This is a genomic window from Bacillus cereus group sp. BfR-BA-01441 (assembly GCF_022663075.1).
GTDB classification, from domain to species: Bacteria; Bacillota; Bacilli; order Bacillales; family Bacillaceae_G; genus Bacillus_A; species Bacillus_A cereus.
Genome location: NZ_JAKUEU010000019.1, coordinates 1 through 57671, shown reverse-complemented (window position 1 = coordinate 57671; position 57671 = coordinate 1). Strand labels below are relative to the sequence as shown.

Below are 57671 nucleotides of genomic sequence, written 5' to 3'. Positions count from 1 at the left end.
TATATCTTGCATGTCTCTACCTGTTAAATTAATTACTTTTTCAGGAACATATTTTTCTGCTAAATCAAAGATTGGTTTATTGTATACACCATATCCAGGCTCTGCCTTTGTATAAATATTTCCCACAAATCCCTCGTAAGGATTTCCACGCAAACCATTTTGTTCAAATGGAACACGATGAATTTCGCTAGCAAGTTGCATCTTATCTACTTGTACACCTTTATATTGCAGCAACATAGCTAAACTTGTCACTTCACACCCTCTAGGCAATTCTGGTAATTGTTTAATAAACGGAACATCTTCAATCATAGCTGCTTCTTTCATTTCAGATAGAAACTCTAAGCGTAGAACTTGCGCCTTTTGCATGATTTTATCTTTTCCTATAAAAAATGCAGCAGCAAGTATAATCCCAAAAACAAAAAGATATTTTAACTTTTTCATTATAAACAAAACTCCATTAATTATTATTTTACAGATACACCTCTTATCATTGTACCCTTCTTCTTACTAGTTTGCTAGAAAGATCATGTGAATTATCGCTCATAGAATTAATTATAAAAATTCTAATTATTTTTAATAAAAAGAAAAATAAATATACATTTACAGAATATTTTGCTAAAATCAAAATTGTTAACATAGTGAAGATATCACCATGTTAACAAACATTCTTAGAGTATTTAGTCATAGTTCGTTTTTTTACATACTCCATTCATTTCATAGCAAATAAACCGAGTGTGTGTTGCATCCCCCACTAATGATTAAAAACTCAGAATAAAACGAAGTTCACACATTCAAGAAAATACGGGGTGAGGGGCATATGAATCAACAAATTGAACAAACAGATTTAAAACGAACAATGAAAAGTAGACACCTATTTATGATTGCACTCGGCGGTGTTATCGGAACCGGGTTATTTATGGGATCTGGTCAAATTGTCCATAATGCCGGACCTGGCGGTGCTATTCTCGCATTTTTAGTCGGTGGATTTGTTATGTATTTAACGATGTTATGTCTTGGTGAATTATCCGTCGCTATGCCAGAAGCAGGTTCATTCCAAAGTTATGCAAGCAAATTCATTTCACCTGGTTTTGGATTTGTTGTCGGTTGGATGTATTGGTTAAATTGGGCTGTTACAGTTGGCGTAGAGTTAACAACTGTAAGTATTTTAATGAAACGCTGGTTTCCAGACGTTTCTTCCTGGATTTGGTGCGTTACATTTGCAGCAGCACTCTTCCTCGTAAACGCTTTATCAGCAAAAGCATATGCAGAAGCAGAGTTTTGGTTCGCAAGTGTAAAAGTCGCAACAATTGTTATTTTCATCGTACTTGGCGGCGCTGTTATGTTCGGTCTACTAGACTTTAATGGAAAGCCAGCCCCAATGCTTCATAATCTCACTGAAAATGGCGGGCTATTTCCAAATGGTGCATTAGCTGTTCTTCTTACGATGATTACAGTAAATTACTCCTTCCAAGGAACAGAATTAATCGGAATCGCTTCAGGCGAAAGTGAAAATCCTGAAAAAACAATTCCAAAAGCAATTAAAAACACAATTTGGCGAACTCTCTTCTTCTTCGTCTTAGCGATATCAGTTGTTGTAGGTTTACTCCCATGGCAAGAGGCTAATCTAGTCGAAAGTCCCTTTGTACTTGTATTTGATGTAGCCGGTGTCCCATATGCAGCAGACATTATGAACTTTGTTATTATTACAGCTGTATTATCCGTTGCTAACTCTGGTCTCTACGCAAATTCTCGTATGCTGTGGGCGATGGCAAAACAAGGAATGGCAAGTCCAGCATTTACGAAATTAACTGAAAAAGGTGTACCGCTAAATGCATTAATTTTCAGCCTAATTTTCGCTAGCCTGTCCTTACTAACAAGTGTATTTGCGGCAGATACTGTCTTTCTAGTTTTAACATCTATTGCAGCAATGGCTGCCGTTGTCGTTTGGATGTCAATCGCCGCTTCACAGTTTTTCTTCCGTAGAAATTTCGTGAAAAACGGTGGCAACATAAATGATTTAAAATATCGTACACCGCTCTATCCACTAGTTCCAATCGTAGCGTTTTCGCTGAATTTCATTACATTTGTTAGTTTGGCTTTCATTCCAGATCAAAGAATTGCTCTTTATTGTGGCATTCCATTTATGATTATTTGTTACATTTTATATCAAGTTAAATATAAAAAAATTGTCACACTTGAACAGCCACGAACTGTCATACGAGAAATAAACTAAATATACAAAATATTCAGCTATCTTTCTTATGATAAGATAGCTTTTTTCTATTTCTTGGATATCCTGGTATAACTTTATTTATCTTAAAATTTTCACAATCACGTTTTTCTCTGGAAAATAGTTTACAATGTAATCAAGTTACAAATGATATTCACCTTAAAAAGTGTGCATTTGTGTCTATTTTTTAACAATATATCAAAAACTATTGCCTTCTATAAATTAATAGGTTTATATTGTTTTATTGGCATAGTTTCAATCCAAGGAGAAAGGAGATTTTCAATCGTGCAACTAAAGAAAGCGTTTTGGAAGTTGGCTTCGCTTCTTCCGTTATCATTACTTCTGTTCCTCGGTGGCTGTGATAAAAAACTCGCAGTATTAAATCCGCAAGGACCTGTTGCAAAAGCACAGTATGATTTAATTGTTTGGTCATTCTTGCTTATGTCATTAATTATCGCAATTGTATTCATTCTGTTTACAGTCATCTTGATTCGTTATCGTGAAAAACCAGAGAATATGGACTATGAGCCACCTGAACAACACGGTAACACATTACTAGAAATTATTTGGACGCTTGTTCCTGTTATTATCGTTATCGCATTATCGATTCCAACAGTAAAAGCAACTTATGCTTCGGAAGAGGTTCCGAAAGAGTCCAAACATATTAAACCAGTTGAAATTTATGTTACATCTGCAAACTGGAAATGGTTATTCAGTTACCCAGAGGAAAAAATTGAAACCGTTAACTATTTAAACATCCCAGCTGGTGTACCAATTCAATTCAAACTGACTTCTGTCGGCCCAATGAATGCTTTCTGGGTACCAGAACTTGGTGGTATGAAGTACACAATGGATGGCATGATTATGGATCTTTATTTACAAGCTGATAAGCCAGGTTCTTACCTAGGCCGTAGTGCGAACTTCTCTGGTGAAGGATTCACACACATGGAGTTCGAAGTTGAAGCAAAAACTAAAGAGAAATATGACAAGTGGGTTAAAGAAGTACAAGAAACTGCTCCTAAACTAACAGAAGCTAAGTACAACGAAATTGTTAAACCTGGTGTAGTTGGTCGTATGACATTCTCTAGTCACCACTTAAGTTATGTAGATCCAAAATCACTTGAATATTGTGATTACAACTACTACAAAAACAAAAAATAATAGCTATTATTCCAACAGATTGGAGTGAACACAGTGAAGCTTGATGAATTCTTTGTCACAGGTGACCCGATTATTTACGGTGCAGACGCTTCTATCGTTCTTGTGACATTAGCAATCATTTTCGTACTAACAAAGTATAAAAAATGGAAATGGCTTTGGGACGAATGGTTAACAACTGTTGACCATAAAAAAATCGGAGCTATGTATATTATTTCTGCGGTTATCATGTTATTCCGTGGTGGTATGGATGGTTTAATGATCCGTGCACAGTTAACATTCCCAGAAACAACTTATTTAAACGCTGAACACTATAACGGGATCTTTACAACACATGGTACAGTAATGATTCTTTTCATGGCAATGCCATTCGTTATGGGATTAATGAACCTTGTAGTACCATTACAAATTGGTGCTCGTGACGTTGCATATCCGTTCTTAAATGCTTTAAGTTTCTGGTTATTCTTTGTCGGAGCAATGTTATTCAACATCGCTTTCGTAATCGGTGGTTCTCCAGACGCTGGGTGGACTTCTTACTTCCCAATGGCAGGTACAGAGTTTACTTCGGGCGTAGGAAATAACTACTACGCAATTGCATTACAGATTTCAGGTCTCGGTACGCTAATGACCGGTATTAACTTCCTTGTTACTATCTTAAAAATGCGTACACCTGGTATGACTTTAATGAGAATGCCAATGTTTACTTGGTCAATCTTAATTACAACAATTATCATTATTTTCGCTTTCCCAGTATTAACAGTTGCTCTTGCATTAATGACATTTGACCGTCTATTCGATGCTCACTTCTTTACGATGGCGAGCGGCGGTATGCCGATGTTATGGGCCAACCTGTTCTGGGTATGGGGTCACCCTGAAGTATATATCGTTATTTTACCGGCATTCGGTATTTTCTCTGAAATCATTAGTACATTCTCACGTAAGCGTCTATTCGGTTACAGTGCGATGGTATACTCAATGGTTGCAATTTCTTTACTAAGTTTCGTCGTATGGCTTCACCACTTCTTCACGATGGGTGCAGGTCCAGCGGTTAACTCATTCTTCTCGATTTCGACAATGGCGATTTCGATTCCAACCGGGGTTAAGATCTTTAACTGGTTGTTTACACTGTATAAAGGACGTATTCGTTTTACAGTTCCAATGCTTTGGTCATTGGCATTTATTCCAAACTTCGTAGTCGGTGGGGTTACAGGGGTTATGCTTGGAATGGCAGCAGCTGATTATCAATACCATAACAGCTACTTCCTAATCGCTCACTTCCACTACGTATTAATCGCAGGTACAGTATTCGCTATGCTTGCTGGATTCACATTCTGGTATCCAAAAATGACTGGTCATATGTTAAATGAACGCCTAGGTAAATGGACATTCTGGATCTTTATGAGCGGATTCAACATCTGTTTCTTCCCAATGTACTTCTTAGGTTTAGACGGTATGACTCGTCGTATGTACACTTACTCTGAAAGTCTTGGATGGGGATGGCTAAACCAAATCGCATCTGTTGGTGCGGTAATGATGGGTATCGGCTTCCTACTTCTTTGCTACAACGTAATTTGGAGTGCACGTCACGGTGAACGTGACACAACTGGAGATCCATGGGATGGTCGTACACTTGAATGGGCAACTCACTCTCCTGTACAACATTACAACTTCGCGAAGCTTCCTGAAATTAAAGAAGCTGATGCTTTCTGGTACATGAAAAAACGCGGAGAAACAGTTACACCAGCAGCAGAAGATATTAAACCAATTCACATGCCAAGTAACTCTGGTGTGCCTATTATTGCGTCTGGATTCTTCGGTCTTGCAGGTTTCGCATTAGTATTTAGCTGGTTCTGGCTTGCAGCAATCGGTGGTATTGGTATTTTAGCTTGCTTAATCTATCGTTCATTCGATTATGATGAAGGCTACTATATCAGTGTTGATGAAATTAAAAAAACAGAACATATAGCATGAGAGGTGAAATGACATGGCGGCTTTAGATAAAAGCTTACCTTTGGAATATCAATCCGAACAAAGCAGATTGAATATCCTAGGATTCTGGATTTTTCTTGGGGCTGAAATTATGCTGTTCGCAACACTTTTCGCCTCTTATCTAGTCCTTGCTGGTCGTACGGCAGATGGCCCAACACCAGCGCAATTGTTTGAACTTAAAACGCTTTTAATTCAAACATTACTACTTTTAACAAGTAGTTTTACATGCGGTATCGTAATTCATGAAATGCGTAAGCATAACCAAAAAGCGATGCTTGGATGGTTCGTCCTTACATTACTTTTAGGTGCAGGTTTCCTATTCTTCGAGATCGAAGAGTTCATTATGTACATTGGTGAAGGCGCAACAATTCAAACAAGTGCTTTCTTATCTGGATTCTTCGTTCTTCTTGGAACGCATGGAGCCCACGTAACAGGCGGTATCATTTGGGCAATTTGTGTTATTATCCAAATTTTAAAACGAGGTTTAACACCAGTTACAGCTCGTAAAGTATTCATTATCAGCTTATACTGGCATTTCCTTGATCTTGTTTGGGTCTTTATTTACACACTAGTTTACTTGAACGGGATGGTGGCGTAAATGGCTCAAAACAACAATCAAGCAAACGGGCATGCGCATAGCGGATTCCCTTGGTCACACGTTTTCGGATTTATTTTATCGCTTGCATTAACGTTTCTAGCGTTATACGTGGCACTTTACACAACATTGCCACTTTCAACAGTCTTAACAACTATTATCATAATGGCTGTTGCGCAAGCATTGTTACAATTAATTATGTTCATGCATTTAAAAGAAGGAGAAGGAAGAGTTCAAATTCTTACAATGATATACAGTTTCTTCGTTGCAACTGCAACAGTTGGTTTAACTGTATGGATCTTCTTCTCAATGTAATGTACATGAAAAAGACTGCTGAGATTCCTCAGCAGTCTTTTTTTATCCCCTCCCCTATTAAATCCACATTACGGAATTAACAACAGAATCATGAAAAATATACTTATTATGACAAATGTTAAGAAAAATCTTTCTTTATGAAATCGAATCCATATGCGTTGCTTTTCTACCTATTATATGGCTAAATAGGTACTATATTTATTTGAAGGGAGAGAACGCAATGGAACATCATACTTCTGTTCTATCACTTATGGTTGTCGTTGCAATCGCGTTTTTCGTTCCCCTTTTGTTACAACGCTTTAAATTAAAAGCACTTCCTGTTGTCGTTGCAGAAATTATTGCAGGAATCTTTGTAGGTAAAAGTGGGTTTAATATTATTGAGCCAGATATATGGCTTCAAGTTTTATCAACATTAGGATTTATCTTCCTCATGTTCTTAAGCGGTTTAGAAATTGATTTTTCTATCTTTAAACAAAAAGGGAAAAAAAATACGACAAACGAGCCAAATACATTTCAAGTAGCAGGCATTATCTTCTTATTTATTTTCATCTTATCTTATGCCCTATCATTACTATTCGTATGGTTAGGATTTGTAGATAATGCAATGTTCATGACTTTAATTATTTCAACTATTTCTTTAGGTGTTGTCGTACCAACATTAAAAGAAAACAACCTAGGAAAAACTGCAATCGGACAAATTATTTTATTAGTTGCTGTTATTGCAGACTTAGTTACAATGATTTTACTCGCTGTTTTCGTCGGATTAAATTCCGAAAGCGGTCAAAGTATGTGGCTCTTACTTCTTCTATTCGGTGCCGGTATTGTCATTTACTTTATTGCAAAACGCTTTAAAAACATTCCATACTTAGATAGTTTAAAAGCTGGTAGTGTACAAATTGATACACGGGCTGTTTTTGCACTCATTTTAATCTTAGTTGGGTTATCGGAATCTGTTGGAGCAGAAAATATTTTAGGTGCCTTCTTAGCAGGTGTACTTGTATCGTTATTATCACCCAATGAAGATATGGTGGAAAAACTTGATTCCATCGGCTATGGTTTCTTCATCCCTATTTTCTTCGTAATGGTTGGTGTAAATCTAGAGGTATGGTCTATTTTTAAAGAGCCTTCTAGCATGCTAATGATCCCAATCTTAATTGTAGGACTCTTTATTTCAAAACTCTTACCATCACTCGTCTTACGAAAATGGTATCCACGTAATATCGTACTTGGAAGTGCAATCTTATTAACATCGACACTTTCTTTAGTTATCGCGGCTGCACAAATTGGTGAAAAACTAGGGATCATCAGTCCAAGTTTATCTGCCTCTCTTATTTTAAGCGCAGTTATTACTTGTATTTTTGCACCTATATTGTTTAAAAAAATGTTCCCAAAAGTAGAAACACCAAAACCAAAAGTAGCTATTATTGGCGCGAGCAGAATTACCCTTCCGTTATCACTAGATTTAAAACGAGAAGATTATGACGTAACGCTATATATGATGCGTCAAAACAAAATAAATGATGAAGAAGCGAAATCGCACGACTTCCCTATCGTGAAATTGGATGACATCACAATCGCATCATTAACTGAACAAACAGCATTTGATGCAGATCGCGTCGTTGTTGCAACAAGTGATGATGAACAAAACTTATTATTGGCAGAACATGCAAAAGAGCTAGGTGTTGAACATGTTATTGCAAGTGTAGAAGATCCACTTCTACAAGAAAAAGCAACGCAAGAACATATCGCTGTATTCTCAACAATTAACTCTACACGTATTTTATTACGTGCGCTTATTGATAAACCTAGTCTCGTTCGCTTAATTACAACAGCAAACGAAACAGTCCGTGAAGTTGAACTACGGAGCAATAAATATAACGGCGTTGCACTTCGTCGCCTTCCGTTTTTAGGTGATGTACTAGTCATTCAAATTTATCGTGGAAATAAAGCATTAATCCCACATGGGGATACAAGACTACAACACGGTGATACATTACTTGTAACAGGCTCAAAAGAACATATCGATACACTAAAAAACATATTAGAATAAAAAAATGCCCCTCACATAATTGAGGGGCATTTTTTCCATTTCATATGGTAAAATGTTACTATCACATATTATGGGGATGGATTACATTATGTCTATTATAACTTTAGCTCTCTTATTATTAGCCGAAATACTCGTTGCCATTATTCTCATCGGTGTTAGTATTGAGATTTGTAGTTACGGATGGAAAAAATCGAATGGAATAAAATATTCTTGCCTCCTACTTTCACTCCTTCTTGGAACTGCTAGCATACTCGGACTTCTCGCCGCACCTGCCTATTTCTTTATACAATTAACAGAAAAAGCGTTATAAGAAAGGATGTTAATATGATTACCGTGAAAAATATTGAGGGATCTGAAACTTACGTATTACGTCAAAAAATTTTACGCCCCAATCAAACATTAGCAGATTGTAAATACCCTTCCGATTATGAAACAGACACCTTCCACTTAGGCGCATTTATAAACGATGAACTAATTAGTATCGCTTCCTTCTCAAAAGAAATATATCCCGACTTACCAACGGGTATTCATTATCGTCTACGAGGAATGGCAACATTACCTGCATTTCGAAACAACCGTGCTGGAAGCTCCTTAATTCAGAAGGCGGAACAAATCTTGCAAGAACGCCAAGCAAATATATTATGGTGTAATGGCCGAATTACTGTAGCTGACTATTACAAACACTTAGGCTTTCAGGAATATGGTGAAATCTTTGAAATTGAACCGATTGGCCTTCATAAAGTACTATATAAAAGAATATGAGAAAAGCTTTCCTCAATATGGGAAAGCCTTTCTTATATTTCAATCTTCTCTTTTTATTTTTTTCATATATATGTATATAAACAAACTTGGAACTAAAAAACAAGCAAACATAATAAGTCCTGTCATACTAATTTCCTTTATCGAAATATCTGGTGTTACAACGATACAAATAGCTAAAATCCCAATAATAATACCTACCGGAATGAATAATAGCTTCATAAAATAACGACGCGACACTCCGCCCGTATGCTCATACACTTCCACTGAATTTTTCAGATTTAAAAAGTTAATAATTATTATCCCGCCCATAAATACCATTAATAAATCCGAAACACTTTCATATCCTGCCCCTTGCAAGACATAGCGGTAAAAGACGATAGCTAGTATGACGATATTTTGTAAGATGAAAGCTAATCTAATATGTTTTAACCCTTCAATCATTAAACGTTCATCTTTCACGATTTTCATCCTACCACTCCTTTTCCTCCCAAAACAAATCATTCAACGTTTTATCTACTGCATAACAAATTTTTAAACATAAATCTAAAGATGGATTGTATTTCCCCTTCTCAATTAAACTAATCGTTTGCCTTGTAACGCCTACTTTTTCTGCTAATTGTTGCTGTGTTAAATCTAATTGAACACGCGCGACTTTTATTTTACTTACAGCCATTCATGTTCCTGCTACTAAAAATATAGACAAATGTATATTCTTAGAGTATTCCTGCTTCTACGTGCCCTGGCTCGCTAATCACTTGCTACTACAGTTTGCTGTGACACTTCACAGGCGTAAATTCCGATGTAGCCCACCGTACATATATACAATCTATTTACGTTAGTATTGTATATTTTTTTGCTTGTAAAAGGTTGATTGACGCATTTAAATCTCTATCTATTACATTGCCACATTCACATGTATATACTCGGTCAGACAGCTTTAAATCCGACTTTTTTTGACCGCAACATGAACACATTTTAGAAGATGGATAGAATCTGTCCACTTGCCGTAGTTCAATTCCATATTCCCTACATTTCATTAATAACCATGTTTTAAAAGCATAAAAACATTGTTGCGCTACAGCTTTAGATAGATGTTTGTTCTTCATCATACCTTTCACATTCAAATCTTCTACTACAATAAACGTTGGCTTGGTTTTCACCACATCATTTACAATAGACTTTACATACGCTAATCGAATATTTGCTAGCCTAGCATGTAGTTGTTGCACCCTAAGAATATTTTTGTTTATATTCGCTCTTTTATTAGTAACAGGTTGTTCACCTCTCTTTCTTATATTTTCAAATTTGCGTGATAAAGAGCGTTGTTCACGTTTTAACCGTTTTTCTATCTTTTTTACTTGTACTGTTTTATTTATATTTTTGTGAGTTTTTCCATCGCTACGTACAGCGAAGTCTTTAATTCCCAAATCAATTCCTAGACCTACTGTATTGAGAGTTGCATTTGGTTTTACCTCTTTCACTTCACAGAGTATAGACACATAGTATCTTCCTGCTCTTTGATATACTGTACCACTTTTTACAGTTGTATTTTTTGAAATATATCCATACTCTTTTAACCTTATCCAACCAATTGTAGGGACTTTTACTCTATGTCTTTCTACTGTCCAATCTGTTTTGTTGTTTTTCGGAAAGTAGCACTTCACATCTTGCTTCTTCTTTTTTTTATATCGTGGAAACTTAGATAAACCTTTAAAAAACCGCTTAAAAGCTTTATCTCCATTCATAATCGCTTGTTTTACCGCTTTGCTCGACACTTCTTTAATCCACTGGTCACACTCTTTTGTATGAATGTTGTTTAACCATTTGGAAAAGTCATAACCACTAAGAAATTTCCCCTCCGACTCATATACCTCTTTATTTTTAGAGATATACAGGTTATATACATATCGACACACCCCAATAGTTTGACGGATTTTACTAATTTGTTCAGTTGTCGGTTTGATTTCTATTAAATATGCTCTTTTCATAAGTCTTCATCCTCCGACATTTTCTTTTTGTATTTTCTCAACCCATATATTCTACAGCTAAATACATGAATGATAGATATTAAATCCTGAACAAGTTCTTCTTGAATACCCATATATTTCTTATACTGTTCTTCTGTATAATATCTTCTTCCTTTTGGGTTTCGGTAAGCAGGTAAAACAACTTGATTGTCCCACCTTTGCAATGTCTTAACAGAGACATTAAGCATTTCTGAAAATTCTTTCGGTTTATATTGTTTCATAATTACTTTTCACTATATATGCCTACTTTTGTCTATGTTTTTGTTTACTGTTTCTTTCTCCTCCACCCTTATTATAATATATATTCCAATAAGTAATTTATATTTTACATTACTAATTTAAGTTTCACTTTATTATACACAAAAAGGAGCCCCTCATAAGAAGCCCCCTCTCCTATATTATAAGAATAAATGACATCCAAATAAAATTGTAAATAAGTATAGTAACGGATGCACTTCCATCCCTTTCCCTTTCACAATTTTCAAGACTGGATACACTAAAAATCCAATTGCAATTCCATTCGCAATACTAGATGTTAACGGAATACCTATAAAAATTAAAAATGCTGGTAACGCATCTTCAAATTCATTCCAATTAATATCTCGAATGCTTTGTGCCATTAAACTACCTACTATAATTAATGAAGGAGCTGTAATAGCGGCTACACTTGATAAAGAAGCAATAACAGGACTAAAAAATGCCGTTATAATTGTTAGACCAACAACTACAATCCCTGTTAACCCAGTTTTACCACCTGCAGCAATACCTGCTGACGATTCAATCGTCGCTGCTGTTGGGCTTGTTCCAAAGATAGAACCTGTAGTCCCGCCAATTGCATCTGCAATAAACGCTTTACCAAAACGCTTCTCTGTATTGTCTGTAATTAAACCTGCTTGTTTAATTAAACCAAGTAATGCACCTGTTGTATCGAATAAAAGTACAAGTAAAAATGAAAATACAACGCCGTATAATCCGTATTCAATTACAGCTGAAAAGGCATTGATTGGGTTTGAAACGATGATACCCTCTGGTAAATGAGGCATCGCCACAATTTTATCAGCAAACTTCAATTGCCCTGTAAAGAAGGCAATAATTCCTGTCACAATCATACTAATAAATAATGCACCGCTCACACGCAATGTCATTAATACCGCCGCTAATATTAAACCAATTAAAGTTAAAATAACAGCTGGAGAATGAAAATCACCAATTGTAACTAAATTAGACGGATGATCCACGATAATTCCAGAAAGGCGCAATCCAATAAAAGCAATAAATAGTCCAATTCCACCTGCAATTGCATGCTTTAAACTATCAGGAATTGCTAAAATTAACTTTTGCCTAAACGAAGTAAAAGATAATAAAAGAAAAATAATCCCCGTTACAAATACAGCTGAAAAGGCAACTACATATGTAATCCCTTCTGCCTTCTGTACAACAGAATAAGCAAAATATGCATTCATTCCCATAGCTGGAGCAATAACAATCGGGTAATTCGCGAAAATCGCCATACCTACTGTTCCAACAACGGTTGCAATAATTGTTGCTGTAAACGCTTGGTCAAATGGTACACCTGCATCAGATAATATTTTTGGATTGATGACAAGAATATACGCAAATGTAAAAAAAGTTGTGATGCCAGCTAAAAACTCTTGCTTCACAGAAGTATTATATTTTTGTAATTGAAACATGCTTATGTACCCTTCCTACACCTGAATTATTATCACACATTCTTTTTCTTACTAGTATGTGAGAAAATATAATACTTAATCTTAACAATCAATAAAAAGAAGAGTCAATATATTCCCTAATAGTTAGAATTTTAAGTTTAAGTCTGACAAGTACAGATGTAGTACAGTTAATTATGATTATTTTTGTAGCATAACAGATAGAAATGTTTTATAATTTGAAATAGTTAAATTTTTAGTAAACGCATTCAAATATCGTTCACTCTACAAGGGGGATTCTTCTTATGCAGCACACAAACAAATCTGGAACTTTAAATCGTGGTTTAAAAGAACGACATATTACTTTAATGTCACTGGGCTCAGCTATTGGCGTTGGGCTATTTTTAGGATCCGCTTCCGCCATTAAACTAGCAGGTCCTTCTATTTTGCTAGGCTATATGATTGCCGGTCTCGTTATTTTTTTCATTATGCGAGCGCTTGGGGAAATGGCAATTGAACAACCTGTTGCTGGTTCTTTTAGTAAATATGCATATGATTATATTGGACCACTCGCTGGTTATATTACTGGTTGGAATTACTGGTTCTTATGGGTTGTTACTTGTATGGCTGAAATTACAGCAGCTGGTATTTACATGCAGTACTGGTTCCCAGATATCCCGCGCTGGACTTGGGCATTACTTGCTCTATTATTAATGAGCGCTTTTAACTTCTTATCGGTAAAAGTATTTGGAGAACTTGAGTTTTGGTTTGCTCTCATTAAAATTGTCACAATCATCTGTATGATAGTAGTCGGAGCTGGTATTATTTTATTCGGATTCGGAAACGGTGGTATCGCTACTGGTATTTCAAATCTTTGGTCACATGGTGGCTGGTTCCCAAATGGATTTTCTGGGTTACTACTCTCCATGCAGATGGTACTATTCGCTTATTTAGGCGTTGAATTAATCGGTGTTACAGCTGGTGAGGCTCAAAATCCGAAGAAAACACTCGCAAAGGCAATCGATAACGTATTTTGGAGAATTCTACTCTTTTACGTTGGGGCATTATTCGTTATGATGGCAATTTATCCATGGAACGAACTTGGTGAGAAAGGCAGTCCATTCGTATTAACATTCCAACAAATTGGTATCGCAAAAGCAGCAGGTATTATTAACTTTGTCGTATTAACAGCAGCTCTTTCTTCTTGTAACGGTGGTTTATTTAGTACAGGCCGTATGCTATATACATTAGCTCAGCAGAAAAAAGCTCCTGAAAGATTTGGTCGTTTAAATAAAAATGGCATTCCAAGCCAAGGAATTGTAGCAACTGCTATCGTTTTACTAATTGGTGTTATATTAAACTATCTCGTACCTGCAAAGGTATTTACATGGCTTACTAGCATTTCAACTTTCGGTGCAATTTGGACTTGGGGAATTATATTAGTCGCTCAAATTAAATTCCGTAAAAGCTTGCCTACTCAAAATAAACAAAAGTTATCGTATAAAATGCCTTTATACCCATTAAGCTCATATTTCTCACTCGTTTTCCTTGTATTAGTATTAGGTATAATGGCGTATTCAGAAGATACACGAATTGCATTGATTGTCGGCCCAATTTGGCTTATCGGCTTAGCAATCGTATATTACATGAAAGGGTTTCATAAGATTGATGAAACACCTAACTCAAAAATTAGTTAAGCAAAACATCCCTTCCTTATTACTTGGAAGGGATGTTTTTATATCAATATAAATATTTCTCAACAAAATTCACGGTATTTTTACAATTTTTTAATATTTTTTATGTTTTCCGTCTTTATTTTTACAGAAAAATAAATTACATTATTAAAGCACATATATTTATTATTAGGGGGATTCTTCTATGAAGAATAAAAAATGGATTACATTTTCTTTAGCAACAGCAATTACACTAAGTATAGGGACCTCGTTCATACCGTCTACTTATGCCGAAAGCTCTGTAGACCCAGCTCCTGAAATTGCTGCAAAAGTTGTAAATCAAAACAATGGGAAGAAAGTATTATTCGATAATACACACGGTCAAACTGCTGGGACAGCTGACTGGGTTATTGACGGCGGCTTTTCTGACTTCGGAAACGGCATTGCAAAAAACGGATATCACGTAAAGGAACTTCGTAAATCAACACCTATTACGTACGAAGACTTAAAAGATTACAATGTATTTATCGTTCCAGAAGCTAATATTCCTTACAAAAAATCTGAGCAGGACGCTATGTTACAATATGTAAAAAATGGTGGTAGTATCTTCTTTATTGCTGATCATTACAATGCAGATCGTAATAAAAATCGCTGGGACTCTTCTGAAGTATTTAATGGATATAGACGCGGTGCTTGGGATAATCCAGCAAAAGGAATGTCTAATGAAGAAGCTAATTCACAAGCTATGCAAGGAGTAGAAAGCTCTGATTGGCTCTCTGACAACTTCGGTATTCGCTTCCGCTACAATGCACTTGGTGATGTTTCAGCGAAAACAATTGTATCGCCTGAACAATCTTTCGGAATTACAAAAGGTGTTTCGTCTGTAGCAATGCATGCTGGTTCTACTCTAGCAATTACAAACCCAAAACTAGCAAAAGGACTTGTTTACCTTCCAGAAAATCCATCAAAATGGAATAACGCTGTTGATAGTGGCGTTTATAATGGCGGTGGTATTGCAGAAGGCCCATATGCTGCTATCGCAAAAGTAGGACTTGGAAAAGCTGCCTTTATTGGTGACTCTTCTCCTGTTGAAGATGCTACGCCAAAATACGTTCGTGAAGATTCTGGCCAAACAAAGAAAACTTACGATGGTTATAAAGAAGAAAACGATGCGATTTTATTAGAAAACATCGTAAATTGGTTATCAAATAAAGAGACATTTACAAGTTTAGATCAAGTAAATGGTTTACAACTTGATTCACCTACAGCTCTACAAACATTTGAACAGCCAAGCTTATCAACAGAACCACAACCTGAACCTTGGAGTGCACCAAATGCAGGTTATCAATGGTTTAATACAAATACTTTTAAACCAGGTTCATACGGTTATAACGGTGCGGTAACAACAAGCGACTACGTCGTTACACACCCTAGCATTCTACCAAACAATGAAATTTTCCAAATGAAGATTCAAGTAAATAACTTACTACCTAATACAACGTATAACAACTATTCTTTAGGTATCTTCACTACTGGTGGAACACAAGTGGCTAAAGTACAAAATGCAAACGGCACTTGGCCATCTACTTTCGGATATAGTAGTGCATTTTCTTTCACAACAAACAGCTTAGGCTCTGCTGAGAAAATTGTAAATGTACAGATTGATTCAAATACAACTGGACAAGCAACGCTTCGTCTACGCCAAAATACAACAACGAAATATAATGAAACTGTAACGATTAATAAGAAATAATAAAAAAGGCAATCCATACATGGATTGCCTTCTTCTCACTTCTCTTCCTTCGAGAAAAACATTCTTGAAATAACGATACCTATACTACCGACGATTAGGAATAACACTGCCCTAATCATCATCGATACCTCTGGTAAGTCAAGTAAGAATAACTTCCCTACCGTTACGACTAAAACGACTAAACCAGCATATAATATTTCATTCATATTTCTATTTCTTCCAAACCAAACCGCAAATAATGCATATACCATCCATAATAACGATACTGATACACTAATTACGCTTCCATCTGTAGATAAAACTTCACCGATTCTCGTAATTGTAATAAATACAATTATCATAAACCAATAGAGCACTATAGAATACATATATTTGCCGAAGCTCGCTAATACTTCTTTCGCTTCTCTCATGCAATAATAGAACGTTCCTATTAAAATAAGATGAGCAACAAAGCCTGCCGAAATAAATTGATCAAACGGGCTAAAAATAGTCTGTATCATTCCAATTGCGTAAACCGTCGCACTAACATACAATTTTATCTGTTGTTTTACTTTAATAGAAGTGACCATGCCGAGGAAACCTTGTAACAATAGTACAATCGCTGCATTCACTAAACTATACTCATATAAAATTGCTAAACTAAATGCTCCCATTGCGAAACCAAATAAGAGATTTGTAAATGTAGAATGTCTATTTTTCCTATATTCACATACGAACATAGCGGCATGCACGAGTGCACTAATAATTAATCCCCATGTTGTAAAATCAGGTATTTTTGAAATAGCTAGTATAAAGAACACTGCATTCGCACTAAATATCGCCAAACGTGGTTCTAGTATAAAACTTCTCTCCGTAAACATATGCCAAAATAATAGTAAATGAATCAAACCATATACAATCGTTAACTGTATTTGCAAGTTCTCTACTAACATTGACATAACAGCAAAGAAAACGAAAAGGACAATGGCAGCAACAGCGTAAGAAATCATATATAAGTATTTATAACGATTTTTCAACGCATACCATAATAAACTAAGTGTTAATACTGTCTCATATCCAAAGAAAATATAAGGATTAGGAGTCGTACTATTTAACAAGAATGGTACGAAGAACGCACCGACCGCTACGAAAATAGTAAGATATTCCGATTGATATCTTTTCGCTAAATAAATACCTAAAATAACCCATGCAATATTACAGAGAAACGCGACACTTGCCGGAATAAATCCATATAAATAATGTGCTGCAAACGTCGTTAGAACAATCCCGGTAATACTTCCTCCAGCTAATACTAATCCTAACGCTTGCCGCTCTCTTTTAATTTGAATATCTCCTATATAATACAACCCGATAGATAATGCGATACCAAACACAATTCGTATCGCTGGTGTTAATAAACCAGCATCTACCCCTGCTTTAAATAACCAGATCACTCCAAGCAACATAATACCGACAAATACACGCGGTAACCACGTCTGACAAAACTTAATAATATTAAATGGCTCTGGTTTAAAAGCCGATATATCTACTTGTTTTACCTCAGGTTCTTGCAAAGGCTCTTTTATCTTAACTATTTCTTCTTTTGGCTTTTCCTCCATTACCGTTTCAATATATTCTTTCTTGTTCTTACTAACATGTTGCTGAGCGTTTTCTACTTCTATTTCCCTTTGCTTTACTTTTAATTCAGCAAGTGCTTCTTGAATTGTTTCAATTGCCGTTTCGAGTGCTTCTATTTTCTTATCCAAATCCTTCTTCATACGCTCCCCCCTTATTCGTAACTCTCATTGAACCTATATATTACCAATTATCTTTATCATACTCTTAGTCTATTCATTTTCAATAGTATTTTTCCAAAAAAAGAAAGGTGTCTTCCCAAAATAGGAAAACACCTTTTTACTCATTTATTCTTATTTAGAAAAATGCTAATGATAAAACCAAGACACATGCCTACAATAGCTGGAACAATCCACCCAACACCTTCTGTATAAAACGGGATGTATTTTAATGCTGACGTCCACTGATTCATCATTACATTTTTATTTAAAATGTCAATTGCACTAAATATCGCTACAACCAAAACAGTTACTGCATATACGTATGTATACTTTCCAATATACTGATGGAATAACCCTAGAATAATAAGCGTTAACGCAATTGGATAAATAAATCCAAGAATTGGTACTGATACTTTTAAAATTTGCGTTAACCCTAAATTAGCTAAAATCATACTAACAACGCTTACTATAAATGCCCACAATTTATAAGATACTTTCGGAAATGCACTCGCAAAAAATTGACTACAAGACGTAACAAGTCCAATTGAAACACATAAACACGCGATAGTAAAAATAAGGCCTAATAAAACGACTCCGCCCTGTCCAAATAATGTAATCATAACTTGTGCTAACACTTTCGCACCGTTATCAAATGTTCCTAATGAGCCACTAATTGCCCCCACATATCCAAGGATGACATAAATAATAGATAATAATAGTCCTGCCCCAATTCCAGCAATACTCATATATTTCGCTAAACCTTTATCATCTTCAATACCCTTTGCACGTAATGCATTTGCAATAACAATTCCAAAGATTAAAGCAGCTAACGCATCCATTGTTAAATATCCATCTAAAAATCCTTGAAACATAGGAGCTTGGCCATAGTTCCCTATTGGTTCTTTCATATCTCCTACTGTTGTAAACATACTCTTTATAAAAATGAGTGCAATCATACATAATAATAACGGCGTCAATACTTTTCCAAACAACCCCATTAATTTAGATGGGGATAAACTTAACCAGTAAACAATACTAAAGAAAATAACTGTGTAAAACAATAATAATCCGTTTCCTGCTTCAGGGAATAACTGACCTGGCCCCATTTCAAAAGCTAAACTTCCCGCACGTGGTATACCAAGCCCAGGTCCAATAAATACATACACGATACATGGAAAAATAATTGCAAATGAAGAATGAACCCTACCCGCTAACGTTTGAAAACTTCCTGCTTTTGCAATGGAGATAACACCTAATATAGGAAGACCTGTTGCTGATATAATAAACCCTACTAATGAAATCCAAACATGTTCTCCTGCTTCATACCCAAGGAAAGGTGGAAATATAAGATTCCCTGCTCCAAAGAACATAGAGAATAACATAAGACTAATAAGTAAAATTTCTTTTTTCTGTAACAATTTCATTTCTTTCTCCTTCTTTAATTTCATCTTTTATGAAATCAATTTCACATATAAAAAAGTACAATAACCCGCTTCCTTACAAAGAAAACATAGTCCATAGTCTATCACAAAAGAAACACCCATTCTATAGCTATTCCTCTTTTCCAATTTCTTCTGAAAAATCAACCTTTATTGACTTATAATAGTTAATAAGGTAAAATATTAAATGTACAAAATTATTAACTTTGTTTTTGTTTGTGTCAGGAGGAAAATAACATGGAATCAGCGATACAACTAGAAAGAGAACAACAAAGAAAAAAGAAACATCCTCCAGGTTTATACTTACTCTTCTTTACAGAAATGTGGGAAAGATTTAGTTACTATGGATTACGAGGATTATTAACATTATATTTAACGACAGCTTTAGTAAGCGGTGGTCTTGGGTTTAGTCCCGCATGGGCACTCTCTATTTACGGATTTTATACTGGAGCCTGTTATTTCACACCAATGATTGGTGGATACTTAACAGACCGTTTTCTAGGTAGACGAAAAGCAATCACAATTGGTGGTATAACAATGGCAATCGGTAACCTTACACTATTTGCCTTGCAAAACCAATTAGGCCTATACCTCGGATTAGCGCTTATTATTATCGGTAACGGATTCTTCAAACCGAACATCTCTACACTGGTTGGAGAATTATACGAAGAGAACGATCCAAAACGTGATAGTGCATTTACCATTTTCTATATGGGTATTAACGTCGGTTCATTTTTAGCTCCACTCGTTTGCGGATTTTTATCAGAAAATTTATTCAAAACAACAGTTGATGGCGTTGTACATTACGGATTCCGTTACGGTTTCTTAGCCGCTTCAATCGGAATGATCATTGGACAAATTTTATTTACAACACTATCAAATCGCTTCCTTGGTAATATCGGTAAAAAACCAACTCGCGATTTACAAACAGCTGCTGGACAACCATCAGTAGGAGATACACCATTAACAAAAAAAGAAAAACAACGTACCGCTGTTATCGTCATTTTAACATGCTTCGTTGTCTTCTTCTGGGCTGGCTTTGAACAAGCTGGTAGCTCATTAACATTATATACAAACAAATTTGTAGACCGCTCTGTGTTCGGATGGGAAGTTCCAACATCTTGGTTCCAATCGGTCAATCCATTATTTATTATTTTGCTTGCTCCAGTCATTTCTGCATTATGGGCAAAACTTGCAACTCGCAAGCAGGGTGATTTAAAAATCCCAACTAAAATGGGACTTGGTATGATCTTGCTCGGTATCGGTTATATCATTCTCGTTATCGCTACATTAAAAACAGGTAGTGATGAACATAACATTACAGAAAAAGCAAACTTACTGTTTATCGTCTTTACGTATCTTTTCCATACGTTAGGTGAGCTATTCTTATCACCTGTCGGACTATCAATGGTTAGTGCGCTTGCTCCGGTAAAATTAGCATCTTTACTAATGGGTGTATGGCTAGCAAGTTCAGGTATCGCCAACATTTTAGGCGGACAACTTGCAAGCTTCACAACTTCACTTGGATACGCTGAAGTATTCACAGTTATTGGCGCTGTGGCAATTGTACTAGGTTGTGTTTTATTATTAATTTCTAAGAAATTAGTGAAATGGATGGATTAAAAAAGATGAGGAATTTCTCCTCATCTTTTTTTATGCTGTTTTCCCTTGTTCTATTGCTTGTTCGTACAGCTCTTTATGTTCTTTATATTCACTTGGTACGAAACTCTTATAGAAGAATGAGAACCAGCTGTCTCCCTTTTTATACCCTTCTTCTCGAATTTCCGCTGCTTTTTTATTCGATTTAAATCCTTCAGTAAACCATTTCTTTAACAATTCATTTCTTTCATACTTAGCAGGAACTTTTAAATCATAGTTTTCAAATGCATACTTATAGCCAGCTTTTTCTACTGCCTTTTTTGTAGATTTATAGCCTTTTTCATACGCTGTTTCATATGCCTTCACGTATACTTCTTTCTCTCTATTTCCAGGATTCTTTTCAGCTAGTTCTTTCCCTGTCTTTTCCCCTAACTCAGCTTGCTCTTTTTCAATTTTTTCTGTTCTTTCTTTATTCCCTACTTTGAATCCGTCTGCAAAGTTTACCTTAAACTCTGAAGCAACTTGACTATCGTCCATCGTCTCTTGTGCTAAACCTTGTTCTTTTCCTTTTTCAAAATGCGTTTTCTTCTGCTCTTCTAAAGACCATACGGCTGCATAAGTCGCTTTAAACGCTTGTTTATATGCATCAGATTTTCCAGCTACATGCACTTCCGCATCATTTTTTCCTGCTTTAAAATCAGTTTCTCCATTCTTTTGCCCTTCAAGTTGACCTTTTTCCATATCAGCTTGGCGCTGCGCTTCCTCTTGCTTACGTGCCTCTTCAGCTTTACGCTGTGCTTCTGCATTACGTTGTTTTTCCGCCTCAGCGTTGCGTTGCGCTTCTGCAGCACGTTGTTTTTCCGCCTCGGTATTGCGCTGTGCTTCTGCTTGTCTCTCAGCTTCTACAGCACTATTATTATTCTGGCTAGGAGCTGGGCTCGTTGCGCCACTACTAGAAGCTGGTTTATTGTGATAATGATATTCCCCGTACTGTAATCCCCATTTCTCACAATTTGTACGACACGTATGTCCGCCATTAACATCTGTACGCCCTGGATGTGCATAAGCTGAAATTGGAGCTACCAATAACGCTATACTCGTTGTTAAAAGAAGTTTCTTCACCTGTTGTCTCACTCTTGTTCCTCCCAAAATATAGAATCCTAATTTTATTATACATAAATAGAATAATATTTGAATACAAACCAAAATATTCTATTATTTCTCAACATTAGTAAAAAAGAAGGTGAACTCTTTAAAGAGTTCACCTTCTTTTTTACTTCTTCGCCTTCGTTCCTACTAAATCACCAGCAACAACATAACGCTTAGAATTATCCTTTACAGATACACATGTAATAAGCGTTATCTCATCTTTCCCATGATCCTCTACAACTTCCCACTTATCAGGAGTCACTTCAGATACACCAGTAACCGCATACTCATATTCATTTTCATTGTCATACAAATAAATTTTATCGCCTTTTTTCAAAGAAGCTATATCACTAAATAAAACACCTTTTTTAGACATGTTATGTCCTGCTAATGCGTAATTTCCTTTTCCCATAACTTGATTCTCTTTTACTGTCGCTGCACCTGATAATAAGTTTTTTTCAGTAGAAGCTTTTAAAACAGGCAGTTCTACTGAAACACTTGGAATCGAAATACGACCAATTACTTGTTTCTTATCTAATGATGCATTCGCTACTTCCGCCAAGTCTGGTTGATTAATTTTGGAAGCATCTACAAATTCCGTCTCATGCTTTTCATAATCCATCTTTTGAACAGCCTGCACATTTTCAGTCTGTTTCTTTTCAGCCTGATATCCATCATAAAATGGCTTTCCAATTAATACGCCACCTACAACAAATAGCAGAATTGCTACTATACTATAAATTCTTTGCTTATTCATACACAGTTCCTTTCCCTTACAAAATCTTACTCTATATAAAATGATAAAATAATATTGCTATATGTACAAGTATTAGCTTAAAAAGAAACCTTCTTGCCAGTGCAAGAAGGTTTCTTTTTAAGCTAATTTATTTCTGTATAGTGATACGTGAAATACTGTCATTTGAATAAAGAAAATAGAAAATAGAATATATAATGGGTATCCAGGAAGATATTCATTAATAATAGGCGAAAAAGTTAAAAATCCAACTGCACAAGGTAACACAAACCATAACGATACAAATGTTGTTCGACAAGCTTTATCCGTAATCGCTTTTTCACGTTCATCTTCTAGCGGAAATAATAATGGATACATCCAAAAAGATAAATTCTTATATTTTTTCTTTTGAATTCTATAAAAAATTGTAACTATAATTGCTCCAATAAATAATAAAATGAATGGTACTCCATTAAACCATACTTCAAATGGGAATTTCTCGTTTTTAATTATATCGGCTAACTCTGTAATGACACTATAAAATTCAACAAATGTCCAGCATACTAAAGCAGTATAAAGCACGTTTATGATATAAGAAAAAACAATTCTATTCATCCTCTTCCTCCTCCTTATTTAAAACAAACACGTCTTCCATCTTTAACTGGAACACATCACAAATCGTAAGTGCTAATAACAAAGAAGGAACGTAATCCCCTTTTTCAATTGCAGCAATTGTTTGTCTCGTTACTCCAACCTTTTCTGCTAATACACTTTGCGTAAAGTTAAAACGAGCTCTTAATTCTTTTACTCTGTTTAAAATGGTCAAATTTACCACCTCTCACCATTATTGTATGCTATCCTTAACAAAATGTAAACTTAACTTAACATTATTATTATAAAAAAATCCAACTCTACGTATTGTAAAGTTGGATTACTTGTTAGTTTAAAATTTTAACTTTAACTGTTCTTCTACCCCAGTCATTAGCTTGAGCTGAATTTGGCATTAATAGATCAATGATATGCCCTTTTATTGCACTACCAGTATCTCCAGCAATTGCTGTTCCATATCCTTCTACATATACAGTAGAACCTAATGGGATAACAGATGGATCTACAGCAATTAATTTCATGTTTGGATTTGCAGTTAAATTATGTCCTAACTTAGATTTTACAGTTTCACCCGGTTTATAGCCGTTTTCAGATGGGTCAGCTGTATAAGCGGTTGCTGTTACGTAAAATTCTTTTCCACCTTGAGTTGGTTTCGTATCAGGCTTAGACTCTGTTTCTGTATTTTTTGCTACAGGTTCAGCTGGTTTACTAGCTTTTTCCTGCTTTTGCTTTTCAGCAATTTCTGCTTGTGCTTTCGCTAAAGCTTCTTGCTCTGCTTTTGCAGCCGCTTCTGCTTTTGCACGCTCTTCCGCTGCGATTCTTGCTGCTTCTTGCTCACGAGCAATCGTTTCTTGTACTGTCTTCATATTTGATTCAATTTTAGCTTTCTCTTCCGCTGCTAAATTAAGTTGACTTGCAACTTCATTATATTTAGCTTGAACTGTTTGTAAGTTATCTTGACGTTTTTTCAAGTTATCTTGCAGTTCAGCTTGCGCTTTTGCTAATTTTTGTTTGTCTACTACTAAAGATGCTTCTTTTTCGTCAATTGTTTTCTTATCTTCTTCAATTTGACGAAGATCTTGTTCTTGTAGACGTAAAATTTCTTTATCAGCTTCTAGAATAGTAGAAACTGCGTTCATACGTTGTAAGAAGTCTGCAAAGTTTTTTGACTCTACTACAACTTCTACTACTAAACTTGTATTTGAACTGTTTTGAACAGAAACCATACGTTTTCTCATAATATCTTTACGAGCAAGGACTTTATCCTCCAAAACGACAATTTCTTGCTTTTTTTGCTCAATCTGCTTATGTGTTTCATCAATTTTACGTTGAATAGCAGCTTGATCCTCTTTATTTTTTGCAATTGTATTATTTAAATTATGTAGTTCGTTTTCGATACCTTTAATTTCTTTACTAACAGCTTGCTTCTCTTGCTCTTTCTTTTGCATTTCTGCATCGTTTTGTTGCAATTGCTGTTGCATGTTGTTAAGTTTCTCGTCGTTTGACTCTGCTTTAACAGCGACTGTACTAGAAAGACCGATAATTCCTGCTAATACTAGACAGCTGATTCGCTTAAAATAGTTCATAATCCGACTCCCTTCTTATACAGTTATACATGATTTATTTTACAGTTTGTTTACAAAACGATTAAATACAGTTTATTTTTCGTGACGAAAAAAAGAGAATTATGAATAAAATGTAATAGATTCTTAAATATTTAACAATTCCTATATTTAAAAAATACAAAAGATGCTAAAATCCAAATATAGAGAAAATATAACTTTCGAAGGCGGTTGAAATAAATACATGTTTACTCAAAAAAAATCACTCCAACATACAATTGCTCAATTAGAAGAGCGTATACAAGAATTAGAATTAGAATTAAAACAAAAAGATATTGAAAAGCAAGAGACTATTTCTACTATCCACGATCGTGTACAAAGCGTTGTCCAAGAGCATCAACTTGTAAATAACCAACACAATACACTTCAAAGCTTAGTTCAACAATTAAGTTCATGTTTCGAAAATGTTTCAACACGTACGACACATTCCAATGAGTTAAATAATGAAATGTTACAAAAGGAACAAAGCTTAATTCAGTCTATTGCAGAAATTATTGACTGCTCTAATGAAGGAAAAGAATCCGTTCACCGCTTACTTATTGTAATTAATAAATTAGGTGAACAATCTCAACGCACGTCTAATAGTATGAATCATCTAAGCGAACGCTCAAAGGAAATCGAGCAAATTGTAGAAGTCATTCAAAACATTGCAGCACAAACAAATTTACTTGCTTTAAATGCGAGTATTGAAGCCGCGCGTGCTGGAGAGCATGGTAAGGGATTCGCTGTCGTTGCCAATGAAGTAAGAAAACTAGCGGAAAGTACAGCAGAAAGTACAAAAAACATCGGCAACTTAACGAAAAAAATTCAAGAAGAAATTGAAAAAGCATATGATAACACAAAAGATAATTTACATTTAGTTGATGAAGGTGTAGAAATGAGCGCCGATACAAATGCTAGAATTGAAAATATTTTAGTTATGATTCAAACGTTACAAAATGGTGCTACAAATGTTATTAAGGCTATCGAAAACCAAAAGTCTTGTAATGATGACATATTACGAGAATTCGCTAACACGCAACAAATGTTCCAAAAATTAAATACTACTATTATGAATCATATTCATGATGCTGAAAAAGTCGATGTTCAATTGTCTAAAAGTCTTCAAGAAACAGTAACTTCTTAATTAAAAATAAAAATCCCTTATACTGCTATAAGGGATTTTTATTTTATTTCGAATATTTATTTCTTTTCAATATTCATCCATATCTTTGTTATAATGGAAAAGTTGTTTCTTTCAACTAATAAACAAGGAGGTTATTATGGAACAATTTTACTACGTTTTAAAATATTTAATTCTCGGTCTGTTCCAAGGACTAACAGAACCAATTCCGATTTCTTCAAGTGGTCATCTCGTTTTAGCACAACATTTGCTAGGACTAAAAATAGAAGGGTTTAGCTTCGAACTACTTGTTAATTCAGCTTCATTATTAGCTGTATTACTTATTTATAGAAATGATTTAATTCGTCTAACGAAGAATGGTCTCTCTTATATATTTACAAGAGCAGAAGACGCAAAATCAGATTTCTTCTTTATTATTTATCTTGTTATTGCAACCATTCCAGCAGGTGTTATTGGTGTTTTATTTAAAGATTACATCGATCAGTACTTAAAAGGTGTGAAGATGGTTGGGATTTCCCTTCTTATTACTGCTGTCGGCCTTTGGATTATTAGAAATTTACGCGGTCGTAAAAATGATGGCGACCTTTCTATGAAAGATGCAATCATCGTCGGATTAGCACAAGCTTGCGCACTGATTCCCGGAATAAGCCGATCTGGTGCCACAATCGTAGCAGCAATGTTACTTGGTATGAAGCAAGAAACAGCACTTCGCTTCTCATTCTTACTATACATTCCTGTTAGCTTAGGTGGCTTATTGTTAAGCATTACAGACATTGCAAATGATCCAAATCTAGACACATTATTCGTACCATATGTCGTTGCATTCATCGCAACATTTATCATGACGTATATTTCACTAAAATGGTTTATGAACATTATGGCAAAAGGAAATTTAAAATATTTCTCTTTCTATTGTATTATCGTAGGTGTACTTACTCTTATTTTCTTATAAAGTAAAACTTACAAATTGAAAGCGAGTCATCTAGTGTAATAGAATGACTCGCTTTTTTATACCTCTATTAAGTTAAAATCTATTATTTACTTAGAATTTTCTGAATAGTATAATATTGTTTAAGTTTACTATTACAGTAATTCTATCTTTCCTACTATTATCGTAAAAGAGGTGTTTATATGTTTATAGTTACTAAACTCATTCACATTAAGTACGAATATGAAAATGAGCTACTTTATGGGCTTAAACAATATTATCCTTCCCCTGGAACGAACGGTTGTATTAACATAGAGTTTTCACATGTTCATCGTACAAATGATAAGGCAGAATATATGATTCGTCTGTTATGGAAAACACAACAAGATTACCATACATGGCTTTCTCAAAGAGAAGGCCATGTAACTTTGAAGCACAAAATACAAGGCTATATACTTTCTTCCAAATCAAATGCTACCTATGTGCATTAACCCTTCTCTTTTTATTCCTTACGAGGGGCAAAATGATAAAGTGAAACTTTAATCAGCCCTCATCAATCGGGCTGTTCACAAATAACAAGATAAGGACCCTCTTACTTTTCATACTGTAAGAGGGCTTCTCTTATGCATACACTTTCTTCTCTTGACAATACAAACGAATAACATGTTTATTTTGTTGAAATACATCATGCGTCAGACGAATAATAATAAAGTTTCTTTTTGTTTGATCATCATGAACAAAAATCTGTTCTCCCTCCTGAAAACGCCATGCACTTTCAAAAGTCGTAATATGATCCCCACTTACAGAAAAAAGTTCATATCGCATCTCTTGTACCCTCTCTCAACTTACATAATCATAATATCCTTATATTAAATTTATTATAACTTAATTCCTATAAAATTAGTAATTATTTCTATTTCGAAAGATTTTAACTTTGTATTTAAATATTTTTAGCGCTATAATGATAAACGAATTTTCATTGAAAGGAGTTTTACTTTGACTGCATATTTATTTCCAGTAAAAACAGCATTTATTTTATTCCCCTTTTTAGCAATGTTTCTTTTAATCCCTTTTTTAATATTTAATTATCGAAAATACGGTTATTTAAATAAATGGCGCTCATTTATTTTATACTCATTATTACTTTACTTATTAAATGCCTATTTTCTTGTTATTTTGCCGTTACCACAAACGTTTGATACTTGTAGCCTACAACCAGCTAATACACAACACATGCAACTCTCACCATTTTATTTCATACAAGAGATTAGTAGTCATACATCGGCAGTTTTAACGAAACCAGCTACTTATTTCTACTTATTAAAAGAGTCTGCGTTTTTACAAGTTGCATTTAATGTTCTATTAACTGTTCCATTCGGTATTTACTTACGTTATTATTTCCGACGTAGTTTCTTACAAACAATTTGCATTTCCTTTTTCCTTTCACTATTTTTCGAGCTAACACAAGTGACTGGATTATACGGTATATACAATTGTGCATACCGATTATTTGATATCGATGATTTGTTTTTAAATACATTAGGTGGCGTAATTGGTTTTATCATTGCACCAATATTTACGTACTTCCTTCCGAAGACAAACGAGTTAGATAGTCATATTGATTTGGAAACGAAACCAGTCGGATTCATTCGTCGCCTTATCGCGATGCAAATTGATTGGATTTTCTTATCTATCGTCGTACCTGTCGTTAAAAACAAAGGAAATTCTTTCTTCGTTTCTAATATGCAATCTTACACGAATATGTATGAACTCATTTTCATTACGTGTTCAATCCTTATTTATTTTATTCTTATTCCATACTTTACAAATGGAAAAACAATTGGGAAAGCATTGCTTCGCATTCATCTGAAAGGAAAATCAGATCGTATTACATTAAAAGAACTATTTATTCGCTACGGTATATTTTATTTTGCGTTAGGCGGAATCAATTATATTCTTTCTAGTAGCTCTATGTTAAATCATACAGAACCTTTAGTATTACTCGTTACATTGTTATTCCTATTTATCATTAACGGCCTATTCATTATTCATGTTTTACTGCATGTATTTAGCCGTGATAAACTACTATTTTATGAACATATTAGTCATACAAGAAATGCAATTACACTAAAAAAAGCTGACAAATAATTATTTGTCAGCTTTTTTATATACATAATGTGAAAATTTAATCAGTGGGGGTCTTACTGCCCGGCAAATAGCGGGATAAATAACTTTTCTGCATAAGGATTAAAAAACATTCCAAGTTCATCTAGAGACTTCCTCGCCTGTAAAAACGAATGAAACTCTGGATATATATCTTGTAATTGCTCATACGATAATGTATGCATTTTCCCCCAATGCGGACGCCCTTCATACTTCAGAAAAATTTTTTCCACTTCGCCAAAGTAAGCAGCATATTTCATACCTTTATACATATGAACAGCGATATACGCTGAATCTCTTCTATAGGCTGGACTAAGCCATATATCATCACCTTTCACATAGCGGCATTCGATCGGGAAGTGCACCTTATACTTTTTCTTTTCAATAAGATTTGAGATTTCTTCTACAACCGTCCTCATATACTTTGAAGGAATGCTATACTCCATTTCATAAAATGGTACCGTACGTGATGTAGCAAATACTTCATAGCTCGGGCCAATTATTTTTGTGTTTGGTACAGCTTTAGCTGATAATCGACTCACTCCTTTACTTATAGAAGGAAACCATTTACACCCTTTAGATAGTAAAGAGAACATCCTATTTTCAAGTAACTCCACCTTTAATTTATGCCATTTCAAATCACTGCCTGTATTCGTTGTTTCGTTCGTAAGTTTTACTTGTACTTCATCAGAATAAGGAAAAACGAAAAATTCAAAATGACGATGCTTCTTATATTCTTCTAGTTTGTTCATTACAGTGGATAATGACTGTTTTTCACTTTCATAAACGAGTGAATACGCTGGAATAACCTTTAATTTTATCTTTACAATGATACCTAACATTCCAAGTGACAACTGAAACGCTCTCCAATATTCTACGTTCTCAGTTTCCGAACAAACTATACTCTCACCATTAGATAAAACTGCCGTAATCTCTATAACTTGTGTTGATAAACTCCCAAAGGTAATACCCGTTCCATGAGTCCCCGTACTAATCGCTCCTGCAATAGATTGTGAATCAATATCCCCTAAATTTTCTTGCGCATAGCCTTTTTCCTCAAGTAACTTCCCTAAATCATATAACTTTGTTCCTGCCCATACTTCAGCAACCATCTTCTCTGCATCAATATTCACAATACCCTTCAATTCATCTAAAGAAACTAAAACTTCTTCCGTTTGCACAAGGGGGGTAAACGAGTGTCCTGAACCGACAACACGAATTTTCTTTCCCTTTTTTCGCGCAAGCCCCACAACTTCTACTACATCTTGTATACTTTCTGGATACATCGTATAATGCGGCGTTCCTTCTACATTCCCTGTCCAATTTCTCCACTTTTTCCCCTTTATAGAAAGCATTGGCCATCCCCCCGATATGTTGAATACTCCCCAACAATCTCTCCTTTTTTAACACGATACAAAAAAGGAAAGCGCTCACATAATTCACCAGCCTTACTATGACGAAACAAAATGGACTCTCCTATATCCACTCGTTCCTCGCCGTTATAAAAAATTGGCGTTTGTACCTCGCCAGCACCTTCTAAAGCTAATAGTTTTGCACCCTTCGGTCTCCAAACTTCAGGCTCTTTATCTTTTCCAACTGCTCCTGAAGCAATATATCCACCACCTAGGCAAGTGTAAATAAACTGGACTGGTTTACGCACAACTGGTAATGCAAATCCGACCGCTGGATAAAATTTCACCTCTTTATAATAATCAAACAGCTTCGGAGAATAAAAAGCAGAACCTACTGTAATCTCTGAAACTGAATTATCTTTCTCGGTTGTTTTTATACTTCCTGTTCCGCCTCCATTTACAAACCTTAGCTCAATACCAATATTTTGTATTGCTTTTACAATATGTTCTCTTCTTTCTTTCACTTCTAGCACTGATTTCTGCTTTAAATACGAAATTACTTTACTTTTCAACCATTGATTCGGTATATGATCTCCCACCCCAGCAATTTGAGCTTCATAACCCATTACACCATCTAACATTAAATATAATGACCTTCTCACCTTTTCTACTACTTTCAACGCATCCTGCACATTTTTTACTGGGGATCTTTGTACACCAAAATGAAATTGAAAGAAACGACTACTCATATCAATATCCAAACAAACACGAAAACATCCTTTAGATTTCTCAGCAATGTTTTCTAAATACACAATATGCTCTTCACAATCCACCATACAAGTTATAATGAAACCTTTCTTTGTTAGCAAACTAATTTCATACAGAGCTCTTTCATCGTAAGCAGGATATCCAAGCAATAAATCATTAAATCCTTGTTCTATTAAAAATAAAATCTCTCTAGGTGAAAAGCACATAACACCTTGAAATCGATCATTTGCAGCTAAAATCTTTTGCATAATTGGAACAGAGCGTAACGATTTACTCGCTATACGAATCTTCTTATTTCCACTTAACTCTATAATCGATTGAATATTTCTATCTAAAGCCATTTCATCCAAAAATGCACACGGTAATGGAACTTCTTTAAAAATTCCTCGATCCACATTTTTCTCTCCTCTTCTCAATATGTCTTATACATATTGGAAAGAAAGTGTGATTTTCCTGTTTGCAAATAAAAAAAGTTTCTTCTTTACGAAGAAACTTTTTGAAACTACTTCATAGAAATAGTCGCCTCTACTGGATAATGATCAGAGTAATCATTATACGTATATTTTTGGAACCATGATGTAACAGTCCATTGTGGAGATTTCGGCTGTAACACCTTATTCTCTATATATGATGGGTTCGCATGGTCTTTACTTGCAATAATATAATCTAAATACTCAGCAGGACTATCAGGGAAATTATATTTTGCAATACTGTTTGTCGTTGCGTCCCAAGTCGCTGTATGTCCAGTATAAGATGGTACAGAAGCGTTCAATGTTTTAAACATAGATGCATACTCTGAATCATTCTTGTTCTCTGCATTAATTTTATTTACGTTCATATCACCACCAATTAACACATACTCATTATTTGGTATATTTTTATTTTTAATAAAGTCTTGAATTTCTTTTAATTGGTTCGTACGTACAGATGCAGGTGAAGTTTTTCCGCACATACTATCTTCCGCTTGCAAATGCGTACCAATCACGTGAACGAAGCGATCATTTTTCTTAATTTTCGTGTATACAAATCCTTTATTAGATAAATTATCTGGCCCGCATCCTTTTGCAAATACATATTGAATCTTTTCAGCGATTGGCCATTTGCTCACAATCGCAACGCCACCATCTTCAGGAGTTGAAGATGAATAGTTTCCCAACGTTTTATCCCATTCACTTCCACTACTACGACCTAATACTGCTGTTTGATTTGGATATTCTTTCTTCAAATTCCCTAATAAACGATCTGAAGCGCTATTATCAAACACTTCATTTAATATAACTACATCTTGATTCTTTATATAATCTGCCGCCCCGATTAAATCAGCACGCTCAGTTTGTCCCCAGTTCGGATATAAGTTTGTTGATAGCATATATACATTATGCGTCATCACTTTTAATGTATCATTTTGATTTGTAGATACTTCTGCTTGAGCTGACGTTCCGCTATATAAAGCTCCTAAACCAACACCTAAGCTAAGTACACCTTTTAGCAATTTACCTTTCACGTTTCATACCTCCATGTATTGTATAGTGATAAAAAGGCCAAATACTCTATTCTGAGATTTGACCTTTTTTAAATACTTAACGATTTCCGTACGTATCAAACCAAAGCTGAATGTATCCAGCAGTAACACGTTGTGCATCCATTAAACGCTTACCTGTCATTGGTGTAACTTCAGCGCGCCATTTATCTGCATATTCTTGTGATACAGCAGCTCTCACGAACCAATCTTTCGTATTATCATTTACAATGCCAGCGTAATCTTGTTTCGCAACTACTGCTGCTCCATGAATCCAATCTTCTGGATTCGTACCTTTCCAGTTCCAATATCCATTTCCATCCGTTACTTTATAATTATCTTTTATCGTATCTACAAAGTTTTCATATTTAGAATGGAACCCTTGTGGATACGATAGATTCGTAAAGTTTGCCGCATGCATTGGTTGGTTTACATCCCCTAAATAATGAAGAGATAATCCTAAATAGAAGAACGCTTGTTTCATATCTTTATTTTTATAAGACTCACCAGCTAATTTAAAATATTTAGCTCCTGTTTCCTTTGCTTGCTTTGCATACGGAATATAAGTTTTCCCATTGTCAGGGTCATAGAAATGTGAAGCAAATGTGCTATTATCATAATAAGGATTTTCATAGTCAGCAGCATAAATACCGTTCTCTAACTCCGTACGCCATTCATTTAATAGTGCAACTCGATCTTGTTTTACAAGTGTTGTATTACGAGACATAATATCAATTGCACGGTTTACAATCCATAAATGAGAATTCACGCCTTCTTTATGTTTATCTTCAGCAGACCAGCGCGGAATAACTCCAAATCTCTGTGCCCCATCATTTTCATGAGCAAATGCAACACTTTGTAATGGAGCAACTAATGTAATAGCTGCTGCTAAAGCAAGTACTTTCTTTTTCATATAAAATCCTCCATTTTATAATTGAATTATTGTAAACATTTTGTTAGGATCCTATGATGTCGTCCGGTTAACCTATGACTAGAATATCCCACCTTTCACGAAATTTCTATCACTAAATTAAAATATGCAAATGTTCATATCATTATAACTTTATACACAGTGAATATAATGAATGAATACACTTTCATTTTAATAAACTATTATTAAGGCTTGTCTAAACTAATGTAAAAAAAAAGTAAAGCATCTGAATGCTTTACTCTTTTTTTCTATTCGATAATATACTTGGCAATTGTACATTAACTGCTAACTTATGAATAAATCCAAACACTAGTCCAATCCCAATAAATATGTATAAGATTGTAAATATCTTTCCGAAATCAGTTTGCGGACTAAAATTCCCATCACCGACAGTCGTCAACGTGACCACACTAAAATATAAAGCGTCAATAGGACGTAATCCTTCAACTGTACTATAAAAAATCGTACCCGATATTAAAGTCAAAATTGTTAATACAAATAATACTTGAAATTCTTTATCTTTCCACGCTCGTAAACAGGCTCTTAACATTCGCTTTAAAGTTAACAAAAATGAAAGCATTAGATTCTCCCTTCCAAACAAAAATACATTGAGTCAAAGGAAAGTCTATCACCTTTCAGTATAGAAAAAAAGTAGCCCTCTTCTATTTCTAGAAAAGGGCTACTTTATTCGATTCTATCTTATTTAGGTGAAACAAGAATTTTCACTTGTGTTTTATCTTTTACAAGTGCTTCAAATCCTTCTTCAACAACTTGATCGACTGTAATTTTTTTCGTAATTAATTTCTCTGCTTGAATTTGACCAGAGCTAATTAATTTAATAACGGCTGGGAAGATGTGACGGTATCCTAAAATACCAATAACTTCTTTTTCTTTTAATACTAAATTATTTGGAGTAATTGTTGCGTCTTTTTCCCATACACTAACAATTACAGTTTGTCCTTCGAAGCTTGTACTTTCAATCGCTTGACGTAGTACAACTTCAACACCTGTTACTTCAAAGCTAACATTTACCCCTAAACCATTTGTTAAGTTACGAATTTCAGCTAACACATCTTGAGTTGCTGGATTTAATACATAATCCGCACCTGCTAATTTCGCTAACTCTTGACGTTCTTTAGAAAGTTCAACTGCAATAACAGGAGTTGCTCCTGCTGCTTTAGCTGCTTGGATAACAAGAAGTCCAATTGGACCGCAACCAAATACCGCTACAGCTTCCCCTTCTTTTAATTTACTTTGACGTACTGCATGAACTGCTACTGCTGCTGGTTCTACAAGCGCACCTTGTTCATACGTCATTTCATCTGGAATGTGATGAACCATATCTTCTGGTACTACTGTATATTCAGAGAAACCGCCGCCTTCTCCGCCAAGACCGTGGAAAACAAGTTGTTCACAAACATTGTAATGTCCATGTTTACAAGCTTCACATTTACCACAAGAATAAATTGGCTCTACAACAACGCGGTCTCCCACTTTATGAGATGTAACTCCTTCACCAATCTCTATTACCTCACCACTAAACTCATGACCTAAAATAACAGGTGCTTTCACATGTGTTAATGGATGTTCTTCTGTTGGAATAAAAATAGGCCCTGCTAAATATTCATGCAAGTCTGTCCCACAAATACCACACCATTTAACTTTGATTTTCACTGTTCCTGGTTTTACTGTTGGTTCTGGTACTTCTTCTACTCGTACATCACGTTGATTATGCCAAAGTAGTGCTTTCATTTTATACATCCCTCTCTATGTATATACTTAACCTGGTGAAGTTTACAATTCTATTATAATACTTCTATCCATATATTTCAAAAAAACAATCACATCCCCACTAATTTTTTACAAATAACGTTCAATATTTTGTCACTTTGTACTTTTTTCCACATCTGTTAATTCAATTTCATTGCAGGTGAAATTAGCATTGTGCCATAATAGCATAGGAGAGGTGAATATCGCTTGAAATATTTTATTTACTTTATCGTTATCGTGGCATTTTTAGATACATTTTCACAATTACCTATTATGAGTACTTTCGCTCAAAGCCTTGGAGGAACTCCTCTTATTATCGGGCTAGTTGTCGGTATGTACTCATTCGCTAATATGATCGGTAATATTATTGCTGGAGCCGCTGTCGATAAATTTGGTGCAAAAAAAATCCTTTATATAAGCATGGGAATTACGAGTTTCATAGTCTTGTTATACACCGTTGTTCAAAGTGGTGAACAACTATTAGTTGTGCGCTTTATGCATGGATTTAGTGATGGCTTTTTAATTCCTGCTGCCTTTACATTTTTATCAAAACAAACAAATGCAAAAAGACAAGGAAAAGCAATGGCTCTATCTGGTGCTGCTGTTGGAACAGCCGCAATCGTAGGACCTGCTTTCAGCGGTATTATGAAAGCAACAGCTGGCGTAGAGTGGGTCTTCATTACTATTTCTATTTTAATGGCTCTTGGTACGATCGTATCTCTATTCTTCTTACCAAATAACGTATCAAGAAAAGATACATCAAGAACGCAAATGATGAACAAAGAAGATATGGTTGAACTTTTAAAATCAGAACCGTTATTACAAGCATATATTGGTGCTTTCACATTAATGTTTTCACAAGGAATTGTCACTTATATGTTACCAGTAAAAGTTGAGGCATTAGCGCTTAAAGCATCTACAACAGGCATGATGTTAAGTGTATTTGGTATAACTGCTATCCTCTTCTTCTTGCTTCCAACAAATCGTATTTATGATCGATTTAATCGTTCGAAACTAATGCTAATCGGAATTGCAGTTATGGCATTCGCATTATCTTTACTCGGATTATTTGCTACAAAAGGTATGCTCTTTATCGTAATGATGATTTATGGAATTGGATTCGCAATCCTCTTTCCGTCTATTAACGCTTTACTCGTTGAAAATACTACAGACGATAATCGCGGAAAGGCATTCGGATTATTTTATGCCTTCTTCTCATTAGGAGTTGTTGCTGGCTCCTTTACAGTCGGCGCAATCGGAGCATCACCTAGCGTCAGCTTCATTATCGGGACAGCATTTTTATTAACATTTGCTGGGATGATTTATGTAAGAAGCAAAGTAAAAAAGACAATGATGGGATAATCCATCGTTGTCTTTTTTTAAATGCATATTTATATAATCCATAATACAATGGAAGCGTTGGAATAATGCCAATTAATTTAAATATAAAAGGTAATGGCTCATCTCGCTCTTCATATAAACGAAAAACAAAAACTGCAGTTAAAGTCCAACTGACGCTAAACAAGAAGATACATTTCCAAACAATCGAGGTTAATATTTGTATATCAAATACAAAACCAAAGAGCCCTATCGAATAGAACTCTTTTTGCCCAATATATTACTTTTGTGTATAACCAAATAACAATGTAAATAAATTGAGCCGTAAAGGCAATAATACATCTCTTCTTTTAAACAGAAAGTTTATAAATACTGACGATACTTCGACAATTTCCTCGGAAATATTTCCTTTCCCCACATAATTTGATACAGTACACATGAATAAACACTTGTATTACATAAAGTGAAACTTTAATCAGTGGGGGTTTTGTTCCTCCCCACTGATTATTAGTTGAACCAATCGGGCTTTTACGGGCAGTTGATCTCCCAACTAACTTCTTTACTTCCACTGAATTTTGCGGTGGGGATCTTACTGACCGTTAATGCGGGATAAACTAAAATAATAACTTACTGTACAAATTAAAAAGCACACTCTTCATATGAAGAATGTGCTTTTATGTTATTAACGTTTAATCCAAACAGCGCCTGCCGATTTATCTTCTGCCTGTCCAACAACTTGGAATTTAAGTCCAAGGTTTGGAACTTTTCTTCCTGCGTCTGCAATTTGCTTGTTACTATATACTTTTGAATCATCAAAAGTTGTAACACCTTGTAATCCAGAATAGTTAAACTGACCACGTGTTAATGAATTTACACTCCATGCTGGTGTTTTATCAAATGAAAATGCTGCATCTGCAATTTGCATGCCTGTATTACCGTATGCTGGTTTTCCGTTTAAATTACCAACTAGCGCTTCTGGATGAGAATCTACAACACCAAGGAATCCTTCACCTGGATGCACCCCAACCCAGTTATCTTTGAAACTATCATCTGCATACCAAACGACAAGACCTGTATTATACACTGGACCTTTTCCTGCTTTTAAACCATTATCTGATCCCGCATAATTTCTCCACTCTAAGTAGTAATAATGTGCTTTCTTCTCTGTCCCATCAGAAACAACAAAACCATTTAATTTCATTTTAGACTGTCCTTCTGCATCATCAGAAAATACAACTTGTCCATCAACAGTTACATTTACATTGTCCATCGCAAAACCTTTATATGTTACAGCCGGATCTGTAATATAGTCGAATTGTAGTTTCACTTTTTTGCCTTTAAATTGACTTAAATCATATGATTTATCAATCCATTTCCCATCTGTTGTATCTTTATCTCCTTGGACTACTTTTTCCCCAAGTCTATCAATTAATGTTTTCGTTCCATCTTCTGTTACTACATGTACTTCGACGAAATCGCACTCTGCTTCTAACTCATAATTTGCTTTATAATCGAATTTTGCATTTGTTCCCTTTGTTAAATCAAAGAATGGTGTCTCTAACGTTGTATGCATATCATCGCCTCTTGTACTATAATATGCATGCTTTCCAAACTCCGGTTTAATCGTTTCAACACTTTTACCTGGTAAGTTAACACGTACAACGCCTGGACGATTTGATTTCGTAACACTTTGATCAATATAGGTAGGAACTCCCACACCACTCTTAATTTTATCGTAATCTACTTCTAATATTTTTGCCCAGTTGCCACCCATATTCTTTTGTAAGAAGTCTTTATTTTGTGGTGAAAAACTAGTCGGCTCTGTTCCTGCGATTTTTCCTGTCCAACTACCTCCACTCATTAATGACCAAGCTTCGACTGGTGAACCATTTCCAGTATATTTCGTGTCATATTCATCTGGTAATCCAAGATCATGTCCAAATTCATGTGCAAACACACCTACAGCTCCATCTTCTGGTTCAATTGTGTAATCATGTGCTGCTACTTTACCACCAAAGTAATCTACCTTTGATTTCGTACCTTCAATCGCTACTGGATCTACTGCTAATTTTGAACGATGTGACCAGATCGCATCATCACCTAATTTACCGCCACCAGCTTCTTGACCAACACCAGCATGGATTACCATTAAATGATCAATTACACCGTCAGGTTCATTTTGATTCCCGTCCCCGTTTGTATCATATCTATCAAATTGATCAAACTGAGATAAATCTAGTCCTTTCTCAGCAGCTGCATGCAAAGCTTCTTTCACTAAATCACGTGCACCCTTTGGACCTTTATTATCGTGACCACTGCTACCATCAGCTCCATAATCAGATGCTTTTCCTGGAACAGTTAGCCACTCCGTTACATATCCATCTGTCGTATAACTACCACCAGACTGCTCTTCATAGTATTGTTTAAACGTTTTTACTTTTGAACCATCAAATAAAGTATACGGCTCATTACCGAACAACATCTTTTGATAATGTTCTCTACTAAAGTCTTTCGAATACATATAACCTGGTGTTTGATCAATATTATTATGTTTATAATCACTAAATTCAACGAGTAACACTAATACTTTATCCGATCGAACAGATCCCTTATATGGAGCTTGCTTTGCTTTTGAAGTTGGAACTTGCCCATTCAATTGCTTTTTATTTGGTTCTGGCTTTTGCTCAAGGCTAACATTTTTTTCAGCCTTTTTTACATTTTCCTTTTCTTCCATCTTTTTCTCTTTTACTTTTTTTGTGAAATCAGATGTTTCTTGTGAGTGAGCATCTGGAAGAATTTCTTTATTCGCCTGATCTCCTTGTTTCTTTTCAATATATTGCTCAACAGCTTTTTTCGTCTCTTCTTTAGAAGATGCTGGATTAATTGTTCCTCTTTCTTTCAGAGCTTCCGCTAAACGATCTTCTTGAATTAAATTGTAATCAATTGGTGTTGTAGATACACTATCTTTCTCTTTTGCTACCGTTTCTGCATATGCTAACGGAGCACTCATTACAGATGTACATCCGATAATTGCCGCAATTGCTAATGATGACAACACTTTAAATGGTGCTTTTCTTCTCATTCCATTTCTCCCCTTTATAAAACTTAAAATTCAGATAAATCGGTGCATTTTTGTCCAAATCTCTGTTTACTACCCTCCCTATATAAAAAGACATAATTCTATAAACATTAAGCTTTTTGTTATAGAATCATGCCCTCCAGTTTTCTGGTCAGACCCTCTATCTTTTTATCCCTTGGTTCAATTAATAATCAGTGGGGGGATGAACAAAGCCCCCACTGATTAAAGTTTCACTTTATGTCGAAATATTAAAAATAAAGAGTTATGTGATATATATTAAATATCTTATATAACAAATTTAAAAGACAATATGCAAAATTGCATGAAAATTCTTTTAAATAAAAAAGAATCCTAGTCAATTAAACTAGGATTCTTGCTTTTCTATTATTTCTCTTGTGTTTTTTCCCAATCAGCTAAGAATTTCTCAATTCCTTGATCTGTTAATGGGTGCTTCACTAATGAAGCAATTACGTTTGCTGGGATTGTTGCAATATGTGCACCGTTTAATGCTGCGTCAGTTACGTGAACGCTGTGACGTACAGATGCTGCGATGATTTCTGTTTCGATACCATGAATTGCAAAGATTTCTGCGATTTGACGAATTAAATCCATACCGTTATGACCGATATCATCTAAACGACCTAAGAATGGTGAAACGTACGTTGCACCAGCACGAGCAGCAAGTAATGCTTGAACTGCTGAGAATACTAATGTAACGTTTGTACGAATTCCTAAATCAGAGAACGCTTTTACTGCTTTTAAACCTTCTGTTGTCATTGGAACTTTTACAACAACGTTTGGAGCAATCTTCGCTAATTCTTTTCCTTCTTCAATCATTTTATCAGCTTCTAAGCTAATTACTTCTGCACTTACAGGTCCTTCTACAACGTTGCAAATTTCACGAATGCGCTCGTGGAAATCTACGCCTTCTTTTGCTACAAGTGATGGATTTGTCGTTACTCCAGCTAATACGCCTAATTCATTTGCCTCTTTAATTTCGTTAATGTTTGCTGTATCAATAAAGAATTTCATTTGTTGTTCTTCCTTCCTAATTTTCATTTTATATTTATTTATTTTTCTTAATAAGCTCTAATTCAATCGGAATAGATTTGTCCACTTTTTTACCTTGTGTTATCTCTTTTGCTGTTTGCATCGCCTTCTCTCCGATTAATTCTGGTTTTTGAGCGACTGTTGCAGCCATACGCCCATCGTTAACCGCTTTCACAGCATCTTCTGTTGCATCAAATCCAACAACTACTACATCTGTTTTTCCAGCAGACTTCAATGCTTCAAGTGCACCTAATGCCATCTCGTCGTTATGAGCAAACACGGCTTTAATATCGCTATTTGCTTGCAAAATGTTTTCCATAACAGATAATCCTTTCGCTCTATCAAAATCAGCCGCTTGTTTGGCAACTACTTTTAAAGACTTATCGGCTACGTTATGGAATCCTTTCCCACGTTCACGAGCAGCAGACGATCCAGGGATTCCTTCTAACTCAGCAACGTTTGCTCCTTCGCCGACTAATTCACGAATGTAATCACTAGCCATTTGACCACCTTCGATATTATTAGATGCAATGTGAGAAACAACCTTACCTGAATTCGCAACGCGGTCTACTGTAATAACAGGAACATTTGCTGCGTTTGCTGCACTTACTGCTGAAGCAACAGCATCTGAATCGGTCGGATTAATAACAACTACATCGACACCCTTTTGAATTAAATCTTCAACATCGTTCGTTTGCTTTGCTGCATCATTTTGCGCATCAACAGCAATCAATTCGATGCCACTATCTTTCGCTTTCTTTTCTGCCCCCTTTTTCAAAGTTACAAAGAAGGGATTATTTAAAGTTGAAACAGAGAATCCAACTTTAATAGTTTTATTTCGACCTTTATCGCTAGAATCCTTTGCCCATTCTGGCGGTTCCATTGAACAACCAGCAGTAATGACCATAATACATGCAACGAGTATAAGTAACCATTTCTTCATGAACTGTCCCTCCATTACGCTTCTTTTCTACGATCAATTAATACAGCTAATAAGATTACAAGTCCTTTTACAACTTGTTGGAAGAAAGAAGATACACCTAATAAATTTAAACCGTTATTTAGTACACCGATAATAAGTACACCGATGAATGTACCAACAATCCATCCTCTTCCCCCAGAAAGACTTGTTCCACCTAATACAACTGCTGCAATTGCATCTAATTCATAAGAAGTACCTGCAGTCGGCTGTGCAGAATCTAATCGTGATGTTAAGACAATACCTGCAAGCGCTGCCAAAATTCCGGAAAGACCGTAAATCATTACTTTAATTCTCGTAACATTAATACCTGATAGTGCTGCTGCTTCTTCATTTCCACCAATTGCAAATGTACGGCGACCAAATGTCGTTTTCTTCAAAATGAAGTACAGTACTGCGAAAGCGATCATCATTGTAACAGCTGGTACCGGAATACCAAGAAAATAACCGCGGCCAAACATTTGGAACATTAAATGATCACCAAGACCAGTGATCGGACGTCCGTCCATATAAACAAGCGTCAACCCACGAAAAATAGTCATTGTTGCTAAAGTTGCAATAAATGGAGCTACTTTTCCTTTCGCAATGATGATACCGTTTACAATTCCCATTACAAGACCTGCTAATAGTCCAACTGCCATTGCAAGGAACGGATCCATGCCACTTGCCATCATTCCAGCAACAAGTGCACTTGATAATGCTAAAATAGAACCTACCGATAAGTCAATACCCCCTGTTAAAATTACGAAGGTCATTCCAAATGCAATAAGCGCATTAATCGATACTTGACGCAGTATATTAAATAAATTTGGAATTTCAATGAACGCTGGATTTAAAGCTGTAATTACGACGATAATTAATACTAAACCGATTAAAGAACCGAGTTGTTGTAATACATTCCCCTTCTTAGCCATCCTTACTCTCCCCCTGTAGCTAGTGCCATAATAGACTCTTGTGATGCCTCATCTTTCCCTAAAATTCCGCCGACTTTTCCTTCATGAATAACAAGAACTCGATCACTCATCCCTAAAACTTCCGGAAGCTCAGATGATACCATAATAACGGCATCGCCTTGCTCTGTAAGCTTATTCATAATAGAGTAAATTTCTTTTTTCGCTCCAACATCAACACCTCTTGTTGGCTCATCTAAAATGAGTAATTGCGGATGAATGCCTAGCCATTTTGCGATTACAATCTTTTGCTGATTTCCACCAGAAAGAGATTTCACTGCCTGCTCTCCGCTAGATGCTTTCACATTAAGAAGCTTCATCATATCCTCTGTAAACTGTTGTTCTAGCTCATTGCTTAGAACACTTCCCTTTGAAAGATTTTCTAAATTCGGTAAAGCTAAATTTTCTCGAATTGAAAAATCTAACACTAATCCTTCAGACTTTCTATCTTCTGTAATGAAAGCAATTCTTTGTCTAATTGCATCTATTGGACTATCAATCTTTACTTCTTGTCCATTTATAAAAATTTGTCCAGAGTCTAAAGGTTCATAACCAAATATCGCTTTCATAATATCAGTGCGACCAGCCCCCATCAAACCAGCTACACCAAGGATTTCACCTTTCCTCACTTGAAACGAAACATTTTCAAATTTCCCTTTCTTCGTTCCATTACGCATTTCAAAAATGACATCACCAATTTGACTATTTCGCTCTGGGTAACGTTCACCAATGCTGCGCCCCACCATCATACTCACTACTTCATCAAATGATGTTTCTGGAATTAATCTCTTTCCCACGTATTCTCCATCACGCAAAATCGTAATAGCATCACATATTGAGAAAATCTCTTCCATACGATGCGAAATGTACACGAATGAAACACCTTCTTTACGTAACTTATTGATTACTGTAAAGAGCGTTTCGATTTCACGATCCGTCAGTGCCGCAGTAGGTTCATCCATAATAATAACGCTCGCGTTTGTCATTAATGCTTTCGCAATTTCGATAATTTGCTGTTGTCCAACCGATAATTCCTCTGCTAACATAGCGCCTCTTACATGCAGCCCTAGCTCTGCTAGTTGCTGCTGCGCAATCGCGTTCATTTGTCGAGTGCGTAAAATACCTGTTTTCCCATACATTAACTCTTTACCGAGAAACATATTTTCAGCTACTGTTAAATTCGGCAATATGTTTAGTTCTTGATGTATAAATGCGATGCCGTACTCTTCAGCTTCTTTCGCATTTTTAAAGGTGCGCTCTTGCCCATCAATCTTGATTGTCCCACCATCTTTTTTGTATACACCTGTTAAAATCTTCATGAGCGTTGATTTACCCGCTCCATTTTCCCCCATCAATGCATGGACTTCTCCTGTTTCAATCATAAACTGTGCATTCTTCAAAACAGGATTGCCATTGAACGCCTTTGAAATGTTTTTCATTTCAATATGCATTCCCATCACTTCCCTTTATTAAAAAATCACGCCTGCATGTAAAATTACATTTGCATAAGGCGTAGCCTCGCCTGTACGAATAATTGCCTTCGCTTTCTTTGTATGCTCTTTAAATTGTTCATGAGATACATACTCAAATGCTGGCTCTATTAATTTCTGTTCGATCTCTTTATTTACTTCCGCATTATTTATAATGACTTCTTCTGCTAACGTCACTTTTTCGATTGCCATATCATCAGCTACAACTTGTAACACCTCTAAAAAACTCGGTTTTCCAATCTCAACAGCTAAATCAATTCGTTTTACTCCGTCAGGAATTGGTAAACCGCAATCAGCAATTACAACCGTATCTGTATGCCCAAGTGAAGCAAGGACTGCCGCGATTTCACTGTTTAATACACCATGCTTTTTCATCCAACAATCACCTGCACTTCACGTACTCGATCTCTCGTTGGCATACCGCCCTGTGCCCCAAGTTTCGTTACAGAAAGACCACCGGCAATATTCGCGAAACGAATTGCTTTTTGAAGTGTCTCTCCTTCAGAAAGTGCAACTGCTAACGCACCATTAAATGTATCACCAGCTCCAGTTGTATCCACTACATCAACAGCAATGCTAGGAACATGTACAATCTCTGTTCCATTATGGAAACGAACACCGTTAGAACCTTCTGTCATCAATAATTTATTTGGATACTTCGCCAATAAATCTTCAATTGGTGATGTAAAATCATCTAATACGATGCGGCACTCATGTTCATTTGGCGTAATATAAGTTGCTTTTTCTAAAATTTCTTCTGATAAAACTTGTGCTGGCGCTGGATTCAACATAACAGGAATATTATGTTCTTCACAAATAGCCAATACATATTTTACTGTTTCAAGTGGAATTTCTAGTTGAAGAACAACCATATCCGCTTTTACAAGAAGGTCTTTGGAGCGATCTACAACTGACTTATTTACAAGAGCATTTGCCCCTTGTACGACAACAATACTGTTATCTTCTTCTGCTAAAACGATATGAGCAATTCCTGTCGTTCTATCTGTAACCGGTACCACATAATCGATAAAAATGCGTTCGTTCTCTAAATTTTTTCTAACTACTATTCCATAATCATCATTTCCTACCGCTCCAACCATTGCTACATTTGCTCCTAACCTAGCTGCAGCAACTGCTTGGTTTGCCCCTTTCCCTCCTGGGATTGTATGAAACGCTTCACCAATTACTGTTTCTCCTGCTTTCGGCCGTTTTTTTGAAACAGCCACTAAGTCCATTGAAATGCTTCCTACTACTGCAATATTTGGCATCTGTTTCATCTCCTTACTTCGTTGTATTTCGTTCTATAATTTCAATTGGCAAACGATAGTGTTTCTCTTCTAATGTATTTCCTTCCATTTGCTCTAACAACAACTCTGTTGCAATTTTCCCCATTTCATATATCGGTTGTGCAACTGTTGTAATAGATGGATACATCATTTCCGTTAAAGAAATGCCATCAAATCCGATAATTTGTAAATCATCTGGAATGGCAATCCCCTTTTGAAGTGCAGCCTTTACAATACCAATCGCAATTAAATCATTCCCAGCAACAATACCATCAATATGCGGGTATTCTTCTAATAATTCCATCGCTACACGCTCACTATTTGCTGGCTCAAACGTACTCTCCGCAATCATATACGAAAGATTATTTTGCGTAATAACGTCTACAAAACCTTCAAAACGTTCATTTGCAGTACTCACATCACGTGGTCCGCGAATATGTGCAATATGTTTACATCCTTTATCTAGTAACAACTTTGTCGCAGCCTGACTTCCTGCATAGTTATCTGCATATACAGTAGGAATACGCTCATTAAACATACGGTCAATCGCAACAACCGGAACAGATAAATTCATGTAATTAACACTATTTTGTGGATTCGTTGCTACAATAAATCCATCTACATTATTTTGTCTAAGTACATCAATGTATTGTTTCTCTTTTTCTAAACTTTCATCAGAGTTACAAAGAACAACTGTGTAACCTTGTTTATGTGCTACATCTTCTACGGCACGTGCAACTTCTGGAAAGAACGGATTCACGATATTTGGAACAACTAAGCCAATTAAACGAGACTTTTTATTATACAGTGAACGCGCTACTGTACTAGGCTTATAATCTAACATCTCTATTGCACGCTCTACCTTTTTTAATGTATCTTCATGAACATATCCATTTTTATTTAGAACTCTGGAAACGGTCGCAACAGATACTCCCGCTAATTTCGCAACGTCTTTAATCGTACTCATTCTCTTTTCTCCTCATTTCATGTAACCGTTTACAGAAAATAATATAACGTATTTCTAAAAATACGTCAATCATTTCTCACTAAAAAGCTTTTAAGGTTATACTCAAAAAAGCACCGCCATAAGGCGATGCTTCTTCATTACGAGTATGATACAGTTTTTTCTTTTTCTTCAACAGCAGGCTCTTCAGCATCTTTTTTACGATCTGATAGTTTAATTTTTTGTAAGAAAATCGTAAAGATGGCACCTACTACGATAAATACTAATCCTGTTAAGAATACAGTATGAAGCGAGTCTACTAAAGAGTTTTTCAAAATAGGTACAATGCTGTTAGCAAACGCTTCTGGCATTTGTTTTAATGCCTCTGGGCTAAATAGCATTGAATATAAACCTTGTGGATCTGTGTGAATCATATCTTTAAATTTCGTTACCATTTGTCCCGCTTCTTTCGGGAATGTATCTAATACAGGTACTAAATTTTTTGTTAATGTCGTACCTGAAGTGTTATTCATAATTGATCCTAAAATTGTAATACCAAATGTACCACCGATTTGTCGGAAGAATTGACTTGATGACGTTACGACACCAAGGTCTTTTTTCGGGAAGCTTTCTTGTAACGCTAATGTTAATGTCGGCATTACAAGACCCATTCCTAAACCGATAACCATCATATAAGAAGTAGCTGTAAGCTTCGTTGTGTGCATATCCATCGTTGTTAATAACCAAAAACCACCGGCCATAATAAGCATACCTGCGATAATTTGTGGTTTTACACCAACTTTTAATACAAGTTGCCCACCGATAATACTCATTACAATCATTGTAATCATCATTGGAGTCATAATTGTTCCTGATTCAGCAGCACTTACTCCTACAATACCTTGCATGAAGAATGGTACGAACATAATCGCGCCGAACATTCCAATACTCATAAAGAATCCAATCGCATTCAGTATTGTAAATGTGCGATTTTTAAAGAAATGCATTGGTAAAATCGGCTCTTCAGCTTTCGTTTCAACAATAACAAAGCTAACGATACCAATTACAGCTAGTGCGAATAAACCGATAATTTGCCAAGAATCCCATGCATAATCTTTTCCGCCAAACGTTAGCGCAAGTAATAAACTTACAACACCTAGAATCATCGTAAAGATTCCAGCGATATCAATTTTAATTGGTCCTGTTTGTTTATGTGATTTTAATCCCATTGCAATAAAGATTGTTGCTAAAATACCAACCGGTAAGTTAATGTAGAATACCCATCTCCAGTTCACTGCATCTACAATCCAACCACCAACTTGTGGTCCAATTACAGAAGCAAGGCCGTATAACGCCCCAAAAATACCTTGCCATTTCGCACGTTCTTTTCCCGTGAACATATCTCCAATAATAATCATAGCCATTGGCATCATAATACCGCCACCAAGACCTTGAATACCACGGAAAATAATTAATTCTGTCATACCATTCGCCATACCACATAACGCCGAACCAATCATGAAAATAACTAGCCCTGTTATATATACGTTACGACGACCAAGTAAATCAGCTAATTTACCTGCAATTGGTACAACTGTCGTTGATGTTAACATATAAGCTGTCGTTAACCATGTCATTAAACTTAATCCGCCTAGGTCACCGACGATACGTGGCATTGCTGTACCAACAATTGTTCCATCTAATGCAGCAAATAGCATCGCGATTACTAAACCGATTAACAACAACTTTCTATTTTGATTTTCTTGTTGCTCCATGTAATCTCCTCAATTCCTCTTAGTTATTCTCTTTTTTCTCTTGTGTCCCGCAAATAATGGTTTCTAACTTCTCAAAGAGACGTAATAAATCTTCTCTTTCTTGCAACTCTAAATGTGAAAAGTATTTTGCAATATGCTCGTTGCGAGCTGTCATTGCCTCTTCTACTCTAGCTTTCCCCTTTTTCGTTAACTCGATGATGACAACACGACGGTCATCTTTGTCGTGATAGCGTTCTACAAGTTCTTGATCGATTAGACGATCAATCATCACTGTAATCGCGCTAGGCTTCACATACATCTTTTTTGCTAATGTTGTCGCTCTTGAAGCCCCATAATGATCTAAAATCTTTAAAATATAAAACTGCGGTGGTGTAAGTCCTGTTGCTTGCATTTGTTCTAATAACTCCGTCTGCATTTTCTTTCCAATCGAAAAGGCAAGAGCTTGAATTTTATCGATATGCGTCATATCATTTGGCATGTTATCCACCTCTTATTTAAACAATAAAATATTTAACGTATTTAAATATTAATCCCGCGAACAAAATCCGTCAATACTTTTATTCATAAAAACGTTTACATTTTTGTCACAAAGTTGTATAATTTTCGACGAAGTTAATATTGACAGTCACGGAGAAACGGAGTACACGGCTATGAATCATAAAAAAGGAAACTTTTTTATATTTCATGGCCTTTTTATATTCTCTGTCTTAAAACGCTTCGAATTAATTAGGGGAGGATTTTCATTTTATGTTTTTCACACAATTATTTAAACCTGCGCCCCACGCGGAACGCTTACCAGCTGATCGCGTTGATAGCGAATACCGTAAATTACGTTTACAAGTATTCTTAGGTATCTTCATCGGTTATGCAGGCTACTACTTTGTTCGAAAAAACTTTTCACTAGCAATGCCATACTTAATCGAGCAAGGCTTTAGTAAAGGGGAACTTGGGGTTATCCTTTCAGCAGTTTCTATCGCTTACGGATTAAGTAAATTTCTTATGGGTATCGTATCCGATCGTTGTAATCCTCGCTACTTTTTAGCAGCTGGGCTATTTTTATCAGGTATCATTAATATTATTTTCGGCTCATTTTCTTTCATTACAACGAGCATTATACTTATGTTTGTACTTCAGTTTTTAAATGGATGGGTACAAGGTATGGGATGGCCTCCTTGTGGTCGTACGATGGTTCACTGGTTCTCTATTAGCGAACGTGGTACAAAAATGTCTATTTGGAACGTCGCTCATAATGTTGGCGGAGCGCTTATGCCTTCCCTTGTAACATTAGGCTTATACTTCTTCGCAGATGACTGGAAAAGTATTTTTTACTTCCCAGGTATTCTTTCAATTTTAGTTGGTATTTATGTATTAATTACGATGAAAGATACACCTCAATCTTGTGGACTACCTTCTATTGAAGAACATACTGGGGAATATCCACCAGATGAAAAAGTAAAAGATCGCGAACGCGAACTTTCAGTAAAGGAAATTTTATTTAAATACGTATTAAACAATAAGTTTTTATGGTACATCGCTATTGCGAACGTTTTCGTATATTTCGTACGTTACGGCGTTGTAGACTGGGCTCCTACTTATTTAGTAGAAGAAAAAAGCTTTACTCATAGTAGCTCACGTACTGCTTACGCTCTATATGAATGGGCTGGTATTCCAGGTACACTTCTTTGCGGATGGATGAGTGATAAACTATTTAAAGGACGTCGTGCACCTGCTGGTATTCTATTTATGGTTGGTGTATTTATCGCAGTTCTTGTTTACTGGTTAAACCCTCCTGGTAATCCAATGGTTGATAGTATCGCACTTGTCGCAATTGGATTTTTAATTTACGGACCGGTTATGTTAATTGGTCTACACGCTCTAGATTTAGCACCAAAGAAAGCTGCTGGAACTGCAGCAGGCTTAACTGGATTCTTCGGTTACTTAGGCGGAGCAGCTTTCGCTAGTGCAGCTATGGGCTTTATCGTAGATGCATTCGGATGGGATGGCGGATTCATCTTATTACTTGCATCTTGCGTACTTGCAATGTTCTTCCTTGCTCTTACTTTAAATACAGGGTCAGTAAAATCAAAACAAGCTTAAATAATATATAACAAGCATAAAAATAGCTCTTAGCATTTACATACATGCTAAGAGCTATTTTTTATTTTCATTGCTGTTCCTACTAATGATAACAACCCATTCCTTCCCTACTATAAGATTAAAAGATTTGATGAAACACCTTTATTAAAACGGCTAACGTAACAGATGCAGCAAATCCCCCTAAACAAATAAGACTGACACCTTGGCTATATGACAAATTTTGAAATGATTTCATTACTTCCATCCTCCCTATCTCCCCTTTGATACTTTTATTTTACCAATGGGAAAAATTTCATAACATCGATTTCTCTAACAACTAACTTACAAATTTGTAAGTTAACATCTTTTCAACTTATATATCTAGTATTTCCACAAATAAGAGTCATTTATACATAAAAAAAGACCTCAGTTATACTAAGGTCTTCGTTACATTCTATTTCATTTTACAATCATCACTGGACATTTCACACGCTTTGCTATTTTATGACTTACACTTCCCAGCACCATTTCTTGCAGTGTATTGAGCCCTCTACTTCCAGCAATGACAAGATCTATATCTCCTGTATTCACATATTGAACAATTGTATCTCCAGGATCACCATGTAATATCGTAATTGTATAAGAAATGTTCTCTTTCTTTAATAAACCTTCAATCTCTTTTAATTTATCTTTTCGACTAGCTGATATTGTTTCTAAATCTGTTTGACCTTGTATAATATCTGATTTTGCCGTTCTATTATCTACTACGTACACAACTTCAACATTTGTTTCTGCGCTACATTTTGCAATATATGTTGCATGTTCCGCTGCTCGAAGTGCATGTTCAGAACCGTCACATGCTAATATAATTTGTTTGTACATATGCTGAATCCCCTTTTCGTTATCCTACTCGTATTATATAATAAAGCCCCCTAAAAAGGAGGCTTTTAACTAGCAATTCTTTTATTATAAGTAGCTAAATTTGCAACAAGTTTTGAGCTACGTTCATTTAATCCTGTTATACTTACTTTCACGCCACTTTGTTCATATTTCATAATAACTTTATCAATTGATGCCACTGCCGAATCATCCCATACGTGCGCATGAGTAAAGTTCATTTCGATTTCTTTTATATCTTCATCCAATGAAAAAGCATTTATAAAATCTGCTGTAGATGCAAAGAAGAGTTGACCGTGAATTTCGTATATTTTCTTATTTTCAATATATAAATGTTTCACGTGAATCTTTGCCATATTGAATGCAAATAACACCGCACTAATTACTGTTCCGATAATTACACCTAATGCTAAATTATGTGTAATTAGGACAATCACAACTGTTACGATCATAACAAATGAGTTTCCTTTTGGTACTTTATGAATTGTTGTTACAGAGTTCCAATCAAACGTTCCGATTGAAACCATAATCATAACTGCAACTAAAGCTGCCATCGGAATATGAACGACATAATCTCCTAAAACGAATAGTAATACGATTAAAAATCCGCCCGCTACAAATGTTGATAGGCGACCTCGTCCACCTGATTTAATATTAATAACAGATTGACCGATCATTGCACAACCTGCCATTCCTCCGAAGAAACCAGCAACAATGTTTGCGATCCCTTGTCCGCGTGCCTCTTTATGCTTATTACTTTCCGTATGCGTCATATCATCTAAAACTGAAGCTGTTAATAATGATTCTAGTAAACCGATAATTGCAAGCATAACTGCATAAGGTAAAATAATCCCTAATGTCTCAAGTGTAAAAGGCACGTCAGGAATACTAAAGAACGGTAATTCTTTCGGCAGGCTTCCCATATCTCCTACTGTTTTCAACTGTAATCCGCTCATAAGTGCAATACTCGTCACAATAATAATTGAAATAAGCGTAGAAGGTACAGCCGTTGTAATACGTGGAAATAAATATATAATTGCAAGTCCTAATACAACGAGTGCATACATTTGCCAAGTTGCATTTTTAAAATGTGGCAATTGCGCTGTAAAAACTAAAATTCCAAGTGAATTTAAAAAACCACTCATAACAGATTTCGGAACAAACTTCATAAATGAGCTCAGTTTGAACACGCCAAAAATAATCTGGACAATACCTGTTAATATTGTTGTAGCAAATAAATATTGCAAACCATGATCTTTAACAAGCGTTACCATTAATAATGCCATTGCACCTGTTGCAGCTGAAATCATTCCAGTTCTTCCGCCAACAAATGAAATGGTAACTGCAATACAAAAGGCTGCGTATAGTCCAACTGTCGGATCCACGCCTGCAATAACAGAGAAGGCTATCGCTTCAGGGATTAACGCTAAAGCAACGACAATTCCTGATAACACGTCCCCTTTCACATTAGAAAACCAGTCATTTTTTATCGTTTGAAACAAAATATCACTCCTCTACTCCTTTATAATTTGATTTTCTCCATAAGAAAATCTAGCCGACTGCACGAAAGCTATTATATAACGAGTAGAAGATTTTTTGCTATGTAAAAGTTTCCTAAAGAAAAAGACACTACCTTAGTAGCATCTTTTCTCATTTCATTAATGTCCACCGTGTCCTTGACCACTTTCCTGAACAATTTCTAACCTCTCATCTAGTATTCCTTGTGTTTCAAATGAAATATCACTCGTACTTCCTAATAAGAAACCGTGATTATATGGTCCAAGTGTTGGATCATCTTTAAACTTCGGCTGAATGCTTGCAAGGAAGTCATACACTGGTTGTGAAGCTTTACCTTCTTCTAATAATACAACAGGTGCGTGTTTACCCATATGTGAAAAAGGTGCCCCAGCAACTGCTAAATCTGGTGTTTTGCTTGAAACAAATGATAAACCGTGACCAGGTTTTGTGAATCCCCAGCCAAATTTTGTTTTTTCATCTTTAAACTTAGCGAACGCAATCGAGTTTTCTGTAGGGGTCTCTCCACTAATACGCGTTACTTTCCCGTATTTGCTTAGCTCTTTTTCTACTTCTTTTGAAACAATTTTTTCTGGCCCTAATACATATATATTTGCTTTATCTTTTCTCATTTTTAATGCCTCTATTGTCGCTTCTGGCACCTTATCTTTTTCTGTATATAAAAGCGGTTCTGGCATATGAGAAATCCAGTTTACAGCTGGTGTTGTATATAAACGTCCTTCTTCTTCAGACGAACCAATAATAACACTATTTGGGTAGCTTCCTGTTATATCGGCATACTCCTTATCAACATCCTTCGCAAATATAGCTGGATCTGTTTCTTTTATTTGTTTTACTTTATAACCTTTTAATTGCTCAAGCGCGCTAGTACCTACATCCCCCATCACCATAATTTGTGTTCCATCTTTCGTTCCGATTGGATTTAATCGTTTTATTTCTTTTAACGTCATTTCCGGTATCTTTTCTTTTTCTATAAATAAAATCGGCCCGTTATTCGGATGATGAATAAGGTCTGCACTCGCAATACCTAATTGCCACTCGCTTGCTGGTACTAAAATAACAGCACCTGGCTGGTTCTCCTTATGAGTTGCTGGCCATATCGTTTGTGAAGTTAATACTGCCATTTGCAAAGGGTCGTTTGTGTTTAATCTCGTTACATTTTTTAAACTTGTCGTTAATAAATCATTAGATGCACCTTGGTTCATTTCTTTTGGCGCCGTTACCTCCTGATTCATTTTCATTTCCTTTTGCTCTGTTTTCTTCTCTTTTGTAGATTCATGGTTTTTATGGTCTGTATTCGTTTGTCCGCATGCAGCAAGACCAACTGCTGTAATTATTGTTATCCCAAAAATTCGGGTCATTTTTTTCACTATACCGCCTCCGTATTAATCATTTTTGAGCCAATATGATTACCTAAAATGTAATTTCAACTCCACAATAACAAGCAATTCTGAAGAAATTATGCAGACACATCATAATCTGCACCATTTCTTCATGATTTTGCATTACACTTTAAGTAACGATTATAAATATGGAGGGCTCTCTATGATTGATATACTGCTCGTAGACGATGAACCGAGAATGCTTGAATTATTAACGCTTTATCTTACACCAATTGGATATAACTGCGTATGTGCGACTTCAGGAGAAGAAGCTATTTTACATATAGAAAATCGAAACTTTAAATTTGTTTTACTCGATATTATGATGCCAAAGATGGACGGATGGGAAACGTGCAAAAAAATCCGATCTTTTAGTAACATTCCTATTATTATGGTTACAGCTCGTGATCAAACAGTAGATGTCGTTCAAGGATTAAAAATTGGAGCCGATGATTACGTAACGAAACCTTTCCATGAAGAAGAACTTTTCGCAAGAATTGAAGCCGTTTTAAGACGTACAAATGAACATAAACAAATCCAATATCACGGTATTGTATGGGATGAAACAAAACACTTCGTTTCTGTCCATAATGAAGAACTCCTTCTCACACCAATTGAATTTTCTTTACTCGGATTATTTTTACGCCATGTGAACTACGTATTAAACCGTGATCAGCTCATCGAACGAATTTGGGGGTTAAACACAAATACAGAAGATCGCACAGTCGATTCACATATTCGTAATTTACGTGATAAATTGCGAAAAGCAAATTTCCCTATTGATCATCATTTAAAAACCGTGTATGGAGTAGGTTATCGATGGATTAATACTGAACAGTAAGGGGCAAAACGATGAAACGAATTTCAATTCAATTGGGATTTTATTTTTTAATTGTTACACTTTTAATTGAAAGTGTTCTCTTTATTTTGCTCTATTATAGTCTTGTAAACACTAGAGTAAATGAAGAAATGACAGCTTTATTAAAGCGAGGAAATAGTCATCGAGATGTACTTGAAAAATATTACGATGAGCAAACCATCTCTCACGTAGCATTAATGGAATCTGAAGCTGAAACAACTGTCGTTATTACAAATGCAAATAAAGAAATACTAGCTAAATCTAACGAAATAAACACGACTATAAACGATCATATTAGTAAAATGCAAACTCGAACAGACCATAATGGAGCGATTATAGAAAATCATTGGAAAACATCTAATTATATATGTACAGTTAGCCCCATTGTAGTAGATGGAAAACATGAAGGCTATGTGTACATGTTTCTTGGAACAGAATCAATTGAAAAGTTAGTTAATGGATTAACGAAACAATTCATTATTGCTGGTGCCATCACGTTTCTACTCACAGTCATCACAATTTTCCTATTATCTCGATTATTAACAAAACCATTGTTACACATGAAACATGCCACTGAAAAAATGAGTAAAGGTGATTTATCTGTTTCATTAACAACTACTCGAAATGATGAAATTGGTGAACTAGCATCATCTATTCAGACGCTCGCAAATGATCTACATTATATGAAAACAGAGCGAAGTGAATTTCTAGCAAGTGTTGCTCACGAATTACGAACACCGTTAACATACGTAAGAGGTTATGCTGACATTGCTTTAAAAGAAAGCACCCCTTCTGAACAACGTTTGCGATATTTATCAATTATAAAAGATGAGTCTGATTACATTACAAACTTAGTTCAAGATTTATTTTCACTTGCACAAATGGAACAACATAACTTTTCTATTCAAGTAAAGGAAGTGCATTTACACACCTTCCTTACGCGTATATGTGAAAAAGTAAACGCCATGTATAAAGAAAGGTACATTAAAGTTTCTTTCTCTTGTCCTCCTACACTGCTAGTAAACTTAGATGAACAACGATTCGAACAAGTTGTTGTGAATATTTTAAATAACGCTTATAGACATTCAAAAGAGCATTCTCATATAAACATTTCTGTTACAGAAGAACATAAACATATTTCCATTGCAATTGAAGATGAAGGCGAAGGTATTCCGCTTGAAGACCTCCCTCACATTTTCGAACGCTTTTATCGAGTTGATAAAGCAAGATCACGAGCTACAGGTGGAACTGGTTTAGGACTATCTATCGTGAAAGAAATTGTAGAGCTACACGGCGGGACGATTACTGTCACGAGTGAAGTTGATCATGGATCTTGTTTTATCATTTCATTACCATCTGTAAAGAAACACGACTACCATCAGTAGTCGTGTTTCTTTATCCCGCATTAACGGGCAGTAAGACCCCCTACATCAAAATTCAGCGGAAGCAAAGAAGTTAGGTGGGGGATCAACTGCCCGTAAAAGCCCGATTGGTTCAACTAATAATCAGTGGGAGATGAACAAAACCCCCACTGATTAAAGTTTCACTTTATCATTTTACTTTATAATATAAATTTACAAATTGCCCAAAACGTTTCGTATCCGTTAAAGTTAAATTAATTTCTGGATTCTTTTCTTTAAATAATGGGACACCTGAGCCTAATATATGCGGTGTAATCGTAACAATATATTCATCAATTAGATTATTTTTAAAGAATTCTCTCAGTAGCTCTCCTCCACCAACCATCCATATTTTAGACCCTTCTTGTGCTTTTAACCTTTTTGTAAACTCCACTACATCTTCATTTACAAATTCCACGTTTCCGTCTGAACCTTTTTCTGAACGAGAAAAAACATAACATGCTTTATCTAAGTACGGGAATGTTTCCGTATGCTCTACTACATAATCGTACGTTTTCTTTCCCATAATTATTGTATCAATCGTTTCGTACATTTCTGTATAACCATTATCTCCCTCTCCTTCCGTTTCCATTAACCACTCTAAATCATCATTTTCTTTCGCAATATATCCATCTAAACTCGCCGCTATAAATAAAACTATTTCACGTGACATATCTTTTCCTCCTTGTATCTCATCTTGATAACATATGATGTAAACAATATACTAACAATAAAACATGACAATTTATGTCACGTTAAAAAGAAAAGGTGATACATTTGTCAAAAGCTAAACGCTTATTAGATATTCTTATATTTGCTTCTGCGAAAAAAACATTTACAGCTCAAGAAATAGCTGATGAATTTAATATTTCCGTTCGTACGGTTCATAGATACATTTTAGATTTAAGTGATATGGGGTTGCCCATTTACGC

The 57671-nt window shown here is 35.5% G+C and carries 54 protein-coding genes and 3 pseudogenes (1 of these 57 running past the window's edge); 20 read left to right on the top strand and 37 right to left on the bottom strand.

Translation table 11 applies throughout. The features are described 5' to 3' along the window. Positions 1 to 441: the 5' portion of a C39 family peptidase gene (locus tag MR107_RS10830; protein WP_000734488.1), read on the bottom strand. Its footprint begins 270 nt before the window's first position; 441 of the gene's 711 nt are visible here — the first part of the coding sequence; it begins with the start codon at positions 439 to 441; the stop codon falls past the left edge of the window. Positions 442 to 817: 376 nt separating this feature from the next. Between MR107_RS10830 and MR107_RS10825 the strand changes: the two genes are divergently transcribed. From MR107_RS10825 to MR107_RS10790, 8 genes are all read left to right on the top strand, one after another. Continuing rightward, positions 818 to 2233, top strand: coding sequence for an amino acid permease (locus MR107_RS10825; RefSeq protein WP_242292360.1), 1416 nt, complete (start codon positions 818 to 820; stop codon positions 2231 to 2233). Positions 2234 to 2515: 282 nt separating this feature from the next. After that, positions 2516 to 3391 (top strand): cytochrome aa3 quinol oxidase subunit II, encoded by an 876-nt coding sequence (locus MR107_RS10820; protein ID WP_001176165.1) that lies wholly within the window; start codon positions 2516 to 2518, stop codon positions 3389 to 3391. Positions 3392 to 3424: 33 nt separating this feature from the next. After that, positions 3425 to 5359, top strand: a complete 1935-nt coding sequence (qoxB, locus tag MR107_RS10815) for a cytochrome aa3 quinol oxidase subunit I (RefSeq protein WP_000762366.1) — start codon at positions 3425 to 3427, stop codon at positions 5357 to 5359. A gap of 13 nt (positions 5360 to 5372) precedes the next feature. Continuing rightward, entirely contained in the window at positions 5373 to 5975 is a 603-nt protein-coding gene (qoxC, locus tag MR107_RS10810) for a cytochrome aa3 quinol oxidase subunit III (protein ID WP_000729317.1), read from the top strand. Continuing rightward, positions 5976 to 6287 (top strand): cytochrome aa3 quinol oxidase subunit IV, encoded by a 312-nt coding sequence (gene qoxD, locus MR107_RS10805; RefSeq protein ID WP_000068425.1) that lies wholly within the window; start codon positions 5976 to 5978, stop codon positions 6285 to 6287. A 220-nt stretch (positions 6288 to 6507) separates the two neighbouring features. Continuing rightward, the gene (locus MR107_RS10800; protein ID WP_242292359.1) at positions 6508 to 8337 is read left to right on the top strand and encodes a monovalent cation:proton antiporter family protein; all 1830 of its coding nucleotides are present in this window, start codon (positions 6508 to 6510) and stop codon (positions 8335 to 8337) included. A gap of 52 nt (positions 8338 to 8389) precedes the next feature. Further along, a complete protein-coding gene (locus MR107_RS10795; RefSeq protein WP_000926991.1) occupies positions 8390 to 8647 on the top strand; it encodes a DUF4022 family protein in 258 nt (85 codons plus the stop codon). A 14-nt stretch (positions 8648 to 8661) separates the two neighbouring features. After that, positions 8662 to 9099, top strand: a complete 438-nt coding sequence (locus MR107_RS10790; protein ID WP_000633767.1) for a GNAT family N-acetyltransferase — start codon at positions 8662 to 8664, stop codon at positions 9097 to 9099. 39 nt (positions 9100 to 9138) lie between these two features. Here the strand turns inward: MR107_RS10790 and MR107_RS10785 are convergent, their stop codons facing one another. The 6 genes and pseudogenes from MR107_RS10785 to MR107_RS10765 all read right to left on the bottom strand — a co-directional run bounded on the left by MR107_RS10785 (position 9139) and on the right by MR107_RS10765 (position 12817). Then, positions 9139 to 9567 carry a hypothetical protein gene (locus MR107_RS10785; protein ID WP_000706629.1) on the bottom strand — a complete coding sequence of 143 codons (429 nt, stop codon included), beginning with the start codon at positions 9565 to 9567 and terminating at the stop codon, positions 9139 to 9141. 1 nt (position 9568) lies between these two features. Beyond that, positions 9569 to 9772 (bottom strand): helix-turn-helix transcriptional regulator, encoded by a 204-nt coding sequence (locus tag MR107_RS10780; RefSeq protein WP_000301183.1) that lies wholly within the window; start codon positions 9770 to 9772, stop codon positions 9569 to 9571. Positions 9773 to 9929: 157 nt separating this feature from the next. Continuing rightward, the gene (locus MR107_RS10775) at positions 9930 to 11087 is read right to left on the bottom strand and encodes an RNA-guided endonuclease InsQ/TnpB family protein (RefSeq protein WP_071740700.1); all 1158 of its coding nucleotides are present in this window, start codon (positions 11085 to 11087) and stop codon (positions 9930 to 9932) included. Then, a pseudogene (locus MR107_RS31950) lies at positions 11084 to 11191 on the bottom strand (IS607 family transposase); the annotation flags it as partial. The gene MR107_RS10775 and the pseudogene MR107_RS31950, both read right to left, overlap by 4 nt. 27 nt (positions 11192 to 11218) lie before the next feature. Beyond that, a pseudogene (locus MR107_RS31945) lies at positions 11219 to 11347 on the bottom strand (MerR family transcriptional regulator); the annotation flags it as partial. Positions 11348 to 11524: 177 nt separating this feature from the next. Beyond that, positions 11525 to 12817, bottom strand: coding sequence for an NCS2 family permease (locus MR107_RS10765; protein WP_226368570.1), 1293 nt, complete (start codon positions 12815 to 12817; stop codon positions 11525 to 11527). Between the two features lie 281 nt (positions 12818 to 13098). Here MR107_RS10765 and MR107_RS10760 point away from each other — a divergent pair, with 281 nt between their 5' ends. Continuing rightward, positions 13099 to 14490 carry an amino acid permease gene (locus tag MR107_RS10760; protein ID WP_001164897.1) on the top strand — a complete coding sequence of 464 codons (1392 nt, stop codon included), beginning with the start codon at positions 13099 to 13101 and terminating at the stop codon, positions 14488 to 14490. A gap of 181 nt (positions 14491 to 14671) precedes the next feature. Then, the gene (locus tag MR107_RS10755; protein ID WP_242292358.1) at positions 14672 to 16219 is read left to right on the top strand and encodes a DUF2194 domain-containing protein; all 1548 of its coding nucleotides are present in this window, start codon (positions 14672 to 14674) and stop codon (positions 16217 to 16219) included. Positions 16220 to 16254: 35 nt separating this feature from the next. Here MR107_RS10755 and MR107_RS10750 read toward each other — a convergent pair whose 3' ends face one another. Both MR107_RS10750 and brnQ1 read right to left on the bottom strand, forming a co-directional pair. After that, positions 16255 to 17976, bottom strand: a complete 1722-nt coding sequence (locus MR107_RS10750) for a DUF2339 domain-containing protein (protein ID WP_102956321.1) — start codon at positions 17974 to 17976, stop codon at positions 16255 to 16257. 140 nt (positions 17977 to 18116) lie between these two features. Beyond that, positions 18117 to 19418 (bottom strand): branched-chain amino acid transport system II carrier protein BrnQ1, encoded by a 1302-nt coding sequence (gene brnQ1, locus MR107_RS10745; RefSeq protein WP_102956320.1) that lies wholly within the window; start codon positions 19416 to 19418, stop codon positions 18117 to 18119. A 252-nt stretch (positions 19419 to 19670) separates the two neighbouring features. Between brnQ1 and MR107_RS10740 the strand changes: the two genes are divergently transcribed. Continuing rightward, positions 19671 to 21056: a peptide MFS transporter gene (locus tag MR107_RS10740; RefSeq protein WP_000443143.1), complete on the top strand. Its 1386-nt coding sequence runs from the start codon at positions 19671 to 19673 to the stop codon at positions 21054 to 21056. Between the two features lie 30 nt (positions 21057 to 21086). Here the strand turns inward: MR107_RS10740 and MR107_RS10735 are convergent, their stop codons facing one another. The 5 genes from MR107_RS10735 to MR107_RS10715 form a co-directional block, all read right to left on the bottom strand. Then, complete coding sequence (locus MR107_RS10735) at positions 21087 to 22166, bottom strand: YHYH domain-containing protein (protein WP_242292357.1); 1080 nt, start codon at positions 22164 to 22166, stop codon at positions 21087 to 21089. Between the two features lie 139 nt (positions 22167 to 22305). Beyond that, positions 22306 to 22938, bottom strand: a complete 633-nt coding sequence (locus MR107_RS10730) for a class A sortase (RefSeq protein ID WP_001041724.1) — start codon at positions 22936 to 22938, stop codon at positions 22306 to 22308. A gap of 117 nt (positions 22939 to 23055) precedes the next feature. Then, a complete protein-coding gene (locus MR107_RS10725; protein WP_017673718.1) occupies positions 23056 to 23529 on the bottom strand; it encodes a DUF2178 domain-containing protein in 474 nt (157 codons plus the stop codon). Next, positions 23522 to 23749, bottom strand: a complete 228-nt coding sequence (locus tag MR107_RS10720) for a helix-turn-helix transcriptional regulator (RefSeq protein ID WP_011109823.1) — start codon at positions 23747 to 23749, stop codon at positions 23522 to 23524. Before MR107_RS10720 ends, MR107_RS10725 begins: the two co-directional genes overlap by 8 nt. A gap of 103 nt (positions 23750 to 23852) precedes the next feature. After that, positions 23853 to 25109: a 3D domain-containing protein gene (locus MR107_RS10715; protein WP_001105783.1), complete on the bottom strand. Its 1257-nt coding sequence runs from the start codon at positions 25107 to 25109 to the stop codon at positions 23853 to 23855. A 220-nt stretch (positions 25110 to 25329) separates the two neighbouring features. Between MR107_RS10715 and MR107_RS10710 the strand changes: the two genes are divergently transcribed. The 3 genes from MR107_RS10710 to MR107_RS10700 all read left to right on the top strand — a co-directional run bounded on the left by MR107_RS10710 (position 25330) and on the right by MR107_RS10700 (position 27687). Next, positions 25330 to 26271: a methyl-accepting chemotaxis protein gene (locus MR107_RS10710; protein WP_000495037.1), complete on the top strand. Its 942-nt coding sequence runs from the start codon at positions 25330 to 25332 to the stop codon at positions 26269 to 26271. A 136-nt stretch (positions 26272 to 26407) separates the two neighbouring features. Then, positions 26408 to 27220, top strand: a complete 813-nt coding sequence (locus MR107_RS10705) for an undecaprenyl-diphosphate phosphatase (protein WP_000434794.1) — start codon at positions 26408 to 26410, stop codon at positions 27218 to 27220. A 179-nt stretch (positions 27221 to 27399) separates the two neighbouring features. Continuing rightward, positions 27400 to 27687: a hypothetical protein gene (locus tag MR107_RS10700; RefSeq protein ID WP_000471238.1), complete on the top strand. Its 288-nt coding sequence runs from the start codon at positions 27400 to 27402 to the stop codon at positions 27685 to 27687. 130 nt (positions 27688 to 27817) lie between these two features. Here MR107_RS10700 and MR107_RS10695 read toward each other — a convergent pair whose 3' ends face one another. Further along, positions 27818 to 28021, bottom strand: a complete 204-nt coding sequence (locus MR107_RS10695; protein ID WP_001268332.1) for a hypothetical protein — start codon at positions 28019 to 28021, stop codon at positions 27818 to 27820. A gap of 171 nt (positions 28022 to 28192) precedes the next feature. Between MR107_RS10695 and MR107_RS10690 the strand changes: the two genes are divergently transcribed. Continuing rightward, complete coding sequence (locus tag MR107_RS10690; RefSeq protein WP_000128025.1) at positions 28193 to 29344, top strand: VanZ family protein; 1152 nt, start codon at positions 28193 to 28195, stop codon at positions 29342 to 29344. A 53-nt stretch (positions 29345 to 29397) separates the two neighbouring features. Here MR107_RS10690 and MR107_RS10685 read toward each other — a convergent pair whose 3' ends face one another. The 6 genes from MR107_RS10685 to bdhA all read right to left on the bottom strand — a co-directional run bounded on the left by MR107_RS10685 (position 29398) and on the right by bdhA (position 35681). Then, positions 29398 to 30714, bottom strand: coding sequence for a D-arabinono-1,4-lactone oxidase (locus MR107_RS10685; RefSeq protein WP_242292356.1), 1317 nt, complete (start codon positions 30712 to 30714; stop codon positions 29398 to 29400). Beyond that, on the bottom strand, positions 30702 to 31874 hold the full coding sequence (locus MR107_RS10680; protein ID WP_242292355.1) for an amino acid deaminase/aldolase: 1173 nt from the start codon (positions 31872 to 31874) through the stop codon (positions 30702 to 30704). The genes MR107_RS10685 and MR107_RS10680 overlap by 13 nt, the downstream gene beginning before the upstream one ends. A gap of 107 nt (positions 31875 to 31981) precedes the next feature. Further along, on the bottom strand, positions 31982 to 32983 hold the full coding sequence (gene sph / locus MR107_RS10675; protein WP_242292354.1) for a sphingomyelinase C: 1002 nt from the start codon (positions 32981 to 32983) through the stop codon (positions 31982 to 31984). 76 nt (positions 32984 to 33059) lie between these two features. Next, positions 33060 to 33911: a phospholipase CerA gene (gene cerA, locus MR107_RS10670; RefSeq protein WP_000730995.1), complete on the bottom strand. Its 852-nt coding sequence runs from the start codon at positions 33909 to 33911 to the stop codon at positions 33060 to 33062. A 253-nt stretch (positions 33912 to 34164) separates the two neighbouring features. After that, a complete protein-coding gene (locus MR107_RS10665) occupies positions 34165 to 34509 on the bottom strand; it encodes a potassium channel family protein (protein WP_000948210.1) in 345 nt (114 codons plus the stop codon). 119 nt (positions 34510 to 34628) lie between these two features. Continuing rightward, on the bottom strand, positions 34629 to 35681 hold the full coding sequence (gene bdhA / locus MR107_RS10660; RefSeq protein WP_000645827.1) for a (R,R)-butanediol dehydrogenase: 1053 nt from the start codon (positions 35679 to 35681) through the stop codon (positions 34629 to 34631). 225 nt (positions 35682 to 35906) lie between these two features. On the opposite strand from bdhA, the gene MR107_RS10655 reads away from it, so the two are divergent. After that, the gene (locus MR107_RS10655) at positions 35907 to 37061 is read left to right on the top strand and encodes an MFS transporter (RefSeq protein WP_000873272.1); all 1155 of its coding nucleotides are present in this window, start codon (positions 35907 to 35909) and stop codon (positions 37059 to 37061) included. Positions 37062 to 37080: 19 nt separating this feature from the next. Here MR107_RS10655 and MR107_RS10650 read toward each other — a convergent pair. The 11 genes and pseudogenes from MR107_RS10650 to MR107_RS10600 all read right to left on the bottom strand — a co-directional run. Continuing rightward, positions 37081 to 37290, bottom strand: a pseudogene (locus MR107_RS10650) (hypothetical protein); the annotation flags it as partial. Positions 37291 to 37719: 429 nt separating this feature from the next. Then, positions 37720 to 40119, bottom strand: coding sequence for a M6 family metalloprotease immune inhibitor InhA2 (gene inhA2 / locus MR107_RS10645; RefSeq protein WP_048656082.1), 2400 nt, complete (start codon positions 40117 to 40119; stop codon positions 37720 to 37722). A 381-nt stretch (positions 40120 to 40500) separates the two neighbouring features. After that, positions 40501 to 41148 carry a fructose-6-phosphate aldolase gene (fsa, locus tag MR107_RS10640; RefSeq protein ID WP_000667670.1) on the bottom strand — a complete coding sequence of 216 codons (648 nt, stop codon included), beginning with the start codon at positions 41146 to 41148 and terminating at the stop codon, positions 40501 to 40503. A 34-nt stretch (positions 41149 to 41182) separates the two neighbouring features. Further along, entirely contained in the window at positions 41183 to 42109 is a 927-nt protein-coding gene (rbsB, locus tag MR107_RS10635; RefSeq protein ID WP_000758976.1) for a ribose ABC transporter substrate-binding protein RbsB, read from the bottom strand. A gap of 14 nt (positions 42110 to 42123) precedes the next feature. After that, a complete protein-coding gene (locus tag MR107_RS10630) occupies positions 42124 to 43059 on the bottom strand; it encodes an ABC transporter permease subunit (RefSeq protein WP_001074641.1) in 936 nt (311 codons plus the stop codon). Positions 43060 to 43061: 2 nt separating this feature from the next. Further along, complete coding sequence (rbsA, locus tag MR107_RS10625) at positions 43062 to 44546, bottom strand: ribose ABC transporter ATP-binding protein RbsA (protein ID WP_000546778.1); 1485 nt, start codon at positions 44544 to 44546, stop codon at positions 43062 to 43064. Between the two features lie 18 nt (positions 44547 to 44564). Beyond that, the gene (rbsD, locus tag MR107_RS10620; protein WP_000716151.1) at positions 44565 to 44960 is read right to left on the bottom strand and encodes a D-ribose pyranase; all 396 of its coding nucleotides are present in this window, start codon (positions 44958 to 44960) and stop codon (positions 44565 to 44567) included. Further along, positions 44957 to 45853: a ribokinase gene (gene rbsK / locus MR107_RS10615; RefSeq protein ID WP_048656080.1), complete on the bottom strand. Its 897-nt coding sequence runs from the start codon at positions 45851 to 45853 to the stop codon at positions 44957 to 44959. The genes rbsD and rbsK overlap by 4 nt, the downstream gene beginning before the upstream one ends. Positions 45854 to 45866: 13 nt before the next feature. Further along, the gene (gene rbsR / locus MR107_RS10610) at positions 45867 to 46838 is read right to left on the bottom strand and encodes a ribose operon transcriptional repressor RbsR (RefSeq protein WP_000104051.1); all 972 of its coding nucleotides are present in this window, start codon (positions 46836 to 46838) and stop codon (positions 45867 to 45869) included. Between the two features lie 137 nt (positions 46839 to 46975). Next, the gene (locus tag MR107_RS10605; RefSeq protein WP_048656079.1) at positions 46976 to 48589 is read right to left on the bottom strand and encodes an MDR family MFS transporter; all 1614 of its coding nucleotides are present in this window, start codon (positions 48587 to 48589) and stop codon (positions 46976 to 46978) included. 19 nt (positions 48590 to 48608) lie between these two features. Next, positions 48609 to 49067 carry a MarR family winged helix-turn-helix transcriptional regulator gene (locus MR107_RS10600; RefSeq protein WP_001132365.1) on the bottom strand — a complete coding sequence of 153 codons (459 nt, stop codon included), beginning with the start codon at positions 49065 to 49067 and terminating at the stop codon, positions 48609 to 48611. A gap of 269 nt (positions 49068 to 49336) precedes the next feature. On the opposite strand from MR107_RS10600, the gene glpT reads away from it, so the two are divergent. Further along, entirely contained in the window at positions 49337 to 50686 is a 1350-nt protein-coding gene (gene glpT / locus MR107_RS10595) for a glycerol-3-phosphate transporter (RefSeq protein ID WP_000466385.1), read from the top strand. Positions 50687 to 50804: 118 nt separating this feature from the next. Here the strand turns inward: glpT and MR107_RS10590 are convergent, their stop codons facing one another. The 4 genes from MR107_RS10590 to MR107_RS10575 form a co-directional block, all read right to left on the bottom strand. Next, positions 50805 to 50921, bottom strand: a complete 117-nt coding sequence (locus tag MR107_RS10590) for a DUF4027 family protein (protein ID WP_000834733.1) — start codon at positions 50919 to 50921, stop codon at positions 50805 to 50807. A 203-nt stretch (positions 50922 to 51124) separates the two neighbouring features. Beyond that, on the bottom strand, positions 51125 to 51547 hold the full coding sequence (locus MR107_RS10585; RefSeq protein ID WP_071739117.1) for a universal stress protein: 423 nt from the start codon (positions 51545 to 51547) through the stop codon (positions 51125 to 51127). A gap of 65 nt (positions 51548 to 51612) precedes the next feature. Continuing rightward, positions 51613 to 53064 (bottom strand): SulP family inorganic anion transporter, encoded by a 1452-nt coding sequence (locus MR107_RS10580; protein ID WP_078403903.1) that lies wholly within the window; start codon positions 53062 to 53064, stop codon positions 51613 to 51615. A 156-nt stretch (positions 53065 to 53220) separates the two neighbouring features. After that, on the bottom strand, positions 53221 to 54468 hold the full coding sequence (locus tag MR107_RS10575) for a cell wall-binding repeat-containing protein (RefSeq protein WP_000738875.1): 1248 nt from the start codon (positions 54466 to 54468) through the stop codon (positions 53221 to 53223). A gap of 175 nt (positions 54469 to 54643) precedes the next feature. Here MR107_RS10575 and MR107_RS10570 point away from each other — a divergent pair, with 175 nt between their 5' ends. Together MR107_RS10570 and MR107_RS10565 are read left to right on the top strand one after the other, a co-directional pair. Further along, the gene (locus tag MR107_RS10570) at positions 54644 to 55321 is read left to right on the top strand and encodes a response regulator transcription factor (RefSeq protein WP_000565476.1); all 678 of its coding nucleotides are present in this window, start codon (positions 54644 to 54646) and stop codon (positions 55319 to 55321) included. 11 nt (positions 55322 to 55332) lie between these two features. Next, positions 55333 to 56724: a sensor histidine kinase gene (locus MR107_RS10565; protein ID WP_242292353.1), complete on the top strand. Its 1392-nt coding sequence runs from the start codon at positions 55333 to 55335 to the stop codon at positions 56722 to 56724. Positions 56725 to 56890: 166 nt separating this feature from the next. Here the strand turns inward: MR107_RS10565 and MR107_RS10560 are convergent, their stop codons facing one another. Beyond that, on the bottom strand, positions 56891 to 57412 hold the full coding sequence (locus tag MR107_RS10560) for a dihydrofolate reductase family protein (protein WP_000085779.1): 522 nt from the start codon (positions 57410 to 57412) through the stop codon (positions 56891 to 56893). 95 nt (positions 57413 to 57507) lie between these two features. Between MR107_RS10560 and MR107_RS10555 the strand changes: the two genes are divergently transcribed. Further along, positions 57508 to 57671 (top strand): HTH domain-containing protein (locus MR107_RS10555; protein WP_242292363.1); only part of this gene is annotated, 164 nt, incomplete at its 3' end.

Excerpts from the sequence above, each read along its gene's own strand:
- MR107_RS10630 (WP_001074641.1), bottom strand. The coding sequence starts at position 43,059 with ATGGCTAAGAAGGGGAATGTATTACAACAACTCGGTTCTTTAATCGGT.
- cerA (WP_000730995.1), bottom strand. The coding sequence starts at position 33,911 with ATGAAAAAGAAAGTACTTGCTTTAGCAGCAGCTATTACATTAGTTGCT.
- rbsR (WP_000104051.1), bottom strand. The coding sequence starts at position 46,838 with ATGAGTACGATTAAAGACGTTGCGAAATTAGCGGGAGTATCTGTTGCG.
- glpT (WP_000466385.1), top strand. The coding sequence starts at position 49,337 with ATGTTTTTCACACAATTATTTAAACCTGCGCCCCACGCGGAACGCTTA.
- MR107_RS10755 (WP_242292358.1), top strand. The coding sequence starts at position 14,672 with ATGAAGAATAAAAAATGGATTACATTTTCTTTAGCAACAGCAATTACA.
- inhA2 (WP_048656082.1), bottom strand. The coding sequence starts at position 40,119 with ATGAGAAGAAAAGCACCATTTAAAGTGTTGTCATCATTAGCAATTGCG.
- MR107_RS10785 (WP_000706629.1), bottom strand. The coding sequence starts at position 9,567 with ATGAAAATCGTGAAAGATGAACGTTTAATGATTGAAGGGTTAAAACAT.
- MR107_RS10590 (WP_000834733.1), bottom strand. The coding sequence starts at position 50,921 with ATGAAATCATTTCAAAATTTGTCATATAGCCAAGGTGTCAGTCTTATT.
- MR107_RS10730 (WP_001041724.1), bottom strand. The coding sequence starts at position 22,938 with ATGAATAAGCAAAGAATTTATAGTATAGTAGCAATTCTGCTATTTGTT.
- MR107_RS10565 (WP_242292353.1), top strand. The coding sequence starts at position 55,333 with ATGAAACGAATTTCAATTCAATTGGGATTTTATTTTTTAATTGTTACA.
- MR107_RS10800 (WP_242292359.1), top strand. The coding sequence starts at position 6,508 with ATGGAACATCATACTTCTGTTCTATCACTTATGGTTGTCGTTGCAATC.
- MR107_RS10710 (WP_000495037.1), top strand. The coding sequence starts at position 25,330 with ATGTTTACTCAAAAAAAATCACTCCAACATACAATTGCTCAATTAGAA.
- qoxC (WP_000729317.1), top strand. The coding sequence starts at position 5,373 with ATGGCGGCTTTAGATAAAAGCTTACCTTTGGAATATCAATCCGAACAA.
- MR107_RS10695 (WP_001268332.1), bottom strand. The coding sequence starts at position 28,021 with ATGCGATATGAACTTTTTTCTGTAAGTGGGGATCATATTACGACTTTT.
- MR107_RS10740 (WP_000443143.1), top strand. The coding sequence starts at position 19,671 with ATGGAATCAGCGATACAACTAGAAAGAGAACAACAAAGAAAAAAGAAA.
- MR107_RS10605 (WP_048656079.1), bottom strand. The coding sequence starts at position 48,589 with ATGGAGCAACAAGAAAATCAAAATAGAAAGTTGTTGTTAATCGGTTTA.
- rbsB (WP_000758976.1), bottom strand. The coding sequence starts at position 42,109 with ATGAAGAAATGGTTACTTATACTCGTTGCATGTATTATGGTCATTACT.
- MR107_RS10585 (WP_071739117.1), bottom strand. The coding sequence starts at position 51,547 with ATGTACAAACAAATTATATTAGCATGTGACGGTTCTGAACATGCACTT.
- MR107_RS10705 (WP_000434794.1), top strand. The coding sequence starts at position 26,408 with ATGGAACAATTTTACTACGTTTTAAAATATTTAATTCTCGGTCTGTTC.
- MR107_RS10685 (WP_242292356.1), bottom strand. The coding sequence starts at position 30,714 with ATGCTTTCTATAAAGGGGAAAAAGTGGAGAAATTGGACAGGGAATGTA.
- MR107_RS10665 (WP_000948210.1), bottom strand. The coding sequence starts at position 34,509 with ATGCTTTCATTTTTGTTAACTTTAAAGCGAATGTTAAGAGCCTGTTTA.
- MR107_RS10765 (WP_226368570.1), bottom strand. The coding sequence starts at position 12,817 with ATGTTTCAATTACAAAAATATAATACTTCTGTGAAGCAAGAGTTTTTA.
- rbsK (WP_048656080.1), bottom strand. The coding sequence starts at position 45,853 with ATGCCAAATATTGCAGTAGTAGGAAGCATTTCAATGGACTTAGTGGCT.
- MR107_RS10600 (WP_001132365.1), bottom strand. The coding sequence starts at position 49,067 with ATGCCAAATGATATGACGCATATCGATAAAATTCAAGCTCTTGCCTTT.
- MR107_RS10725 (WP_017673718.1), bottom strand. The coding sequence starts at position 23,529 with ATGAATAGAATTGTTTTTTCTTATATCATAAACGTGCTTTATACTGCT.
- MR107_RS10760 (WP_001164897.1), top strand. The coding sequence starts at position 13,099 with ATGCAGCACACAAACAAATCTGGAACTTTAAATCGTGGTTTAAAAGAA.
- MR107_RS10560 (WP_000085779.1), bottom strand. The coding sequence starts at position 57,412 with ATGTCACGTGAAATAGTTTTATTTATAGCGGCGAGTTTAGATGGATAT.
- bdhA (WP_000645827.1), bottom strand. The coding sequence starts at position 35,681 with ATGAAAGCACTACTTTGGCATAATCAACGTGATGTACGAGTAGAAGAA.
- brnQ1 (WP_102956320.1), bottom strand. The coding sequence starts at position 19,418 with ATGAAATTGTTACAGAAAAAAGAAATTTTACTTATTAGTCTTATGTTA.
- MR107_RS10825 (WP_242292360.1), top strand. The coding sequence starts at position 818 with ATGAATCAACAAATTGAACAAACAGATTTAAAACGAACAATGAAAAGT.
- MR107_RS10795 (WP_000926991.1), top strand. The coding sequence starts at position 8,390 with ATGTTACTATCACATATTATGGGGATGGATTACATTATGTCTATTATA.
- MR107_RS10700 (WP_000471238.1), top strand. The coding sequence starts at position 27,400 with ATGTTTATAGTTACTAAACTCATTCACATTAAGTACGAATATGAAAAT.
- qoxD (WP_000068425.1), top strand. The coding sequence starts at position 5,976 with ATGGCTCAAAACAACAATCAAGCAAACGGGCATGCGCATAGCGGATTC.
- MR107_RS10790 (WP_000633767.1), top strand. The coding sequence starts at position 8,662 with ATGATTACCGTGAAAAATATTGAGGGATCTGAAACTTACGTATTACGT.
- fsa (WP_000667670.1), bottom strand. The coding sequence starts at position 41,148 with ATGAAATTCTTTATTGATACAGCAAACATTAACGAAATTAAAGAGGCA.
- rbsD (WP_000716151.1), bottom strand. The coding sequence starts at position 44,960 with ATGAAAAAGCATGGTGTATTAAACAGTGAAATCGCGGCAGTCCTTGCT.
- MR107_RS10775 (WP_071740700.1), bottom strand. The coding sequence starts at position 11,087 with ATGAAAAGAGCATATTTAATAGAAATCAAACCGACAACTGAACAAATT.
- MR107_RS10780 (WP_000301183.1), bottom strand. The coding sequence starts at position 9,772 with ATGGCTGTAAGTAAAATAAAAGTCGCGCGTGTTCAATTAGATTTAACA.
- MR107_RS10715 (WP_001105783.1), bottom strand. The coding sequence starts at position 25,109 with ATGAACTATTTTAAGCGAATCAGCTGTCTAGTATTAGCAGGAATTATC.
- rbsA (WP_000546778.1), bottom strand. The coding sequence starts at position 44,546 with ATGCATATTGAAATGAAAAACATTTCAAAGGCGTTCAATGGCAATCCT.
- MR107_RS10750 (WP_102956321.1), bottom strand. The coding sequence starts at position 17,976 with ATGAAGAAGGATTTGGATAAGAAAATAGAAGCACTCGAAACGGCAATT.
- MR107_RS10570 (WP_000565476.1), top strand. The coding sequence starts at position 54,644 with ATGATTGATATACTGCTCGTAGACGATGAACCGAGAATGCTTGAATTA.